This window comes from Shewanella decolorationis S12, from assembly GCF_000485795.1.
In the GTDB taxonomy this organism is placed as follows: Bacteria; Pseudomonadota; Gammaproteobacteria; order Enterobacterales; family Shewanellaceae; genus Shewanella; species Shewanella decolorationis.
This window is the reverse complement of the sequence record NZ_AXZL01000072.1, coordinates 115,183-172,853: the sequence shown is the minus strand read 5'-3', so window position 1 is coordinate 172,853 and position 57,671 is coordinate 115,183. Positions and strand designations below refer to the sequence as shown.

Sequence of the window (57,671 nt, the reverse complement as noted above, 5' to 3'; positions counted from 1 at the left end):
TGCCACAAGAGCTACGCACGACCAAAGTCGTTGGGATTAATTGCGGACTCACTGACTGACCACGGATTAGCTTGAGCAGACTCTCCACCAAAATTTCTCCCGCTAATTGGGTATTTTGCTTGATGGTGGTTAAGGGAGGATTCGCAAAGCTAGCGACAGGAATATCATCATAGCCGACAACCGCGACTTGCTCCGGTACTAAATAGCCTTTCTCTTTGAGGGCGCGAATGGCGCCAACAGCAATTAAATCACTGGCAGCAAATATCGCATCAAAATTTAACCCTTTGTCTATCAAGGCTAAAGCTGCATGATAACCTGCGCTCTCAGTGCTAATGGCCGAAATTTGTCTCTCTTGTACAACGGGTAATCCTGCACATCGTAAAGCTTTAACATGCCCAAGATACCTATCTCTAAATTCAGGACTATGGCTCGAAGCATCACCTAAAAAAGCAAATGCCCTGCGTCCAAGGGAGATCAAATGCTCTGTTGCAATCAAACCACCTTGATGATTGTCGCAACCAATCGATAACACCGACTTATTATTATGCTCAGCCCCCCAAATCACAAAATGAGTATTCTGTGCCAGCAACTTTTCAAGCTTTTGCTCGTAATCCATATAGTCGCCATAACCGAGCAAAATAATACCATCGGCTTTATTACTGTCTTCATAATCGGCATGCCAGTCACTTGAAAGCTGCTGAAACGAAACCAGTAAATCATAGCCCTGCTGCGCAGTTGCTCGTGTTATCGACCCTAACATCGACAGAAAAAAGGGGTTGATCAATGAATCATCATTGGTGGGATCTTCACACAATAATAAAGCTAAGGTATGGCTGTTTTGGGTACGCAGATTACTGGCATTTTTATCAACTTTGTAGTTGAGCTCTTTCGCAATGGCTTGGATACGTTGTCGAGTTTCCAAATTGACTAACGGACTATTTCTCAGAGCTCGAGAAACCGTCGACTGGGATACACCAGCACGATAAGCAATATCAATTGAGGTCGCTTTCGATGCCATAGCAAGGTCACCATAATAATTATTTTTGGGGATACTAAAACAGTTCTAACGACTTGTATAGCCGAAGGATTTACAACTGTCTAACAAGTTAACAGTTTTAGTCCAATTTAAGATATTGAACAGTTGAGATCCATTGAAAATAAGGCCAGCTTAGTGAGGGGTAACCCAAATAATCGAGTTATCCCATCATAAATGAGTCGAATCTTTGAAAACGCAGAGCGAGCAAATATTCTAATGACTAAGGGGGTTAAAGCCATCAAGCATCAGCAATAGTCGATACAAACCATAAGGTGTTTGTATCGACCGAAGGGATGAGTTAGATACCTAATTCATCAAGCAAATCATCCGCATCCATATTGGAATGCTGTTGGCTGATAGCGGGTTTATCCGCCATACGACTCCAGGGTGTAATGCTCTCAACATTAGAGGCTTGAGCACCACTCATACCATGCTGCTCGAGTAGGCTATCGGGATCAAATTCCTCATCATATTCAAACTCATCGAGCTTAATAAATTCAGTTTTATCCATTGCAAATTCGAGGTAGAAAATATGATTATTTTCCGTTTTGAAGGAGACACGCCTCGCCACGGCATCATCTAAGTTAGCATCGATTGAAATGGTCAACTCTTTGTTTATCGTTAACATTTTTGGCTGACTTTGGCTGATTGAGGTTTGTAATTCCTTGGAAATTTTATTGATAAAATCCCCTAAAATCTGGTTCATCAACTCCCCCATCACATTACCGACTTCATCGGAAGTATGGGAAAAAGCTAATTCTTCTTCAGGCATGCCCATATTAAGCATGTAACGACGGTAAATTTCGATCGCCGCAGGGGCAGAAAAGTTAATGACAACCAGCCCTGAAAATCCGCCGTCAAAAATAGAAAAACAGCCCAAGTCAGGTTTTAAACGGGTTCGAGCAATACTTTGCACCATACCCGCATGGCTAACATGGCTTGCACTGGTGCTAGAAAGCACATGGGCAACCGAGTGGCATAACTTCAACAAAATATCGTCTGAAGTCACAATGGTATTTGTAGTCATAATCGATTCTCAAACATAACAGTTGATTAATCTTGCGCGTAAAAGTGTAAAAAATCAAAGTTAAAACAATTAATTAGAGCTATTCAACACAATATTATTCGTTAACAAGATGTAAGTTATTGAATTTAATAAATACTTCACTGTACAGATTTAGGCTAGCCAAAAGTCCGCAAAAATGAGCGATAAAATCATCAATCAGTTTAAGTGCAAGCTAAGATCCTGCTTAAGATCAAAGAAACCCTACATTCCCTACGACTTTACATGAAATTTAATACGCTTATATTCTATAAAAAATCATTCGCAGGTATATTGAAGCCCACTCGTTAAGCGCCTTAAGGACTCCAAATGATCACGTTTTTACGCCAATTCACCATTTTGAAACGTCTTATGATGATGTTAGTGATGGCGGCGATTGGTACTGTCTGCTTTGCTAGTTTTTCAATCAAGGAACAATACAGTAATTTGATTGAACAAAAATGGCTACAAATCGATGGCCAGCTTGGCAGTGTTCTCAGTGTTATTGACGTTTATCGACAGTATGCAGTCAGTAGCAAACTCACTGAACCGGAAGCTAAACAGGCTGCGGCGAGCCTTATTAACCAGACACGTTATGCTGGTGTGGGTTATTTTATTGTTATTGACGATAGCAACCAAATCCTTGCCCATGGTGAAAACCCCAGCCTTATAGGCACCTCAGCGCAAAACTTTAAGCTTCCCAATGGTACTAACCCACTGATAACGATGTTGTCTCAAGCTAGGCAAAATGGAAAGTCGATGCTGGAGTATCCCATTGCAAACCCAGTGTCTAAAAAGGTTGAGGATAAACTCGCTGAAGCCCGCTATTACCCACAATGGGGCTGGACTGTTATTACTGGCGCATACTTAAGCGATGTCAAAGAGAGTCTTGATAATGTGATGATCGATTATCTGATTATCATGTTTTTGATTTCTGTGCCCATTTTTGGCTTCTTCCTTGTACTGAATCATTCAATCACCTCACCGCTGAATGATGCGATTGAAGCGCTTGAAGATATCGCTCAAGGCGAAGGCGATTTGAGTCAACGCCTTAATACCAAAGGTAAAGATGAAGTAGCCCATCTCGCTAGCGCCTTTAATCTATTTGCCCAAAAAATTGGTGATATGGTGGGCCATTTACAACCCTTAGGACAAACCTTAGACAACGATGCCAAAGTTTTGATGCTTGCCGTTGAAGAGTCCAACCAAAGTGCCGAGCATATTCACCGTGAAACAGGCAGCGTGGCTACCGCGGTTAATCAGATGCTTTCCACCACCCATGAAATGGCGAGTAACACTCAACAAGCTGCAGATGCAGATGCAGCAACCAGCGTGAAAAACCAAGCTCAACAAAGCAAAGGTGTGATTGATAACACCGTCCGTGACACCGAGAAGTTAGTGTTAGAACTTAAGGCTGCTGAAGCCATCACTCAAAAACTGGGGCACGCATCTGGTCAAATTGGCAGTATTTTAGATGTGATCCGTGCGATTGCTGAACAAACAAATTTACTCGCTCTCAACGCGGCCATTGAGGCTGCGCGTGCGGGAGCCCATGGACGTGGTTTTGCGGTAGTCGCCGATGAAGTTAGAGCACTCGCCAACCGTACTCAAGACTCCACCAATGAGATCCAAAAAATCATCTCTGAAATACAAACTGGTGTGGGTTCGGTGATGCAAAGCAACAGCCAAACACAACGTCAGTCGGAAGAATTGCAAGCGAAAGTGCAAGAAGCCGGTCATGCGATGGCGACAATTCTTGAACTGATTGCCCATATCAGTGATATGAACACGCAACTGGCAAGTGCGACTGAGGAGCAATCCTTAGTAACAGAAGAGATTAATCGCAATATCTGCAATATTTCGGAGTTAACGGAAGTCTCAGTCAAAGCTAATGACAGTAACAGCCAAGCAGCGCAATCTTTGCAGGATATTAGCCAAGATATGTCTCGCACCTTAGGCCAATTTAAAATCTAATCTAACGAAACCTTGCATCAGATGCCAAAAGAGGACGTATTAATACGTCCTCTTTTCGTTTAAAATTCGACGAAAGTTAAAAAGCATTATTCATGTCTTTTATGCTGTATTTCATGCTATAAGGTGAATTTATAACTTGCACAAATATGTCGATTGAGGAAACGTTTATGCGTATGACCTTAGCCGTACACCCGCGGCAGTACAGCATCCACAGCTTTAGCCCTAATGCGCAAATTCCAAGTCACGTTTTTACTGAAAAGGTCTACTTTATCGGTAAAACTGAAGAAGGTCTCACTCTGGTTGTACCGAGTGAACTCGAACTCGACAGTTTAGAGCAAGAAATGGGGTGGAGTTGTTTAGAAGTGCTCGGGCCACTGGGTTTTTCAATGACGGGCATTTTATCAAAAATAGCAAGTACACTCGCCGATGCGCAAATTAGTATTTTCGCCCTATCCACCTTCGATACCGACTATATTCTCGTCAAGAAAACTTGTCTTCAAAATGCCATTACTGCATTAAGAAAGGCGAGTTATAAAATTATTGAGTCAAACGAAGCGCCGTAATCACGTTAAAGAGTTAAGCCACTATGTACGAAAAATCTGTCACTATCACGGCCAAACATGGTATTCATACCCGTCCTGCTGCACTGTTGGTGAAAGAAGCAAAAACCTTCGATTGTGACGTTTTAGTTGAATGTAACGGCAAGCAAGCCAGCGCCAAAAGCTTATTTAAACTGCAAACATTAGGTTTGTACCACGGCGTAACTGTCAGAGTTTTCGCCGAGGGAGATCAGGCACAGGAAGCCGTCGAAAAAGTCTCGACCTTATTGATTACCCTAAGTTAACAAATCGCCCAATAATATTAGGAATAACTATGTCGATAACGGGGATTATAGTGTCATCGGGTATAGCCTTCGGTAAGGCTTTGCACCTAAGCCATAGCGAAAACCACCTCGATTATCGCCCTATTCCGCTTTCTAGGATCCCCCAGCAGCAAAGTAAATTTCTTAAAGCATTACAGGCACTCAAGCATCAGCTCAGTCTGAGTTTGGCAAAGCTCGAACCCGAAAGTGAAAACTATCAACTGATTGAAGCCGATCTATTACTGCTCGAAGATGACGAGCTGATAGCACAAGTTAAAGAAGCTATCCGCACCCTACAACTTTCTGCCAGTGTCGCTGTTGAGCGGATATTCGCACATCAAGCAAATGAACTCGAATCCTTAGACGATCCTTACCTTGCAAATCGCGCCCAAGATGTACGCTGCCTCGGACAACGCATAGTAACGGCGATTAATGGACGTCTAGAGCAGGGATTAGCCCATCTGTCGGAGCCAACTATACTCTTAGCTCAGGATCTGACCCCGGCAGAGTTTGCTTTACTCCCTAAAGCGCAAATCAGCGGCATAGTGCTTAAAACGGGTGGCCTCACCAGTCATACCGCCATTTTGGCTAGAGCAGCAGGTATTCCAGCCATTCTTAGCTGCCAGTTTGATGCCGAGTTAATCCCAAATGGCACTCCCCTAGTGCTCGATGCCCTAAGTGGTGAACTCTTTGTCAATCCACAGCCGGAACAACAGGCAAGATTAACGGTTACTCTACACCATGAACAGGCACGACGTTTAGCCCTTCAGGCATATCGTGATGTTCCGGCAAAAACACGCGATGGTCATCAAATCGGTCTGATGGCAAACGTCGGTAATTTAAATGAGATAACCCACGTTCAAGATGAAGGGGCTGATGGGATAGGATTGTTCCGCACCGAGTTTATGTTAATGCATACCAGCACCCTGCCGGATGAAAAAGCCCAGTACAATCTTTACTGTGAAGCTTTACATGCGCTTGGAGGCAAAACCTTTACGATTAGAACATTAGATATTGGCGCAGATAAAGAAATGCCCTGCTTATGTCAAGAAGTAGAGGATAATCCGGCGTTAGGTATGCGTGGAGTGAGATACACTTTAGCGCACCCAGAACTCTTCAAGACCCAGCTCCGAGCCATCTTGCGAGCAGCCAACCATGGCCCTATTCGTTTAATGTTTCCGATGGTAAATCAAGTTGAAGAGCTCGACCGTATTTTTGCGTTAATAGCTGAATGCCAAGATGCCCTTGAGGATGAAGAAAAGGGTTATGGAGAACTGAGTTACGGTATAGTGGTCGAGACGCCCGCCGCGGTGATGAACTTAGCTTCTATGCTACCCATGCTGGATTTTGTCAGCATAGGTACCAATGACCTAACCCAATACGCTATGGCGGCGGATCGCACCAATCCGCAACTCACACGGGATTACCCGTCACTTTCACCTGCAATATTAGCGCTGATCAAAATGACTATCATGCAGGCAAAATCCGCTGGGGTAACAGTCTCACTCTGTGGTGAATTAGCCAGTTCACCACAATTGGTCCCCCTGCTTATAGGTATGGGATTGGATGAACTGAGTGTTAATTTAAACTCATTGCTTGAGGTGAAAGCGGCGATTTGCCAAGGGGAATTGGCGAAATTTTCTGCGTTAGCGCACAGTGCAACACAACAGAATAGAATTTCAGATCTTCAGCAGTGTATAACAAACTATAAATAAAACATTTTATTGGTTATGCTGCTTTGCAGACCAAAAGATAACAACAAAAACAAGCGAAGGGGCATCGGATTATGGGATTTTTAAGCCGCATAAGGCGATTGGTATCGGGACAGCCACAACTTGCTGGTGGCATTATGGTTTATGCTCCTGTCAATGGGGAAATTGTCGCGATTGAAAAGGTTCCCGATGTGGTGTTTGCAGAGAAAATTGTGGGTGACGGTATTGCTATCGCCCCAAAAGGAGACACCATTGTCGCACCAATAGACGGCACTATCGGTAAAATTTTTGAAACAAATCATGCCTTTAGCATTGAATCACCACAAGGGTTAGAACTGTTTGTGCACTTTGGTGTAGGAACAGTAGAACTTAGAGGACGTGGTTTTAGTCGTTTGGCAGAAGAAGGACAAGTGGTAAAAGTGGGCGATCCTATTTTATCTTTCGATATTGAATACTTAAAAGATCAAGTCGATAGCCTACTAACCCCAGTAGTGCTTGCCAATATGGAAGATGTGAAATACCTCGATAAAGCTCAGGGCTGCGTGACCGCAGGGAAAGATCCTATTTTTACGGTACAGCTTTAGTCTCCCCAGCTTAAAGCATCCCTCATCCAACTCCCCTCACTTGTTGATATCGCCACTGGCAGTCTAATTAGACTGTCGGTGGTTAAATTTAGCCTAGGGTGCTATTTTCCCTCTATAACGAATAGCCATAAAGAGTTAAAAATTCAGGATCTTCCGCAAGTGATAATTGCCCTACCCCTGATAGTTGCGCTTTGATCTCGGCAAACAACTCCCCGGATATCGTTGTCGCTGAAGGCGGTAAATGTGTTTTCACAATGCGAATACCTGCAATAGATTTATAGGCAATAACACGCCTGACAAATATGCAGTCCTTAGCCCCAATATGGGAAATCGCCTGATTTGATACTTCATGGTCTAATGGAAAATTAGTTTCTCCAACCAATCGCATTTGTAAATAAACACTGTGAGAGGCGAGAATGTTCATACATTCACGCCATTTGGTATTGTTCATCAGCATCTGAGTCAACTTATCTAATAGTTTATATTTTTCAAACAGATAATAACATAAAAAGACCAAGTGTGGAGAGCACTTGGCCTTTGGCTGGAGATGGAATGTGAGTCGAGTTTAGAAGCCTTCAACCCCCGCCATATCGGGAAGATGATGGGCAATCCCTTTATGGCAATCGATACAGGTTTTCTCACCACTGGCTAAGGATGTTGAGTGCATCTGGGCAGCGCGTGGCGACTGTCTAGTAAAGTCCATGTAGGTAAAGTTATGGCAGTTACGGCACTCAAGCGAGTCGTTCGCCTTTAGTCTCGCCCACTCATGTTCGGCCAGTTCGCGACGCTTGTTCTCAAACTTTTCGCGGGTATTGATGGTACCAAACACTTTACCCCACACTTCTTTCGATGCCTGCATCTTACGGGCAATCTTATCGGTCCAGTTGTGCGGCACATGGCAGTCAGGACAAGTCGCACGCACACCACTGCGGTTCGTGAAATGGATAGTCGACTGTAACTCTTGATAGACGTTATTTTCCATTTCATGGCAACCGATACAGAAGGCTTCTTTGTTGGTGGCTTCAAGCGCCGTGTTAAAGCCCCCCCAGAAGATCACCCCCGCCACAAAGCCACCTAAGGTTAAAAAACCTAAACTGTAGTGCACACTCGGACGATTGAGAACTTGCCAGATCTTTTTAAGTTTATCTAACATGCTGACTCCTAGTGTTTATTCTGCTCAGTGTTCGCTTTAATCAGATGATCCATATCCACAAAGTCGTTCTCGACCAGTAATTTGGCATCCAGTTGCGGCACATGGCACTGAGTGCAGAAGTAACGTCTTGGCGAAAGCTCAGCTAAGAAGTTGTTATCCCTATCCATATAGTGAGTCACGCTGACCATAGGCGCTTGGGAGTCCCCCGTGCGGTGTCTGGCATGACATGACATGCACTTGTTAACCTTAAGATCGAGCTGATAGCCGTCGATCTTGTGCGGGATCACCGGAGGTTGCATCGGGTAGTTACGCATCTCTTTGATATCTTTGTTCAGCACCGCCTGCATGGCGGGCGGGTTTGGCTCAACGTTAATTGGCGCCTGACGCAAAGTATCGATTCTGTCCTCAGGAATGCTCGCCGCAGTCACACTGGTCATCATCAGGGTGGAGAAGGCAAGCACACTGAATGCTGAGACTAATTTGAATGTTTTCATCCTGTACTCCTTATACCTTGACGATTTTCACGGCACATTTCTTAAAGTCGGTTTGTTTTGACAGAGGATCTGTCGCATCCAAGGTGACTTTGTTAATGAGCTGACTGGCATCGAACCAAGGTACGAACACAAGTCCCACAGGTGGTTTATTACGGCCACGGGTTTCGACACGGGTTTTGATTTCACCGCGGCGAGACACCACGCGCACTTCATCCCCACGGCGTAAACCGCGTTTTTTCGCATCTTCTGGGTGCATAAAACACACTGCATCGGGGAAGGCACGATAAAGCTCTGGCACGCGTTGCGTCATCGAACCTGAGTGCCAATGCTCTAGCACCCGTCCGGTGGATAACCACATATCGTATTCAGTGTCTGGCGACTCTGCAGGCGGCTCGAAGGGCAAGGCATAAATCACCGCGCGGCCATCGGGCTTACCGTAAAACTCAAAGCCTGAGCCCGGTTTAACATACGGATCGCTGCCCTCACGGAAACGCCATTTGGTTTCTTTACCATTGACCACCGGCCAGCGAATACCATGGGCTTCGTGGTAGGCATCGAAAGGTGCTAAATCGTGACCATGGCCACGGCCAAAGGTAGCGTATTCTTCAAACAGGCCTTTTTGGACATAGAAGCCAAAATGTTTCGCTTCGTTGTTCAAGTATTTAGGATCGGTATCGGCCAGCGGGAACTTATCGACATTGCCATTTTTGTACAGCACTTCAAATAAGGTTTTGCCCTTAAATTGTGGGTTAGCGGCTAAGACTTCCTTCGACCAAACTTCATCGGTCGTAAAGCGCTTAGAGAACTCCATCAACTGCCACAGATCCGAGTGGGAATCGCCCGGCGCCTGCACCATTTGATGCCAGAATTGAGTGCGACGCTCGGCATTACCATAGGCGCCCTCTTTTTCAACCCACATGGCGGTTGGCAGAATTAAGTCCGCAGCCTGAGTCGTTACAGTGGGATAGGCATCGGACACCACAATAAAGTTGGCGGGATTGCGATAGCCAGGTAAGCCTTCCTCATTGATATTCGGCCCCGCCTGCATATTGTTGTTCACTTGTACCCAATAGCAGTTCAAGTCGCCATCTTTTAAGCGGCGGTTTTGCTCGACGGCGTGATAACCGGGTTTTGGCGGAATAATGCCACTGGGGATCTTCCAAATTTCTTCTGCGTGTTTTCTATGCTCAGGGTTAGTCACCACCATGTCGGCGGGTAAACGGTGGGAGAAGGTTCCCACTTCGCGTGCCGTCCCACAGGCTGACGGCTGACCGGTTAACGAGAACGGACTGTTACCGGGAGTTGAAATCTTACCTGTCAGTAAGTGGATGTTATAAATCAGGTTGTTACACCACACACCGCGGGTATGTTGGTTAAAGCCCATGGTCCAGAAGGAAGTGACCTTGGTCTCGGGATCAGCATAGAGTTTGGCCAATTCGATAAGTTTAGCCTCTGGCACACCCGACATCTTGCTGACCTTCTCCACCGTATATTCGGCGACAAAGGCCTTAAAGGTATCGAAATCAATCGGAGTCGAATCCCCTGCCGTTTTCACGTTTTTGGCTTTCTGCTCCAGCGGATGGGTTGGACGTAAGCCATAGCCGATATCCGTGGTACCTTGGCGGAAGTTCACATGCTTCTTAACAAAGTCCCAGTTTACTTTATCGTTTTGAATGATGTAGTTGGCGATAAAGTTCAGGATGGCTAAGTCGGTTTGCGGCGTAAATACAATGGGTAAATCTGCCAAGTCGAAGGAGCGATGCTCAAACGTCGATAAAACTGCGACCTTCACATGGGATGCGCTTAAACGGCGATCAGTGACCCGAGTCCACAGGATGGGGTGCATTTCGGCCATGTTGGAGCCCCAAAGCACAAAGGCATCGGCCGCTTCCATATCGTCGTAACAACCCATAGGCTCATCGATACCGAAGGTACGCATAAAGCCGACAACGGCGGACGCCATACAGTGGCGCGCGTTCGGGTCGATATTGTTAGAGCCAAACCCCGCCTTCATCAGTTTAACCGCGGCATAGCCTTCCCAGACGGTCCACTGCCCCGAGCCAAACATTCCAACTGCGGTAGGGCCTTTGGCCTTGAGGGTTTCTTTCCATTTTTGCGCCATGATATCGAAGGCGCTATCCCAACTAATGGGAGTAAATTCACCGTGCTTGTCATACTTGCCGTCGGTCATTCTTAGCATTGGCGTGGTTAAACGATCGCTGCCGTACATAATTTTCGACAGGAAGTAACCTTTAATACAGTTAAGGCCGCGGTTCACTTCGCTGTTTGCATCGCCGTGGGTGGCAACCACTTTGCCATCACGGGTCGCAACAATCACAGAGCAACCCGTTCCACAGAAACGGCATGGGGCTTTGTTCCACTCTAATTTGGTTTGTTCTGAGCTGGTGATTAAATTGCTCGCCGATGCTGGCAGTGCTAAGCCTGCGGCGCCCGCTGCTGCAATCACCGCATTGGCTTTGATAAAGTCACGTCTATTCATGTTCATTCTTCACCCTCTTCGAGCTCTTCACTCTGGTGGTAAACCATAGTGGCGGACAAGACGCCAGGAATGGCATTAATCTGTTCGATACCGTCCATCAAGGCACGTTGGGAGCCACCTTCAAGTACGACGACGAGTTTCACTTCGTTATTGACAGAGAGTTCGGCATTTTCAATCGCCATAATGTGTTGCCTAACATCCGCCATTTTGTGTGGCATGACTTGCACCACTAGACTCGTGATATGAAGCTCTTTGCTCATCCGACACTCCGCTTATTCATGCTGTTGTTATTGTTCTTTTGGCCTCAACCTGCACCCGGTGGGCCAGTAAAGATTTGGCTAAACCATATGGCAAATCCCAATCCACTCACCAACAACACGGATAAGAGGGGGGCGAGAAATACGGTTAAAAAGATAAAAATTTTCAGTTCTAAGGATTTTTCTGCTGCGCTGTTAGCACTCATGCGTCCTCCAAGAGGTTCATTCCTGTGATGGATTGCTCTGACCAATGCAGGATTTATAGGTATCTCAATTACATCTTTAATCCACGAAATGATCATAGCGTTAAGGTGTTAACAAACTGTATACCTCCAAATCGGTAAACCCTTTGATGCTTGATCCAGATCATCAATTTGGTGATAGATTTAGTTAGATCATGGTTTTTGAGCGTTTTTTTAGATTGTAAACAGATTGATTGGTTATGTTTTCTTATTAACCAATTGCTAAAGCATGGGAAAGAGATAGGCGTAAGGCGACTAAATCGTACAAGTTTTAAACAAAATATACCTTAAGGAGTATTAGGGGATGGTAAAGGAAGGAACAAATTACCAATTATCCACGGCGAAATTGTCTTAACATCTTCGTCAAAGCCTTAACTCACTCAAGATACTGCTAAATCCCCTCCCTTATTGGCTAATTGACCCATCAATTTTTAGATCTTTTAAAAGTCATTCGGCCAATTTATTCGCCATCGGCTTTGCTCTTTAGGGTTAGTGGCCTGCGATAGCCCGTAGTGAAAGCCCATAACGATAGCCCATAGCAAAAATCTACGCCGTCAGTGGCATGTTTGTCGCGGCTAGTGGTAGTTAGGTGAAAATGAGCCATAAAAAAGCCGAACACTAAGGTTCGGCTTTTAATGTTATAGATGATGCATTGCGCTCAACCAACTGAATTTACAGATTAAATCAGTAATGTATCAGCATCATTAACTTAGCAGGATATGGTTTAAGATACGCTTTTCCGAGATGGGATAAGCCGTTCCCAGCGCCTGTGCAAAGCAAGATACGCGGTATTCTTCAATCATCCAACGGGCTTCAATCAGTGCCGCAGGCACGGGCTGTGAGCGTGGCACCTTAGCAAGCTGCGCCGCTAAGGCCTCCTGCACTTTAGTGATACTCTGCATATGCAAACGGTCACGGGTCGGATCGACGGGCAGTTTATCGATACGGGTTTCAATCGCCTTTAAGTAGCGCGCTACATCAGCTAAGCGATTCCAACCACAGGCTTCGACAAATCCCTTGAACACTAATTGGTCTAATTGGCTTTGAATATCACTCATCGCAAAAGCGATATCTAAGCTAATTTTTCCCTTTGTCCGTTTTTTAATGCCTTGATAGAGCGTCAAAATCTGCTCCACTTTTAAGGCGATTTGCTCGGCGGTAGGATTTAGCTCTTGGCGCACCCAATCCTTGGCCTGTTCGAACTGAGCAGCATCGCGCACATCCAACGCCTTTTCATCGAGCAATTGCTGCACGGCTGCGGCAATGATGTCATCAATCAGAATTTGTACTTGGCCAAATGGATTGAAATACATCGCCAGTTTTGCCTTGTTTGGCAGTGCCTGTTGAAGGTGTTTTACTGGCGATGGAATATTGAGTAACAGCAGACGACGAAGACCCTGACGATGCGCCGCCTGTGCCTCAAATTCATCATCAAATAATTTGATAGCAACTGAGTCTTTATTGTCAATCAGTGCAGGGAAAGCCCGTACTTGATAGTTGCCCTTACGCTGCTCAAATTGCTTAGGTAAGTCGCCAAAGGACCACTCGGTGAGCGCTTCCTTTTCAATCCCCTTATCCGCCACTTGACGAATCGCTTTAGCGACCACGCCCTGTAACTCGGCCTTTAAGGTATCGAGTACACGCCCCTGTGCCACTAACTTGCCCTTATCATCCTCAATCTTAAAGTTCATCAGCAAATGCGCGGGCATTTGGGTGACATCAAAATCTTCGGGATTGACGCGCGTGCCACTCATACGCAGCAGCTGTTTGCACATGGCGTCGAGTAAACTGGCGCTAAAGGGCTGCATCGCCTGCACGCAGGCGCGGGCATAATCGGGCGCAGGCACAAAATTACGTCTCAGCCCCTTAGGTAAAGACTTAATCAGCGCAACGCATTTCTCCTCTCGCATCCCCGCCACCAGCCAATCGAAATCCGTATCATCGATTTGATTGAGTAGCGCCACCGGAATATGCACAGAGACGCCATCATCACTCGCCGCGGGGTCGAAGTGATAACTTAATTGCAAACGGATATTGCCCTTGTGCCAAGTGTCAGGGAAATCGAGCGCCGAGATATGATCGGCACTGCGCTGCATCAGCAGAGATTTGTTAAAATCGAGTAAATCGGGCTGAGTCCGGCGTGCTTCTTTCCACCAGCTAAAGAACTTAGGCGCGTTATAGATGCCCTCGGGAATGCGCGGCTCGTAAAAGTCCATTAACACTTGCTCATCGACTAAAATATCGCGGCGACGGGACTTGTGCTCGAGCGCTTCGACATCCTCCAATAACTTTTGGTTAGCGATAAAGAAGGCTTCTTTAGTCTGTAACTGCCCTTCGGCGAGCGCGCTACGGATAAAAATTTCCCGCGCTTCAACAGGATTGATCGGCCCGTATTGCACGCGGCGGCGATGCACCACGGTCAAACCGTAGAGCACTTGGTTTTCAAAGGCAATCACACTGCCCTGTTTCGCCTCAAAATGTGGCTCTAAGTGATTCTTTTTAATCAGATGCGCCGCTAATGGCTCGAGCCACTCAGGCTCAATTTTGGCGCAACAGCGAGCAAACAGCTTAGAAGTTTCGGTCAGCTCCGCCGCCATGATCCATTTCGGGCCTTTTTTCGCCAGTGGTGAACCTGGGAACACAAAAAACTTACGGTTACGGGCACCTAAATATTCGTTGTTATTGTCCTTAAAGCCGATATGGCTAAGCAGACCCGATAACAGCGCACGGTGCAGCGCATCGTAGTTGGCTGGAGTGTCGTTTAAACGCCACTTTAAATCGTGAACCGCTTGTTTTAGCTGACTATATAAATCCTGCCATTCGCGCACACGCAGGTAGGCTAAGTACTCGTCGCGGCATTTTTTACGGAACTGGCTGGCGGATAATTCCTTTTGCTGCTCTTTTAAGTGCTGCCAGAGGTTTACCCAACTGACAAAATCAGACTGGGGATCGGCAAAACGGCGATGGGCTTCATCGGACGCCTGCTTTTTATCCATGGGGCGCTCGCGGGGATCTTGAATCGACAGCCCTGAGGCGATCACTAACACCTCATTTAAGCAACCAAGTTGGTGGCTCTCGACCACCATACGCGCTAAACGCGGATCCACCGGGATCTGTGATAGCTGACGCCCAAGCGGCGTTAACACAATATTGCCCTTCTGCTGCTTAACGGCCTGTAATTCCTCAAGCAGTAAGAAGCCATCGCGAATATGGCGTGGATCGGGCGGCTCAATAAAGGGGAACGCGGCAATATCGCCAAGGCCGATGGCGAGCATCTGCAAAATCACCGACGCCAAATTGGTTCGTAAGATTTCGGGATCGGTAAACGCGGGACGACTGTTAAAATCCGCCTCATCGTATAAACGAATACAAATACCCGGGCCAACACGGCCGCAGCGGCCTTGACGCTGATTGGCACTGGCCTGTGAAATAGGCTCAATAGGTAAACGCTGCACCTTAGTGCGATAACTGTAACGGCTGATCCGCGCAGTCCCAGGGTCAATCACATAACGAATTCCTGGGACTGTCAGCGAGGTTTCTGCCACGTTAGTGGCAAGCACTATGCGCCTTCCAGTATGGCTGCTAAACACCTTAGACTGCTCGCCGTAGGAGAGGCGTGCATACAGCGGCAAAATCTCGGTATCGCGGTAATTGCGACGATTTAGCTGCTCGGCAGTATCACGAATTTCGCGCTCGCCGTTCATAAAGATCAGAATATCGCCCAAGCCTTCGGCGACTAATTCGTCAACGGCGGCAAAAATCCCTTCGATTTGGTCGAGATCCGCTTCAGTATCTTGCACCAGCGGGCGATAACGGGTTTCCACCGGATAGGTCCGGCCAGAGACTTCGATAATAGGTGCATTATTGAAATGCTTAGAGAAACGTTCAACATCAATAGTCGCCGAGGTGATGATGATCTTAAGATCGGGACGTTTTTTCAAGATTTGCTTGAGGTAACCCAAGATAAAATCGATGTTGAGGCTACGTTCATGCGCCTCGTCGATAATGATAGTATCGTATTGATCTAAATAGCGATCCGAGGTTAGCTCCGCCAGTAAAATCCCATCAGTCATCAGCTTAATATAGGATTCACTCTTTAAGGCATCGGCAAAACGCACCTTAAAGCCCACGACTTCGCCGAGCGGACTTTGTAATTCCTCGGCAACACGTGTCGCCACGCTGCGCGCCGCTAAACGGCGCGGCTGGGTATGACCAATAAAACCGCGGCTGCCAAGGCCCAGTTCTAAACAGATTTTAGGCAGTTGCGTGGTTTTACCAGAACCAGTTTCACCCGCAATGATCACCACTTGGTTTTCACTGATGGCTTTAGCGATCTCTTCGCGCATGCCGCTAACGGGCAGATTATCTGGGTATTGGATATTCGGGCGCGCCTTAAGACGCTGCTCGACCTTTTCGAACGCTGCTTGCGCCTGCTCGGCCAGTTTGGCTAACTCTTGGGTTTTCTTGTCAGAATCGGCTTCTTTATTGAGCTTAAATAAACGGCGGCGGATCCGCGAGGCATCACTTTGAAAGCACTGCTTGAGAAAGTCGCTCGATAGCGGATGTTTGTCAGAGTTCAAAACCAAATTCCATTGCTAGCATCGAAAACAGCGATCCTAGCAAGGAACGTGACGTATTGGTACGACTAATTTGGCCTCAAAAGGATGAAAAATAGGCAAATTAATCCCCTTTTGAAGAGCTTAGCGCTTAGAGCTTAGGCGGGGGCTAAGTAACATTGTTGCATATAAACATTCATGGCACGCAGCACATTGGTGCGGTTTATTGTACCAACGACTTTGCCCTGCTCAACCACTGGATAAATCTTAGGTTTAGGGCCAAGCATCTGTTCTGCTAATTGCAAAATGCTGTCATCGGGACCGACATACAAGACTTCGGTGCGCATACAGTCTTTTACTACTGCCGTCATATCGCAGTGATAACTACTTTTAAGCATGACAGCTAAGCAATCTTGCTGGGATAAAAATCCCACTAAATCGCCGTTATCATCCACGACAGCGGCGCCCATCTTGTTATTGTCTAACAGTTTTTCAACCGCAGTAGCCAGCGACATATTGGCGCGTAGCAACACGGGCTGGCGGTCCATATGTTCGCGCACTTTTATTGAATCCATGATGTTCCCCTTTCTATATCCTTAACAAACACAGTTAAAGCCTCCTTTTGTAGTCTAGTCAAGATCTCGCGAGTGTTAAGTGATTAATACCGATTGAACTTATCTGAAGGTTAAATAACCCTGATGCAGAATGAGATTCTTTGGAAAATTAAAGAATAACGCTATTGAGCACACAGAAAGATAAGAGATTAAATATAGACATGAGCGGACAGAAAAACGCAGATTTTGCCCAGATTTTTTTCCAGAAGCAACAAGGGGAATCAGTAACATACTGATTCCCCTTGCTTTTATATGGCGGGAGAGAGGGAGTCCACTTCATGACATAACGCATTGAAAAATATAATTAAAATATACCAAAAACAGGGCTGCATTACTTTTTGCATTACTTCCGATTTTTGATATTTTCTTCAATTAGACCAATGATTTACCCTGGGAATCCGACTCCTCAGCTTCAGTTCAAAACAACAACATAACCAATTGTATTTAATGGTTTTATTTCCATTTCAAAAAAGTCAACAAAAATTTAAAACAAATAACGCTAATCGTCATTTTTGACCAATATTCGCACATCTGTGATTTATTTTGATAGCTTCAATACCTAGATAAGACGTTCTTTGAGTAATGGGGTTATCACTAACAGCCAGCTGTGAAGCTTAAAAAAGAATCTTATTCTGTAAAAAACTGGCGACGAATTATGGACATCATCTCTTCTCAATTTCTTTATAACGATAAGAAATAATTAAATTTATCCAAATCATTAAATTCTATTGGGGCATGATGGGGCTTGGTTACTTTGATAACGTCATCTTCAATAATCATGGTGAAACCACCACTTCGGATAACATTCCCCTGAATAGTATATTGATAATCGTTAAACTCTAACGCTTCGATTACCTCTTCCAGTTTCATAAATTACCTCATTTTTCCGTTTTTCATACTTGCACAACCAAAATAACACACAGGGGCAACCTAGGATACCTTACTTATATTATTAGCACAGCTTCGGTCAGACTTTCCCCACATGCTCGACAAATCTAAAACTTAAAAGCGAGTGAATAATCACGCTAAGATATTTTATTTGCTGAAGTACTCTCTCTAAATAAGTTTAAAAGTACCAACATGAATTAGGACGAGTCTATTTAAGAAAGTTAAAGTATGATGTTAGCCATCACTTCGCTCATTGTCATGCGGTCAGTACGTTGAAGTATACCAACGGTTAACATAACTTTCCCATTATCGAATAAAAATATCAAAAAATCATCGACATAATAATATACTTCTACTAATTTATGCATAGGCACTCCGGTGTAATGGGGTTTCTCTTGGTCTAAAATTCTGAGCTCAACGAGGGCAATTTGTTCAAATGTTCTTATCCGGAGTTTATGCACCCTATTCTTTATGGCTAAGTTTTTTCACAGCTTGATCTCTGGTGAGTTATGACGCAACAAGATTTGATTTTTATCGGTGATATTCATGGGCAAGACGGAAAGCTTCGTGCACTGCTCGAGCATCTCGATTTTATTGCGGATCTGCTTCAAGAACGTCGCCACCTTGTTTTCATCGGCGATCTGATCGATAACGGCCACGAAGTCGGAATCGATCATCAAGGGGTTTTAACCTTGGTCAAGGATCTATGCGATCAGGGACTCGCATGTTGCTTGATGGGAAACCATGAATTTAATGCCGTTGGTTGGGCACTAAAGCACCCAGATACAGGCTTACCGCTTCGCAGCCACAATGATAACAACCGCAAACAGCATCAACTTTTCCTTCAAGATGTGGACGAGGGAAGTGAGTTACATAAAGCTTGGATTGACTGGTTTATGAAGCTGCCTCTCTTTTATGATTTTGGTCATGTCAGGGCTATTCATGCTTGCTGGCACGAGGCGACCATCCAAAGAATTCTGCCATATCTCAACGAGGATAACAGCTTGAAGGTTGAGCATTGGCCCAATGCCTTCGACGAGCGGCACGAGCTATATCAGCTATGTGAAATCTTGCTCAAGGGTCCAGAATTAGCATTACCGCAAGGTTATAGCTTCCAGGATAAAACGGGGACTGAGCGTCACAGAGTCCGGATAAAATGGTGGAGTGAAGAGGCCAAAACCTATAGAGATATAGCCCAAGTACAGCCAAATATGGTCAATCGTATCCCTCCTATTCCACTGGCTGATGAACATTGCAATCCGATAATAGAGATACCAGTTGTTATTGGTCACTACACTCTAGCTGGACTCCCTGCACCACTCAGCGCTAAGGTGGTATGTGTCGATTACAACGCGGCCAGTGTGCAAGAAGAGCTGGTAGCTTACAGCTGGTGGCATGATGAGACGCAACATCAACTGCATGAGCGCAACTTTAACTACTTAAGCGACATGGAGTTTGGTCAAAAGGGAGTTGCGGCGATAAGGCTGTTATTTGACCAGCTTGCCGATCGCTATACCTCTGTACTATTAAAGCCAGAAAAATGCGAGGAGATCCGTCAGTGTCTGCTGAACCATTGGGATCCAGCCTTCGTCAACGGATTCGATGAGTGCAGTGACGAATATGACAACTATATAACCCCTTTGGCTACTTTGGCTCAACAAGCAAGCTGGGGGGAGTTATCCTGCTATCTGATGGGTATAACCAAAAGCTATTTCAATCAGGAGTTGGACTCTGACGCTGCAGACCGATTAGCCAAGCGCTTACGGCTGGTGATGAATTCAGAGCTGGATTGAGCGCAGATGTATACCAACAATCTCTTAATTAGGAAAGTAGATATGACACGATATTTGAAAGTGGGTGATAGTTGCAAAGTGTGTAGTACTCCCCGAGTAGACATTATCCATCAGACATTGCTCGAGATACTAGAGCTGCGCCCGTCGATTAAATCGATTCCAGAGAGCGTGTTAGCAAAGGGGAAGGATTTTTATGCTATTTGCCCATGCTGCGATGCTTATGCATTAGGGATAGAACTGTCCACAGGCTTTCCATTCACCGAAGCCGATGGCAACATCACCAATATCCAAGAACTGACTTCAAGATCCGATTGGGGTTACTAAATCACAAAATGCTTGTGTACATAAGCTCATCCAAGCCAAGCGCTTATTCCCGAGTAAGAATGCATGACTATGAATCGACCATGTAGCAATTCATCGACTGTACGCCTAGCTGTTATACCACCGGATAGCATGCATCTCCCCAAAGTGTTTCAGGATGAGTCATCATTATTTCTATAATCAATGGTACAAGTTTGCTGAGTAAACTAGCGGAATCTTTAAGTTGCTTGCGATTAACAGAGCTATTCCATGTTGCACCACCATGGATTAATTGGTTGCGCATCGTATAAAGGCGATTAAAAATAACACCAAGCAGAATAGGAGTATTACCACTCGATAAGGCGTGACTCGCCATCTTTTTACCTTGCAAAAGCCGCTCTTTCCATTTGTCTTCAGTTATTTTACCACTATGGAAATCCCAAAAACTTTGTAGCACGAACGGGGTATCAAGCAAGATACGGATGCTCCCCGAAAACTCCCGCCAAACTAACAGATCTATCTGTTTTTGTTTATCTAACTCGCACAGCTTCTCTAAAAAACCTTTAAAAGATTCTTGTTCTGACAACTTAAATCGTTCATCAATCTCAGTGGCATAAGCAGCATTAAATGCTATCCAGAGAAAAATAAAACGACCATCGTCATCATCCGCCATTTCAGCTCGTTGCAACCAGCTTAACGCTCGATGAACTCGCAAGTTAAGATTGGTCGGTGACTGTTCACGTAATATCCTTTGTTGATTTTTTAGCTGTACAAAATCCATTGCAATTTGTCCCTTTAAGATTTTTCTCAGCAATGAGAACTCGTTCAATATATAAACCATAAACGAGTTGCCACATGTTAAGTAAACAATCGTTCGACTCGTTATTCAATCAATAACTGTACTTCGACTCTGCGATTTCTTGGATCTGAAGGTTCTATACCTTCCAGAGGTTTGGACTCACCATATCCAGCAACGACTATACGCTTAGATGTACTAGCGTCTAATGTACCAATTAACTCCCTCCTAGCTTCTCTAGCTCTTGCTGCAGAGAGAGTGAAGTTATCATCATAAACAGTACAAAATCTTTGATAATCAGTCACTGGTCGGCTAACAGGAATATTATCTGTGTAACCTTCTACCAAAATTTTTGCTTTAGGATTGTCGAGCAAAAAACTGACCAATTGAGCTTGTATTGCATTTACCGCTGCTTTGGATTCAGTATTGAGGCAAGCGCTCCCCCGTTCAAAAACACCATCACGGAGAGTTAACCTTCTCGTAGCTTTATCTAAAGCGATGAGTTCTGATGCATTAGAGTTTCGTAACATTTCATCTAATAATGTAGTCACCTTCAGTAATGGATCATCTTTCTTTTCCGACGCTTTAGCTAACTCCTCTTTGTAACGAAGATCACTCATGCTTTTTTGCAAAACTGCCACAACAAGCAATAGCATTACTACAGCCATTACTCCAGCCATAAGATCTGAAATGGCTATCCATTCACTAGGTTTTTCTTTCATATGATTTCATCAGTTTGGCTCACGCCACTTCAGACTCCAGTGGACCATTACCTGCTTCTAGTACTTCGCGTACTTTTTGAATTTCTGAGAGAAGAGCTTGTTGATTAATTGTAATTTCTGGTAACGGACTCAATGCTAGTAATAGCTGTTGTGAGTGGGGAGATGTATTAAGTAATCGAATTAATTCTGGTAGTGCTAACAAAGACTGAATAATTGTATCTGAACGTTCAATCGCTCCATTTACTGCGCTCTCAAGTTTTAGACTATTTTTATCCTGACTCTCATTGCTTGAAATGAAATCCTGTCTAAACTGTACTAGCTCTGTTCGTAGCAAATCTTGATGAGCTGAAAGTTCCACTAATGGTGCTAAAGCTGTAGGTAAGTTTGACAGATTGCAAATGACTTCTTGTAAATGCAATTCATTTTTCTTAAGTGAATCACCAATACTACGCATTTTCTGATTAGAATCGGAAATAGCTTTTAACCCCTCTTGAATCTTATTACTTACCTTCTCACTATTCTGTGTAGCCATTTCAATATTTTCATTTAATGTGGAGCTAGACACAGTAAACTCATTAGCAGCCTTTTGTTGAATTTTAAGTGCTTCGCCAATGGAGTCTTTCACATCGCCCATGGTTTGTTTAACATCTGAAGATAAAACAGAAAGAGCAGTAGATATCTCTCTCGTTGCAGATCCAAGTTGAGAACTTCCTCGCTCCAATGTTTCTGATGCTTGTAAGCTCATATCGTTAATCGCCTGGCCTAAATCGTTGCGCACATTATCCAGTACTTCAGTAAATTGAGCCTGGAATGAGTCAATTGCACCAACTAACTCATTTGCCGCAATCCCAACTTGATTAGCACCACTAGCCATATGCTGAGCAGCCTCACTCATATTTTCGACCACTTTTTGGGTGTTATGGGTAAAGTCATGCATTGCGATATTTGTAGCTTGGGATTCAACATGAACAAGTTTGACACTTTCTTTGACTTCCTTAGTTGCGATGCAAACATGCTCTACAGCTAACTCAACACGTTTAAGACTGCTCTCAATGATCTTCCTAGTTTGCGAATGAGAATGACTAAATTCATCATTGAATTTTTGGAGTCCTTCTTGGATTGCAACTTGACCACTCAACTTCAGCGCTTCAATATCCTCACGTAAATGAGTCGAAAATTGCTCAAGCGAATGTAAACCTTGTTCATGTTGAACTTTATGCTGAGCTCTCAACTGATTAAACTCAGCAGATAAAACTTCGGTTATGTTGCGCGAGGCTATAGCTATTGTAGAAAATAAAGCAGCTTGCTTTTCTGAGCTCAAATCTAAGTTTTGTTGTTTTCGTTTCTCTAGTTCAACTTTTACTTTGCTAATGACCCAATTGAGGCGCTTTTCGTCAAAACGCGCAAATTCGCTCCATATTTTAAGAAATATAAAACCTGTAATGCCCCAAGTAGAGGTTTTAAATTTTGTACCTAATCCATTCAGTAGACCTAACAAGTGCTGCATACTGTCTGCAGCACCTGTAGCATCAAGCGCATTTGGCTGACCCAGAATATTAGATGCATGATTAAGTGCCATACCTAATCCAAGAAATGTGCCGAGCAATCCTACAACTAGTAGTAAGCTAGGCATTAATTCCACCAACTTTTCAGGAGCAGTCGCAACTGCATTCCACAAATCAGTTACACTACCATGCTCAATTTCGATGTTATCACTTGGCTTATTAGGTGTTCCACGATTCCATTTGACCTCCCACGACTTAGGCTTTGCAATCACATGAGCACTAATTATCGTAAATGACATCATGAAAAGGATAAGAAATAGGAAAGTTACTTGAAGCGGATCGCTAAGATCAGGGATTAAAAAATTTAGCACGGCATCAAAGTTCATACCGCTACCTCTAAAATAGCATCCATACGGTCTTTAGCTTCTTGCTGGAAAATGTTTGCATAGTCTGTGATAAGTGATTGGTCACCTTCCTCTAATGCACTGAAGGGAATATTATGTTCAGCACATTCGATAAGTAACTTCCCAATATACTGTCCATCTTCCAGTAAATAACTGCGGTCATCACTTTCAATCTGTTCTTCAGTTTTCTCCAATAATTGTAAAAAACCTTCCGCTGCACCAACATATCTTTCTACATCACGTTGCTGGCTCGCTAAGCTATCGAGTGCTTGCTTTTGTTCAGGAACGCTATTTTCAAGTATGGATAGCTGAGATGACTCTTCATTTGAGAGTTCTTCTTGGATTTTTTTAGCTAAAACAAGGCGATTTAATAGCATTTTATCTTTAGCATAGTTTGCATTTGCCTTAGCCCATTCATCTCCCAACGATTGAGCTTGTTTTGCCCAGGAAGCAATCAGTTCTTCAAAAACAAAAGGTGTCAATTTTTTATTGTAAAGTCGGGTTAAAACTCTGTCTAAACGTTCAGCGGCATTTTTGCTAAGTTCTGGGTTTGACTTGATAAGATCTGAAGCAATACGAATTAGAAACAGGTCATCTGAACTCAAATCGTCCACTGTTAATGCCGAACGTAACTTCTTATCCGACATATTAAGTAACTTTTGGGTAGCCCGAAGACGCAAATAATGCTCAAAATCGGTAGGTTCTGATTCAATTGCCATACCTAATTCTTTTTTAGCAATTTCAAAATCATTTATTGCAGATGCTAATTCTAGATTATGCCGTTGATCTTGAGGAATCACTTCATCTTCTGCAAATCTCAGCTCAGCCTGATGTTGCTTTGCAAGAACTAACTCTTCTTCAGTAAGCAAGTCATTCGCTTGCTCCATGTCATCTTGTTGTTTGTTTTTGTCTAAAATATCTTCACGGTTTTTCTGCCAGCGCTGAGCAAGTTTAATGGCCCATTTGATTGCTGCATCCATTTTTTTTGCAATTGGAGATTTTTCAAATGCAGTCAATGCGCCTAGCCCTTTCTCTAGCATCACTAGGGCTGAACGCATCCATGGATATGGAGCTAGTTTTGATGCGTTAAGTAAAGCAGTCCGAATATGCTGCACAAAAGGTTTTACTACTTTCCAAGCTTTTTTTACGCCACCAATAAATACCTCAGCTTTCTCAGCCATCCATCCAACAACTTTTCCTGCAACATTCTTGGCCGTCTCGTATGCTGAACTAACAGCATTTGATACTGCACTTACCGCTGAGCTTACAAAATTACACGCATTACTGAACCAACCCATTTACTCTCTCCTTTTGTTTTCTGTTCTATTCCGTCAGTCCAAGTAGACGTCTACCTGCATCAACATTATTTGCATTACTTGCTACATTTTTACGGTTAATTCCGACGTTACTGTTTGCAGAGCGTACATCAGCTATCGCCGACTCAAAATGTTGCCATTTCACTATTGGCTCTTTATGGCATTCCACTAGAGCCCTTGGAAAAGCAGTGCGTAGCACTGTTCGAATTTCTCGTCCTGATAATCCATCTGATGCTTGCGCACAACGTTCAATAATGTCATGGCGATCTTCTTCAAGCGGTACGCCAGGAACTAACATCCTGTGCCACAAGCGTTTACGGCCTTCAATATCCGGAAGTTTAAACTCGATGTGATAACGAATACGGCTTACAAAAGCGTTATCATAATTTTTTGCAAAATTCGTTGCAAAAACCACTATTCCATCAAATCGTTCTAATTCAATAAGTAACGTTGAACGCATAGCGTTTATTTCATTATCAATTCCTTGGGTAACGGATGATAATCTCGCTCCAAGTAAGGTATCTGCTTCGTCGAAGAAAATAACTGCGCCTTCTATCGCGGCAGCTTTGAATGCCAAAGATATATTCTTAGCTGTTTCTCCAACATATTTACTTTCCAGTTCCGAAATTCCTATGTGGAAATATTGACGTCCTAAAGTACCTGCAAGAGCTTCTGCAGCCAGTGTTTTCCCTGTTCCTGGTGGTCCATACAAGTTGAGCACCATATTACGTCCCATGGGATCTACAGCTTCAAATCCCCAGTCCGTGTAGATCGTTTTGTGATGACGCATAGCGCCAATTGCTTCCTCAAACATTCGACGCGTTTCTGGAGCTAAAACAACATCACTCTCAAGTGTAATTCGCGGTGTTCGTAACTTGTAGGGCAATAATTTCTGTTCATGCTTTGCGTTATCGCTCATCAATTATTTCATTCCTTTCAAAATGTTAATGATGACTAGTCGGCACTTGAGAGCCTTGTGGATATTCGGAAGTTGAGCAAATTGAGGGGGGGGCATGCAGGCTATGTGCTGCAAAATATTGCTGCGACCCACAACGGAATCGGAAAATTTGGTGATGACTTCTTGAGACATGCAACAATCCTTATCACAAAGCCAGAAATATAGACTGCGTCAATCCCTGACAAAAAAATTAAAAGTAATTATTACTTTACGAAGAGATTGGTCAATTTCGATAAACCAGCCTCAATCATCGTTGCAGGACGTTTTTCAAGCGTCCCATGACACTTAGGACAGCTATCAAACCAGTTGTAGCCACGCGTGATGACATCACTTTTAAACACCACTGTTTTGTGCCAGTCGCAATTCGAACAAATAAATGTCGTACAAGGGGGAGAAACAGGCATGGTAATCCTTACGCAAGCTTGAATGTGACACATGCTACACGATAAGACTCAACCTTTTCTACTCACTAAGATCATATTTTTAATAAATATTTGCACTACAAATTACGGCGTTTTCATCTTTGCTGTATATGTATTTTGCAGCATTACACTGAAACCACATTATGGTAAACACAAACACATATACCTAACCTTCGATCTCATTCGCTTTGGCTATCACCTCTTTTTGTTTTTGAATCGCCTCTTCGATAACTTTTGCAAAAAACTTTCTTTTCTCCCTGGATGATGCGTTGCGCACAAAATCAGAGAAAACGGTCGATTTGACCTTATGACACTTGGTAATCTTTAATACCTCGCAAACCTGCATCATGCTGCACGAACATCCAGTATGACATCAAATAAACTCAACAATTAAATACCTGTAATTAAATAATAATTTTTAAGATCAGCTCTTAAATATATTGTTTGATTAATAACTTTCACAACAATAACCTTTGTACAACTACCTGTAAGTGGAGTCAGCTTTGGTTAAACTTTGAATTATAAAGTGATAGATTGCGTTACTAAGCATAATCCTCAAGGCTTACACGGAGCTCAACGCACATCATAAAGTCTCTCTGCCGTTATCCATAAATCCGATGGATTGCAATTTAGCGCTTGGGCTAGTTTCCACACTGAAGCGATAGATGCCTTAGCCACACCGCGTTCAACGCTTGATACAAACGAACGAGCCAGTTCGGCCTTATCTGCTAGCTCCTCTTGGTTAATCCCCACCTCAACACGACGCAACTTAATTGCTCGACCGAAGGCTAACCCCATTTTTAACACTTCATCATCATTCACTTGAGAACCCCAGGATATTGAATACTGGATAATTCTCACGGACACATGATAGACAAACCACGCCATAAATATTACATTTAGACCTGTATAGTGGTTATTTTGATTTTTACATTAAGAACACCTACTGATAGAAAGTAAATATTTTCTTTCAGAACAAGCAGTGTCTTTAAACATGCTAATTAAAAGGAGTTACACATGTCAGTCGTAAAAACCATGTCAATCATAGGAATGGTGTTTTTCCCTTTATGCCTCATTCTTGCTTCTGCATTTGCAGAAATCGATCTAGAAGCTTCAGCTGGATGGGGGATATTTGCCGCCATGTATGGGATTGGGTATTCCATCACTGTTTTTGTTAAAACTAAAAATGCAGCTAATAGCGCCACCTAAACAATCAATTGTGCCCCTAGTGTGGATAGGGGCCTCAATAGACTGATTACCAATCAGCCATTAACAAAGTGAAATACTGTTCACAGCGACGATTAGCGCTATAAATGCAATGCCAATTTACACAATTAATATTCCATTTAATGCCCTTCATCGTTAACGGTATATCACAAATTTAAGGTGTATTTAAGATGAAGAAATTGCTTTTTACTTTTGTGCTGCTCGGGATGACTAGTGCTTGTAGTGATTCGAAACCGAATGTTGAAATTGAAGTTTACGACAGAACGGGTTTGTATATGAAATCAATCGAAGTGAAGGTCAAGGCTATTGAAGATGTTGTCATCGTAAACGACATCATCGTAAACAGAGGCAACTGTGAAAGCCTTTTCGAGAAAAAAGGCTTTCCCAAACAGCTTAAATTTGGTCAAACTATTTCAGTCTCTTATGGAGGCTCGTGTGATCTAACGCAAGTTGACGTAGTAACCAATAATGGGAGCTGGACAGTTACCTACTGAGTTGTACTAGCTCAGACTTAATCTGATACAGGAGGTGCTAACCTCCTGTGCTAGCAAACGAAATCCTTTGTACAAGCCATCTTGAATAGCTAGAGCCCTATTCTGAAAAACGCATCAAAAAGCCTCAACAAAAAGGCTTATTGGGTAACGCCAGTTAGCATTGTGCATTTAAGTCTAGCCAGCCTTATTTACTTAAGCATTACATGCTACATAACCGTCAACTGTGCCTCAATAGCTCGTAAAGGCTACCGCACTTCTGCTCGTACTGCTTCTGCGGAGGAGAGATCCCCTCGGAGACAATTCACTCTCGGCCGTTAATGCCCCGAACAATATAGCCTAGTCGCCGAATATATCGGCATCTTCAATAATTCCAAGACAAACTCAACACTGAGAAGTCACCATCACAAGCTAAGGAATTGCTTGTGATGGTGACGTTACCTTATTCTAATCCTCTTCCTCATCATAACCTTGGTATTCATCATGATTAGGATTTAACTGGTTAGCATGGTTATCTAGGCTATCCCAGTAAGCATCATTATTCGGATTCATGCTGTCACTACGATCATCGTTTGGTGTTCTACTCATGATGGTTTTCCTCGGAGTTTGAATTTAAGTGTTTGAACAATTGCTATGAAAGAACCTAATGTTCGGGCGAAATAGCTCGGCTCTTTAACATACTGCAATAACATTTTCTAATACCTTTACTACTTGCTCTAATTCTTCAGGCGTTGCACATCGTGAGCCAAATTTCGCCCTCTCTTTTGACAGTCGCTCAAACTCGTCTGGATTTTCAAGCAAATGCTCTGCTAACTCTAATGGCGTCTGTTTGCCGGCATCACGATGCCACGCCATTTTAGGTGCGCTCGCAATTAGCCGCCGCACAGCATGCAGGTTACCCATCCAGGTTGCGGTGTGAAGCGGAGTTCTCCCATCGACGGTGACCAAATCTAAACGACATGGCAGGTTTAATAGGTAGTTCACACAATCAACGCTGTGTGATTTAGCTGCTGAATGCAGAGCTGTAATACCTTTTATGTCTTGTAAATCTGGATTGGCACCCGCCTCAAGCATGATTTTGACTAATTCAGCATCACCGGCCTGAGCAGCCAGCATTAATGGTGTTTGTCCCTTAATATCGACAATATTTAGTTGTTTGGGGTGCTCATTAGAAAGTTGAGCGATGAAGTTTCGCCACTTTTTAAGTAACAAGTTAAACCTGTCCACATCACCCTGTAACTCAAAAGGTGCCATTTGCTTAATAATTGGTAACCGTTCCATAAAGCTACTTCTCATTTTTACAAGCAACATTAAGATAGAGTTACCATCCACTTCCGGTATGTTTGAATTGAGCAGTTGCCGGTTAGCTTTAATCCACTGAGACAGCTCGCTTTCTGTACCCGCATCAAGCAGTTTCACCAGTTCTTTGAAAGCCCGAACAAACTGCTTGCTGTTACCTCTCGCAATAGCTGATACACCCGGATAAGGTTTATAAAGTGTTTCCCAAAAATAATCAGATACCCATCGTGCTGTATCTTCAATTGAAGGTATTTGATCACACTCACTCATCATTCCACCAGCAAGCATCTCACGATAGAACTTTTCATGGTTGTTATGAATTAGTTTTTGATTGGCGACAGATAATGCAAACGCATCTCTGGCAATCTCGCCACGCACAGGACCGTAGTTGCGATCATTTACAGCATCTAGAGCTTCCCTAAAGCATTTCGCTGCATCTTCAAATTGGCTGCAAGCCAGCAAATGCTTAGCTTTATACTGGAGAATGGGCGCTTTCCAGAGTTCATATCCTTGGCTTTCCTCTGCCTCAGCAAGAAGGACTGCAACTCTCACAGGAGTATCTTTTGTCCTTTGCTTACGCTCACCATTCAAATGAACACCCAATTCTAAAATAATGGCTTGAACAGTTTCAGCGGGCGTAACAGCTAAATCACGCAAACGATTTAGGGCAAGCTTTCTTGCATTGCTGGAAAGATTAGGATGCGCAGCAATCTGACTTACCACCCAATAACTCTGTTCATGCTGCAGTGCTCTCCAGGGAGAAGCTACTTGCATTCTCGATAGCAGCTGATCAGCTCTCTCCATTTCAGAAAAGAACAACTCGGCTCTCTCAACATTACGCCGGATAATTTTAGCTACCGACTCTGGATTCATGCCAATATGGCATTCCAACGGCTCGCCAGGTTGCATGGCATAGAAACGACGAGTCAGCAGTTGTGCTAGTTCTTGATTGGCCGTTGTATAGCGTGACGGGAGTATTGACAGAAAAATACCGAACTTATCCCACTCAGGAAGCTGCTCCTCAAACCAACGATTTTCTGCAGCCTCACCTTGATCAGCACAATTACGCCAGGCTCCAATTGTCGTGTTATAAACAAATTTATAAATACCAAATAGTTGCAGTACTTTGTTTTGCTGTTCATCAACGCACTGACGATCAATATCAGGACACAGAAACTTCAATAAGCGCGAGTATCCATCCTGCACAGTACGCGCAAGTAGAAAGCGTTGGCGAATGGTTTTCATTGACGGCACAGCATATCGTTGCGCTATGCATATAACAAACCTGGCTTGCTCTTCTTCACTGGCACTGCCAGCTAAAATAGCGTCCAACAGCCCTGGTTGAGTCATCGGGATTTCCATACGCAGCAGCTCAGCTGAAAGGTTTTTACTTCTAACAAAGGCTAACGCGTTATCGAACTGCTGGACAGGCGTTTGCAAGTTATCAAGTTGAAATGCGCCTGCGAAGTTTAGCTGAGCATCATCTGCAAAATACTTTTCGATAGAATCAGGGCTGATGGGTGTAGTAGCTCGCCAGTTATATAGGGATCGTCTCAGCCCCTCATGCAGGCCATCAGTAGAATCACTGCGTTGATCAGAGAACACTTCTAGTGGCATTCCGAGCAAGTCAAGCAACCAGTCTACCACTTGCGCAACTGGCATATATAAAGTGGCATTTCCGTTATGTTCAATAATCTCAGGAAGATACCAGAATCGACCGCCCGGCATTCCCGCATCTAACGGCTTAGGCAGGTTCCAAAATGCAACTCGACGTGCCAGGCCTGGCACGAGAAAATAGCCCAACATATCCCAGACAATTTGCCGCTGGTCTGCAGCAAAGGTCCATGTATTGAGCTCAATATGCTTATAAGCATTAGCAAACTCCATTAGGTTATGCATTGCATCGAGTTGCATTTGCGGATCCATGTCAAAGGCGTCAAAGACAGCCTCTAACGTTTCTACGCCCATCACCCTGTGCATATCTAGGCTTAACTGGCCCTTGGCAAACTTATCTTTTTTATTGGTTGGGTAACCTTGAATCCCCGCACTTTGGCGGATTTCAAGCAAGATAGACTCAATTAGTGGCAAACTGCTCATCGTTAGTTCCTTTAGCTGACCGACTGCTGATCATTCTGGCAATTCCATTCCTTGTTTTCACTGAAACCTGATGTATCCCCCTATAACACAAATGAGCAACTGCTTTATGTACTTGTTTTAGAATTGCTTTCAACTAATTTGGTTGAAGTGCTTGCTTGAACCACAATTTCAAATTCTTCCTTTTTACTAGACCTATCCAAATCGATATAAACCGCGTGTTCGATTACCTCTGGTTCTAAGAGTGGATTTTTTAAAATACTTAAACTAAAGGTATCCGCTGATATTTGAGAAATACGGTACAGATAGTATTTATCAGCATACTTTTTAGCAGCGTCTTTTTCGTTACCTTTCAACTCAATAACGGCCTGTTTATTTGTCCTACCTTTTACCTCAATAAACCTTTCAACCAGATTCAGGTCTCTATTTTTATTCGACGTAAATTGATCTCGCGCTTCTTCACTAGCAAAGCTCAAGATATCACAGCCTAATGCCTGGTCTCCGGTATACTGCCCGACCAAAAGCGGAAAACGTGGTGGTTCAAAGTTTTCTTCAATTTCCAATACTTTTCTTTCGCAAAAATCGCCACTTAAGGGTGCATAACTTGCAACACCTCCACCACCAGAACGGCTGATTTTTTTAATGCTGAGTTTACGGCTGTTTGGTACTGACTTTTGTTTCCCAGGGATTGGAATGATCGCTAACTTCTCGTCTTTCTTGAACCCATCTTCAGGTTTGGAGGTAAGCATGCCCCCCGTATCAACACCTATAAGATTTATTGGCTTAGTTACTAACGAAGGCTCATCAGGCAACTTATCCTCTACTATCGTTGGTGCATGTATCACTGGAACATTGACCAAAACACCACCTAGGTTTAAATCAACGTTCTCTTTACTGGCCAAAACCTCCAGCTGCTCTACCGAAATATTCTCACCCAGTATCTTACTTAGAAGCTGCAAGCGTTCTTTTATGCTGCAACGAAATAAACGAGCAAATTCACCACCATTTGCCAAGCGATAAACCGATGCTAAAGCCTCACCGATAACATCAGCCAATAAATCTGATTGATGGTCTATAAGCTCTTTTGGTGTTTTTATGTAAATTACATCAGTATTGATAGACCAGCTCCAGTCTTTCAGTTGGAATGAACATTCAACATCCTGATATCTAATTTCTAAATGTAATTCAGAACAGAGTTTGAGCTTGAGTTTATCTATCTCTTTCCGGTATAGGACTTGACTAGATTGGTTCTCTCGTAAGGCTTTGAAAAATGGCTTAGCCTGCTGAAAGCAGAGATCAATGTCGATATCGGTTGCTGCTTGCACAAAACTCAAAATATCCTGTTGAATCTCATTTCTATCAATTGATTTGATGCCAAATAAACGCTCGACCTTTGGACTACCAGACCGATGAGGTATTTCAGCAATAGCCAAGCGGTTCAACAACTCTTCTGGCAATCCCTCATTGTCAACATAGCGCAGCTCGTGAATCGAACAGTAACTATACTGACCTTGCTTTTTACCCCAGATCTTTCCTGTTTCGAAAAACTTGGCTTTGTTGCATCCACCATCGCCGTATGCCGTATCCAAAGCGCCCAATAGCCATCGATACAAGGTTTTGGCTGCGGGTAACTGTTGTTTGAGATTTGGAAGTTCAAGGAGTTTTGCATAAATCCCATCAAGGCTTAGTTCCGCAACGTTTGTTATGACACCGGCACTACGCCATGCACTAATAACTGCGGTACGATCGATACCAAACTCCGCCATTGCGGCATCTTGAGGTATTGCTGGTCTAGGAAAGATTGAGTCGCTTAACGCATCAGCTAAGATTGCTTGATTGGGACTGATAGCTTGATTGTCGCTACCAATCATCCAGATCGTATTCTTCATCAGCCAGTGTATGTAACTGGGCAAAGCTTCCCCATACTGCCGTAATTTATGGGCTCCGCTCCGATAACACGTTATGGTCGCGTTTGACGTTTTATCGTTACGCCATAAACTGCTTCGCTGATCTTTTGATAGCCAAGCAAGTACCGCTACATACTTATCAGCGACAAGAATATTTTCCAATCCATCGAGAGAAACATATTCTTTTAACGCCAAATGTGCTGAAGCAAGTTCATGTTTTGACTCGAAAATATAATCGTCAAACTTCAGAGGGTATTTCAGCATGTCAGCTAAAAATTGAAGAAAACGATTATCCGCGTTTGTACGCTTAACCTCTCTTGGCCACTTGGCGACACCGAGCCATTCGAGAAAACGGCTCCATTGCGTTAACTCTTCAGAATCAATATCAAACGCTTCTGGGTTTGCTACAAATTTATCGTGACTTGGCGAATATAGCTGCTGAACAATTGTACCTTCGAGTCCATAACCTTCCCCCATGTAGAGCTTATCAACATCAACCATATGGCCATTTTGACTGAGTAGCTTTAGGCTCGTGTTCTGTGGAAAAGAGGGTTTGTTTTCTTCATTCCTCTCAGCTAAATACAGACGATAAATAACATCCAACAATTGCTGTTCAATATTATCCGCTTGCTCAGGTGCACGCTTTTTTTGTTCATTCGCTTGCCGTCTTAAATCCTGAATTAGGCTCCCAAATGCATATTCCTGTAGTCCAAATTGCTTTAATTCACTCCGAAAGCTCCTTACATCATTCAAGTGCAAGGCCGCCATAAGCTCATGTTGCAGGTTAACATCCAAAAACCACAGCTTGGTCCAACCTGGTAATAAGTCTGGCACTCCACCTTTTGGCGCAATATAAACATCAGCATTTGCGGGAATTCTTTCTCCGTCACTACTCAGTAAAAGAGACGACGGGTAACTTTTAGTGCTAACAGGAAGCTTCTTTACTCCCAGTATTAACTTAACTCTCTGCTCTAAATCGATGCCTTCAAGGCTTTCAAGTGCCTCACATAGTGCTTCATGCGAAAGTTCTAATATGCCTAATTCTCTAAACCACTTAAACTCAGCATCATCGTTTGGCACGATATTTTTAAAGCCTGAGACGGGTAACCAATCTGGGTTAGCGCCCTTCAGAGAAAAAACATCTGCAGCTTTAGACACGTTGCCTGATATCGTTGGCACTATTGTTCGAGCTTTACATGCTTCGTTTAGCAACTTGGGGAAGTTTATTCTTTTGAGGCTTTCTGGGTATTCACCCAAAGGCATTGCTACACGAAAACCGGCATTGGCGCCGACCGGATATTTAGAAGCCCTTTTTTCAGCTACTTCCGCTAGAAAACTGGCTAACTGAGTAAACACATATTCGTTGCTTTTCAGTTTGTTGATTTGGTTACGGCTTTGATCAAGTTCGAAGGTTGCATGACAAACAACAGGTAAAGGTAAATTGATTTCTGTCGGGAAATAAGTAAACAGCGGTGACGATTTAAACTCGCTTCTATGCTCAACCTCCGGCACAGCGATGACTATCTCATACAGCAGGTCAGTCTTTGGATCGTCAAGATATGACTTGTCCACACTCCCTTGAGTTCGAAAAAGCTGCCAAATACCTAGTGGTTCACCATCTTGCATTACCAGTGAGGCATCATCATCGCCCTCTTTCGACCAGACTGACGGACTTTTTTCCGGCAATACAAACTGTACCTCATCAAGATAAGGCACAAATAACAACATCTCTGGGCGTAGAAATTCTATTTGTTGTATTGCTTTACTAAACGACTCGGCTTTTTCGAAGGGAATACCAATAACTGTGGTATAGCCTTTGCTCTTCCAATACCGGCAACGGTCAAGAAGAAAACTAGTCGTTCGGCTACCAGAGCCTGACATGGAAGTCGGAATTGGAAAACCAGGAAACGGCAGCTTTGGCAGGATAAGACCGTTTTTGTTGTTGCCCCGCTCTCTTCGGACTAAATCTGCAAGCTCGGAGGACTCAACCATGAGTTCTTGCAGTTTAATAGCGCTAACTTCATCACTGTAATAGATTGCCAACTCGCCACTTAAAATAATCGGGTTGTGTGTCCAATTCAGCACCGAACGAAAACCAAGCCCTTTACAGCCAATAAACTGCTGTTGGTTTAATCGTTTAGGACTTAAATGAGCATTCTGAAGCGATTTCACGCCACCAACCGAGAATGCCTTGCCATTATTTGCGATTAACAAACCTTCTTGAGTTAGCTCAATAATCACTTTACCGCTAACATTTGCAGCTTTCGCCTGATCTGCAGCATTTTGCAGTAGTTCTAATATCTCGCGACCTTCATAATCGCGGCTGGTTGCCAGTTCACCACGATAATTGCTGATCAAATTTGACGGCTTTGCCAAAAAAGATTTCTTCGTTTTTTGCTCTTCCGCCCTTAAGACCTCAAACCACTGTTCGCTGGTAGTTGGGATTACAGAATCGTCCATGTTTACACTTATTCCTGCTGGCTTTTAAAGGGCATAATGGCGGCATTTGCCGCCATTACATAACTTAATCATGCAAACTAAAAGGTAGGATTAAGCTCAGCTTAAACCTCATCTTCTTCTACTAGCGCTTCTTCTACGCTCTTAAACTCTTCCAGCGCAGCTGTGAGCAACTCAACAATCTCACTTGCGATGACTGCTGGCGGTTGAAGATTTTCAGTATCCTCCAGTGACTCGTCTTTCAACCAGGTGATATCGAGATTCGTCTTATCTCTTGCGATGATCTCGTCATAGCTGAATTCACGCCAACGACCATTTGGCCCCACGCCAGTCTCTTCGTTTTGCTCTTCAGCCCATGTCGCAACACGCGCTTTGAGGTTATCCGGTTTATAGAGCTCGACAAATTCGTCAAAGTCACTACGAGCAAGCCTATTTGTCCTTAACGTTTTATGTACGTTAGTCCGATAGTCATAAACCCATACACTTTCTGTCCAAGGTTCTTTGGCGGCAGGTTTCGCATCAAAAAACAGTAAGTTTGCCTTAACACCTTGCGCGTAAAAAATGCCCGTTGGTAAGCGCAAGATAGTGTGCAGGTTAAAGCGAGTCAGCAGAGCTTTGCGAATTGTTTCACCGGCCCCGCCCTCGAACAACACGTTATCAGGTAGAACAACCGCAGCTTTGCCTGAATTGCTGCCATCAACTTTCAGCATGTTGCCAATATGCTGAACAAAGTTAAGCTGTTTATTCGAAGTTTCTGCCCAAAAGTCCGCACGGGTATAGGTCAGCTTTTCTTTCTCTAATTTGCCGGTAGCGTCGTTAATGATAGTGATTGAGCTTTTTTTACCGAAGGGGGGATTTGCAAGAACCATGTCTACTTTGTTGGAACCCACTTCTTTCGCCAACGCATCAGATTTAGATATCGGACACTCATTAGCTCCAATACCATGAAGATAGAGGTTCATTGCACATAGCCCTGCTACTGAGTCAGATATGTCATTCCCGCTGATTGCTTCATTCTTTAGGAAGCGGTTTTCTTTTTTCGACAACGACTTAGGCGTTCTCTTCCCGGTCACTCGGTCTATGTCGAAAGCCACATAGTCGTGTACTACCGTCAAAAAGCCCCCCGTACCACAAGCAGGATCAGCAATTGTCTGCATTGGTTGAGGCTGCATTACATCGACAATAGCCTCAATGATTGGCCTTGGCGTAAAGTACTGGCCTGCACCTTTTTTCTCACTTTCAGCCCCATTTTGGAGTAGGCCTTCGTAAATCTCGCCTTTGACATCAATGCTCAATGAAGACCATGATTCTTTATTAATCATGGATATCAGGCGTTCAAGCTTTGCTGGGTCCTGGATTTTGTTCTGCGCTTTGCGGAAAATCATACCCAGGGTGCCTTTTTGGCTACCTAGGACTCTCCAAGGTATGCCGATATTCCATTTCCAAATCTGAGCCATCTAACTCTATAAGTTTCGCCCAACGCTCCGCCGCAAGACTTTCTCCGCCTTGACCGCTTTCAGCACGCTCCGACGACATTTTCAGAAAAATCAGATAGGTCAGCTGCTCAACGTAATCACCGTAGCCTACGCCTTCGTCGCGTAACACATGCGCATAATTCCATACGCGGTTGACTATTTCACTTGTACTTACATTGTTCATGTTTAATCTCTATCTAGTATTTCTTTTACCCAATCAACGGATTCATACTCTCTCAAGTATAACTTTGCTGCCGTGTTAAATTTGGTAGTTCTGCAAGAAGGCCTAATTAACTTAAGTAACTCTTTTTTATTTGATTAGACGTAATAGCAAGACCCTGTACCAACAGTTCATTAGTGTCGGCAACAATTTGTCTAATTTTTTGCCTAATTGCTTTTCTAGCTTTTCGTGTTGGCTCATGATTTAGGTGATACTTGTCTATCGACTCTTTAGCTTTTTGATATGCTTCAGATTCATCATCATCCGTATTGGGACAAGCTTCACCATTCTGGTTGAATGTTAAAAGTTTGTAGTCGTCAGCATCGGTCGGATCAAGAAGTTTGGGCTTCTCTGCATTATTGTCTTCTTTACATTTGTTCCAGTCGGGTGGGGTAAACACAGGAAAGTGGTCCTGCTTACCGCCAGCCGTCGTCACGTCAACACGTCTAGAATTACAGTAGGTGCATGCATATCGATAGTTTGACCATTCAAACGCAAGCCACCAGTAACCAGGATGATCTGGACACTCTGCGACTTTACCTTTGGGCCGATAATGATCAATTGGATTGTCAGACCTAAGCTCATTACTCTCACAGTACCAGCATTTTCCATGTGAAAGATTAGCTAATACAGTACTCAACTGGCCCCATACGTCGTTTTTAGCAGAAATTGCCTTCTTACGAGCTTTAGCTTTTTCAATCTCAACTTGCTCTACTCTTAACTGCGCATCCCACTCATTTTCATCAGCTTTCGCGTTAGTGGCAGCTTCTGCAGCATCAATTTTGCTATTTACATATTCCCAAGCTTGCCTGACTGTATCGTCCCACCCATCAGGAAGATCGAGCTCCAGATCATCGATGTCGATATAACGCATTACTCTCTAGCCTCCTCAGCATCAAGTTCGGCAAGAATTTCATCAGTCATATCAGTCAGAAACGGCTGCTTAAACAAATTCTCTCCATGCTTTCGAATCCATGCCTTAACAAATGCTGAAAAATAAGGATCCGAATAAGCATCAAGAAAACCCGAGTTATCTAACTGACCTTGAAGTTCTTTATAGCGAGTTTCTTCTCTAGCGGTGCGATCCTTTTTAGCCAAAAGGATTGCATGTTCATCTAGTTTTTCTAACGTTTTTTGATCCAAATCAGAGCGTAAACCAAACATGTCACTCATCAGAATCCCGGAAAAGCCCATTCCTTTGGGCTCATAGAGTGGTGACGCAGCAAAAACTCGCAAGCTATCTTCATCACGCTTCATGATTTTGATTTGTTCTTGCTTTAGAGTTGAAATGACGATTGGATCATGTGTCGCCAAAACAATATGGCTGTTGTCCACTGCCCCTGAATCTAACTTCTCCTTGGTAACATCCAAGTTGAAGCCCGCAACCTCTTTTAAGAAGTTGATGTACTCCATACTCCACGCAGGGTTTAAATGCAGGGTCGGATTATACATTGTTAGATTCGTTAACAAACCTATCCAGTCGAACGAATTTCATTCGATTATGGATGATTTATATAAATCAATACTGTCCATTAAGTCGATTAAAGAACAAAACAGCTAAATGTTAAGAGAATTTACAAAGCATAATCTCACCCTGAATTAGAGTCATTGCTCATAACTATTCCAACACTCCATCAAGTATATCTACAACATCATTTAAGAGATTATCTGCTTGGTTGAAAATAAACTGCTTTAAAAACTGGTCAATGCGAATATTCAGCTTAAATGGAGGTATGGTGACGCCATCTAATTTCTCAAAGTAAGCTTTGGCTTTTACCCTATCAACGGTTTCTTTAAGCGCATCAAAACGCCCAAAGTTATTCAGGTTTTTCTCGTTAAGGCTAGCGCTCAACAGGCCCATTAATAGACTTTTATCTAAACCAAGCGCATTAACCATTGCGTTTATTTGGGCATTTTCAGCATTGTCTTTATAGGTGTTGATGTAGTCTCTAAAGGTATGGCCTTCAATTAACTTCGCATCACCGCGCTGTAAGTCATGTAAAAAAAGCTTGGCGTACTTTTGTTCGCTTTGGGTGAGCGATGCAAACGACTTGTGCAACTCATTTAATGTGGTTTCAATGATTGCGGGGTTTTGATGTTGATTTAGCTCTTTTAAAAACTTATCGAAGCGGCTGTTCATATAGTTTGCATCGATTTTACCGGTATCTATTTCAGTGATATAACCACTGATCTCAAAAGGCACATCGCCACCACCGCCACCGCCGCCGCTACCTTTGCCTAGCAACTCTTTATAACGTAGAACGAGTGACAAGTAAGTTTGCTCATCAACTGCCAACGTCACCTCATGCTCGACAGTGCTATCGTCCACTGAAGGATCAGTGAATGTATAGACCGCTTGGCCCCAATGTAAACCTTGCACTTTAGCGGCTTCTAGGTGCTGGTTAAAGGTATTGAATAATGTGGCAAATTTACCACAGGCATCTAAATCGTCTGGCAGCTTTTCAAAATTCACAACCCCGGCGTTGACAAAAAGCTCGGTAATATCCGCCACTATTGCATTCATGGCTTTCAGATTGCTCTCTAACCTATCAACAAATAAGCCGATGGGTTTGTCGCCGGAATAGAGTTTAACCGCATCGTTAATGTGCTGTTCCATGGTGTGTGGATAGCGGTAATAACGAATAATGCCGTGGGGTTTGTCGGGGCCAAACAAACGATTGGTGCGCGAGAAGGCTTGAATAATATTTTGGTATTTAATCACCTTGTCTAAATACAAGGTATTAAGCCATTTAGAGTCAAATCCGGTGAGCATTTGGTCCACAACAATCAGCAAATCTAACTGTTTGGCAGGCTCAGTATGAATGCGCTCATAAGGTTTTTTGTGAGCTAACCGTGCGGCGAGATCTTTCTTAAACGCCGCATGACGGGCGAAATCAAAATCTTGGCCGTAACGTTTGTTATAGTCAGCCATAATTTCATCAAGACCATCACCTTTAAAGGTTGGGCCACGGTCGCCGCTGCCGTCGTTGTCAATATTGGGGTCAAAGAGAGCAGAGATTTTCAGTTCAGGTTTGGCGACTTTCAAGCGACGGTAGTAGTCAATGGCTTCTGCGATACTATTTGTGGCTAAAATGGCGTGGAATTTATTGCCCTGGCTAAGTACATCCCATTTATCCAAGATGTCACTCACAACTTTTTCTTGGTGGGTGCCAGTTAAATATTGGCTTTTGGGAACATAGTCTTCGATGCCTTTATGATATTTACCTGTGGCATCTTTGTAGCCCGCCATAGGCACGTCATTCATAAAGTGATTAAATTTTTTCTTTTTGGCTGAATCAGCCATGGCCTCAGCCACCGTATTGGCTTTGGCTTGCTCTAGGGCCACCTCTTTTCTTAGGTCGCTGTCTCTAAAGGTGGGCACTTTATAAGGATCAAAGCCCAACACGTTTCCATCACGTATGCCATCAGCGATGCTGTAACGGTGCAGCTCGTCACCAAACACATCGGAGGTGGTATTGTTATTAACCTGATTTTCTTCATGGATCGGCGTACCGGTAAAACCAAAGAAAAGTGCTTTAGGGAAGGTTTTTTTCACCTTTACCAACATACCTTCTTTGTTTTCTTTACCGCCACTCATGGTCGAGCGATGCGCCTCATCAACAATAAACACCAAGCGTTTAGCGCGGATTTTTTCAATGTCTGCCGAGTTAGTGGCTGTTCCCTTCTCATCAACCTCTTCAAAAATATTACTCATTTTTTGAATAGAACTAACAATGAGGGTATCGGCTGGGGACGTGCTTTTTAACTTGGTTACCAATACATGGGTATTTTCGGTGGCTTGTACATCTTCACCATCGCTTGCAAAATTACGGTATTCCGCCAGTGACTGGGTGCCAAGCTCGATGCGATCCATCAAAAAAATGACTTTATCGGCATCTTTTGATTGGGCAATGAGCTGTGCTGATTTAAAGCTAGTCATGGTTTTGCCTGAGCCTGTGGTATGCCAAACATAACCACCCAAGCGATCTTTATTATTTGCACTGCCCAATTGTTGCCAGTTGGTTTTGGCCACCTTATCCGATATCGCATTAGCGGCGAAATACTGGTAACTGCGCATCACTTTCAGCACGCCATCAGTATCATCGGCTACAGTATAAAAACCGATTAATTGGTGAGCCATGGGAATGGACAATAATGTTGAAGCGATGTCTTTCCAGTTGTTTATGGCTTCGTTATTCTTGGTTTCGTTATTAAAGTCACCCCAGTTAAATTGATAATCGGGGTTAAACTTGCCATCTAGCCCTGGGTTAGCAAAGTATTTGGCCTCATTAGGCTCCATAGCGACAAACACTTGGATCAGTGAAAACAGCCCACTAAAAATACCTTCTTTGGAGTACTTTTCAATTTGGTTAACCGCTTGGCTTACTGGTATACCGCTGCGTTTAAGCTCAACATGAATGACTGGCATACCGTTAATCAGTAGCAACACATCACCACGTCTGTCATTACGCAAGGGGCTACCGCGTTCAAACTTAGGCTGTTGTACAATTTGGTAGCGGCTTTGGCCTGCTGCAATTTCTTGACGATCATAGATCTTCAAGCTGACTTCTTTGCCATAGTGCAGCGTGTCATCAGGGTTATCGCGCTTAATGGCTACCGTTTTGCCATTGATTAGCCCGTTGAGTTTAAGCGGTGTTTTCAGCGCTTTAATCTGCTCAATAATCTGCTGCATTTCCGTTGCCGTCAGCGGCACATCATTTAAGCGGTCTTGCTGGCGATTGTTTTCAAATAAAATATTCGCCCAGTTTTGCAGTAAATCCTCTTCGGTTTTGTTTTTAAGTATCTCGGGCTCCCACCCCTTATGGGTAAGCACCTCGATAAAGGCCTGCTCAAATTGTGCTTCGGTTTTAAAGGTGGTCATGGTTATGCTCCCTGCTAAACAAACATTTTGCTCAAGCAGGCCTGCTTGATGTTATTAAGTTTGGTGATTTGTTGTTGGTGTTGGTTGAGCAACGCATCAAGTTTTTGGAAGTAGCTTCCAATTGCGGTTTGTTCATCGACTAAAGGAAATAATACCGGCAAATTCCTAAAATCTTGTACGCCAAGCGATTTACGCGTTGAGCCTGAAGTATTGTTATCAACATGAGCTTTAAATACATCTGTTCCTAAATAACTTTTTAAGAATGCAGGACGCAAGCTCTTAGGTTTGACGATTGCCATTGTAGGTGAATAGGTATATCTGTTACCTACGTTATTTGATAAATCAATAATCTTACCTACTGAAGCGACCCTTCCGTAGGCAAAATCACCATTTTCGATTGTGTATCTGGCTGAATGTTCATTGTAGATATGTAGAGGCACAATCCTCACATTTTTAAAATCAACAAGACCTGAATCCGATATATCACCTATACCAATGAAAGGTACTCCATTTTCCACAGCATCAGGAGCTCTATGGCTTGGATGAGGATCGATAACTTCTGCAACCTCAGATAAAGGCTTAACCTCCCACTCCCCACTAAACCCTTTAAAGCGGATTTCTGGGATGGTTTCGCCTTGTTTGGGGAACATCTTTTCCAGCATGGCTTTTTTGACATTGCTGAGCTTGTCATGCTTTTGTTGGTGTTGATTGATTAGGTTATCGAGTTTTTGGAAGGTGTTGCCGATTTGGGTTTGTTCTTCAGTTTCTGGGAAGAAGCAAAAGCGATTTAAAAATTTATCCGGCGAAGTGTGCTTGACTGTCGTTCCTGAAGAAGTAGATACAACTTCTTTTTGCTTTCTTGGAGTGCACAATAAGTTATATAAAAAACCTGAATTACCTTTGAAGCCAACTAACTTACCAAGTCGTTGATTGTGCAGGTATGTATTGTTATCTCTTGGAATTACAGCAGGAAAACCCAACGCTTGAGCCGTTGGAGTTAAATCCGTCATGGTTATGAACATATCATCAGGCTTAAATATATACCTTGGCGAAACTTGTTGTTTTACATCGTAATACTGACCTTTACCAGCTTGATATCCGCCACCAATATTCACGCTGCCAGGTGTAAGAACTATTACTTCTGTAGGGCTTTTTTTAAAATATCTGCTTTGAAAGGCGAATCCATTTTCTAGTTGCACTAGCTCACCTAATAATTTTTTATCCCACTCCCCACTAAACCCCTTAAAGCGAATTTCAGGCACTTTTTTCTCCACACTCATCTTATACGCCCTTCAATAAGCTAGTAAGTTCAGCCAAACCCTGCATATCAAACTCATTTCCGGTGAGCAGGCTCATCATTTTGGCCAGCTCTTGCTCAGAGGTTTTGATCTCATTCGTTACTTGCGAATAAGTCACCGCGTATTTATCGGCAAGGGCTTGCACTTGGCTGGTGAGCTGAGAAATCACGGCGCTTGGCATGGCGGCGAGCTCAAGGCTTAATGGCGTGATCCATTTTAGGTGCAGTAATTCATTGACTTGCTCGTCGTTTAAACCTTTGATGGTGTTTATATTTTTCAAGCGCAGCAATTCGTTAACTTGCTCGTCAGTTAAATCATCGATGGTGGTTTTAGTTTTTAAGTGCAACAATTCATTGACTTGATTGTCGGTTAAACCTTCGATGGTGGTTATAGTTTTTAGGTGCAAAGCAATAGCGGTCTCTTTTACCGCTTTTTTCAGGGCCTTTTCTTCATCAATGAGTTTATTAGCCGCGATGATTTTTGCTTCGTAGCTGTCGTTATCAAATTTAACTTTGCTGTCTTTTTGCTCTTTTAGGAAGGCTTTAGCGGCTTTGGCTACTTCAGCATTGGCAAAACCGTCTTTGCTTTCTTTTACAGTGTCTTGCTCTTTTTCTTCTTCGCTGAGGGATTCGAGTATTTCTTCAAGTAGGTTTGCGATTTCGGCCAAGTGAGTTTCTTGTTTTTCTAACGCGAGCAAGTCATCAGCCAACAGAGTTTTTTGCACAAGTTCAAACGGCAAGATATGGCCTTTCCAACCATCTTGTACTTCGGTGTCTTTGCCGTCTTTTTTCTTGATAACAATATTTGCATCAACTTGCTTAGTAGCGGTAAAGCCCTCAGTTTGCATCATTTCTAAATCGCTACTTATCACCTGCCATTGGTTGTTTAAATATTGATAGGCTTGGTATTTGTCGATAAGGGCAATGCTGCTTAAGCGATTAAATAGCTCTGCGCTCAACAGCGGCTCTTGCTGGTTACGGTTAACCGCTTGCCAGCCTTGAATAAGCGTAGTGTTTAAATAGTCATCAAAACCAGCAAAGGCTTGGTTGTAAGCGCTAATAAACTCTATAACTTGTGGGTGCTGGGTAATGGTGGCGTTCACCGCTGCTTTTTCTATCGCTAATTCACTGTAAGCGCTCGATTTAGCTTTAAACAGCGCATTATGCAATTGCGGGAATGCTTGCCAATATTGGTGTAACTGTGCAATTTCGCTATTTGGGATGCCACCGAGCATAGTGGCGTGTAGATCCCAGCTTTCAGCGGCTGGAGAAGAATCCACATAACGCGGAATATTTAAGTTGTAGCCATTGTCGCGCAGGGTTTGCTTACTCACCACCTGCGAGAATTTGTCGATATTTTCGCGGTTGATGACCGCATCCACAATACGCTTGATGTCACAGGCTTGCAGCTTGTTGTTTTTGCCTTCTTTAATAAAGTGCTTGGAGGCATCCACAATCAGCACATCGGTATTTTGCCTTTTTTGTTTGAGCACCAAAATCACGGTAGGAATACCGGTGCCAAAAAAGATATTAGAAGGTAAGCCGATAATGGCATCAATGTGGTTTTGCTCAATCAATTGCTTGCGAATTTCGCCTTCTTCACCACCTCTAAAGAGTACGCCGTGGGGCAAGACAATGGTCATAATGCCATCGGGTTTTAGGTGGTAAAGGTCGTGCAGTAAAAAGGCAAAATCGGCTTTGGTTTTGGGCGCTAAACCAAAACGCGAATAACGCGGGTCGCTGTCTTTAAAACTTGGGTCCCAGGCTTGTGAGTAAGGCGGGTTAGAGACGACCGCATCGACATACAGCGCATGATAAGAGCCTTGCGGATCGTTTTCATCAAAATACGGCCAGTCGTCTTCTAAGGTGTCGCCGTTACGGGTTTTAATGTTACTGGCTTTAATCCCGCGCATGATGAGGTTCATACGGGTTAAGTTGTAGGTGTTCGCTTTTAACTCTTGGGCATAATAGGTAATGCTGTCTTTGCTTTTGGCGTATTTTTCGACCGCTTCACCAATATTGATCAATAGCGAGCCTGATCCCGACGTTGGATCGTAAATCTCGATGGTGTCTTTTTGTTTTAATTCGTGGGCGATGATGTGCGACATCAGTACCGAGACTTCATGGGGCGTGTAAAACTCACCAGCTTTTTTACCGGCATTAGCGGCAAATTTTTCAATCAGGTATTCGTAGATATAGCCCAGTACGTCATAGCCTTGCTTGCCGTTCATTGGGATACTTTTGATTAAATGCAGCAGGTCGCTAATAGCTTTTGTGCGCTTACCCGCGCTTTCACCCAGTTTGCTAAGGCCCGTTTCGAGGGTGGTGAAAATACCTTCAAACAATTTTTTGTAGGTAGGAGAAATCAAACGGCTAAAGGCGGATAGCGCATCACGCACATTGGACTCGTCGAAGTCAAACGTGGGGTCTATCCAAGTTGAAAATAAATTATCGTAGCTAATAAAGTAACCCAAGCTATCCTGAATGTAGTTAACCGTATCGACGTCTTCTTCGCTTAGTGCTTTGATTTCATCAGGCGTCATCCCTTCTTTGGTGACAAACTGCACCAGTTGGTCGCTGAGGTATTTGTAGAAGATAAAACCTAAGATGTAGTCTTTGTATTCGTTCGCTTCAATTTTCGAGCGCATCTGGTTGGCTGATTCCCAGATTTTGGCGGCCAGTTGTTGCTTGTTCATATGCTTTCCTATGCTGTAACCATGTCGAAACCAGGCGCAATCGCAAGGTTACCGACACCGTATAAAGTTTGATAATTTCTTAACCACAAATGAAATTCGGGGCTTTTTAGTGAGGCCTCTTTGGAGCAATCGACATTCCATAACCTTAGCAAATAGCCAGCGGTTGCCGCCCTGATCTCAACTTTCATCACGCCACCCGTCATGCCGTAATCCAGTTCAATCGCCTCTCTGTGCTTAATTCGTGGGTGCGGCACTAACTCCAGCTCAACAAAGCGATTCCATTGCCGGTCTTGGGTTTCGAGCTCAGTTTCTTTGATAACAGAGGGCGACAAAGTGGAGTCTTCAAGCACAACAGCGGCTTTAATTCGGGTAAGTACAAAGTCACGGAATTCACCATGCTTGCGGTCAAAACCACGAACATGCCAACGCAGGCCATTGTCCACCAGCGTATGCGGTACAATTTCACGCGTGGTTTCACCGCTCGATAACGACACATAGTTAATGCTCAAGGCTTTGCCTTTGTGTATGGCCTCGGTGATTTTTGCCACTATCGATAGACTCGGCTTGTTTAAGTGATAAGGCGCTTCACACGCAAGAGGTGGTTTTAGCTGACCAGAAAAACCATCTCCAAACCCTTGGCTTAAGGTGGCTAGCGTTCTGATCACATCAAAATCGAAAAGGGATATAAAAGACGCGGCCTTAAGATGCTGCTTACGCTTTTCATCATAAACCACATTTTGCGGAGCAATCTCTTTGTAACGGGCAAAGTCTTGGGTCGCTACGGAAGGAGCAATATTGAATCGTTCAACGAGATCGGTTCGACGAGCCTCACCTTTGAACATTAACACAAAGTCAATGTGAGCCAGTCGCTCGCGCTGCGCAAGCGTTAAACTTTCCAATGTTAGTTGAGTCAAGGTCTATCCTTAGCACACTCGCATGGTAGTAGAACAAACTGAGAATTGTTATACAGCCTACCGAATTTAAGTAGGCTAATATTATCAACTAGTTTACCCCGCGGCTACTTCTATCGAGTGTGAAATTGTGATTTGAAGCAAAAAGTTAGCTCTCCTTGATTTGTTGAAATTTCAATCGAACATTCATAGGCTTCGCTCGATTCGTCGGACATTAACAAACCTGAGATCGGTCTAACAAAAAACGGCTATAGCATTAACTCCGCAATAGTGATGCTGAGTGGTGGCTTATTGTTGTTCAATTTGAGGATCGGTAATCGCTTACTTTGCTGCAAATGGCCCGAGTTGTTGTAACTCGGGCCATTTGTTATTAATGTGCCAATGTTATTCTAATGCTTTATTCCGCTTAATCTTTTATGCGTGAAATCGAGATTGAGACTTCAAAAAATCACGGATACTATAAAGTAATAGGGTAAATTCCTACTCATCGTAATCTTCATCATACTCAGTAAATAACGCCAATTCTTCGGTGACATCTTTCGCAAATTCAGCACCTTGTGGACGAACCCAAACACGAATACATTCAGTAAGCGTTACATCGTGCTTATCAGAATCCCAACCAAAATTAGCATTTGGGTTAAATAAAGCTAAAGCGTTATTAAATACGTCTAAAATTTGTGCTTTTGAGTTGATAGTCCCCTCCATATAAGCCATTGAGAAATGATGTATTACTGAAGTTTCAAGCATGACAGAAGATAACCAATCAACAGAATACTTGTAAGCCAAAATCCAGTTAGGTCCGCGAACCTCTTTAAATGTGTTAGGCTTAAATCCTAATTCAGATGCCTTAGCTACTTTGTCATTACTTCCAACAAAACAAGAGCTCACTATCAAACCTTTAATTCTGCCACCGGCATCAGCAACAACATCAGCAATATGTTCAATTTCCGCGTCAGCAATAAACTCCTGGGAGCCGTGAGCACCAACATAGAGAATTTGTCGTTCCTCGCTCGCCTTAGCAAGATGTTCTATTGCACTATCAAATGAATTGTTATCGTAAAAATTACAATGATAGATATTAAAGCGACGATCAGTAGCACTGTCATTGTTAAGTTTTTTCACCCCTTCAAAAAACGGCAATGAACTTGCTGCCCCCTGATTTACATTAGGGGTATACCATGGTGATTCCGCCACTAATAAAGCCACATCCTTTGCACTCATATTTTTGTTTCCTTTTTAAGTGAACTATATCGCTACTAATGATAATTTCCCAAAGCAACAGCTAAATCCTGTTTTATTTTTTGGCTAAGACCTAAAGGAGCTAGCACCTCAATATTGGCTGAATGGGACATAATCCACCAGCGAAGTTGCCAGCTATCAATAACGGTGGCGATTAACAAACACCATTCATCATCGATTTTGCTAAGCTGCATATCTTCGCTTAACGGTTGTTCTTCAAGGTGGTCAGCTTGCTGCACCTTCACTTTTGCTTTAAAGGTTATTAAACCCGCAGAACCTTCACTGGTGAATTGCATGCCACCAGTATCGAGATAGGCTTGCAGGTTAAAATCTCGTTTTGGATTCGCTTCGCCATAAAGCTCAGCAGCCAGCATACGATGCATGGCAAACCGACGTACATCTGTATGCTTCCCAACTGTTGCCAGTAGATACAGCACTTGGCCTCGCAGCACTAATGCTAAAGGAGCTAGTTGATAAGATTTAGGCTCAGACTGGTGAATGGGTTGATAACTCACTTCAAGCTGCTGTTCGCGTAACACTGCATTTTGTACTCGTTCCAACACTTGTTCATCAATAGCGGGCGGCGAGCTGGAAAGGTCTGGCTCAATACTGGCAAATTTTTGCGACCAATTAGCCAATGTTTTTGACTTCGACAGCGTACTTGCTGCTAGCGTAAATTGCGACTCTAGTCCCTTAAATAACAACTTAGGTAGCAACGACGTCAACGAGCTTTGCACCAGCAGCAGTGAGATACTGTCTGAAAATGAGAGCCCAGCCATCAGCTCAGTACGACTATCACGTTGCCAATACCAGTGCACTTGATGACCGTCTCTTTCGCATTGCAGTGGGAAAATATCTGCCAAAAATGCAAGATCACGTTGAATTGTCCGCTGCGTCTGGTTTACCTCTTCAGACGTCAAATAATAGCGAAGCTCTTCGGTTGTCTTACGCTCAGCAGACCTTGAGAGATATTTCAAGATCATCCATTGACGATGGACTGTATTCACCGTTTTACTTGGGCACTTTAAACCATCCTTGTTTGTCATCTATCGTTCTCTGTGTCCAAATTTTCTTATAATGGCGTTATCAAAGCCAATTTCCCAAAACATTGCAAGTATTCAGCTTTAGTATGTGAACAACCTATCAAGCCATCACTCGGATACAACTCGTCAAAATAACGCACTAAAGCTTCTCCCTCACACATGCTGAAGAGAGTTCTACTACAGAGAAATAAAAACGCTTCGGGCATAATATGACGCATCAGTTCGAATAGAAACCAAGGGTCAGCATTACGCAGGTATAACTCTTGCACATAACGTTGAAAATAGGGCTCAAAGTAGTCATATGATGCCGGAAAACATAATGGCACTGTTGCCAAAGCTCGAAGAAGAGGACTTTTGGGGTAGTACTCATTTAGCACTGTCGCCGCCATAAATAATTCTGCAAAGTAACAATCAAACTTTCGGTCTCTTTTAGTTCTGAACCCAGCTTTGCCTTGTGCCAGATCATTTTCTAGTGCTGCAGAAGAGAACCAATCTGCATCCTGCCAACGACGCTTGTCACCTCGAAAACGGCGGTTAAGCCTTTCACATCGATGGAGGTATTGATCCAACACTGTTTCAGCGGCAGTTAGCAATGCTGCTGGGTTGGCATCATTTCCAGCAAAGCTACCATTCTGTATATGACGCTTTAGCGAGATATTATCTTCCAAAAATAAAGTGTACAGTCGCTGTAGTAACGGCTGGGAAAATTTGAAGCATGAGGCCGAATAGATTATGTCTTTTTTCAACCATGCCGCTAAGCCCTGTAAGGGTTTTGACCACGAGATTACAAACAGACGCATTAACAGAAGACTGTCAAAGTACTCGTTTTCAAACTCTTGCGATCTCCAGTCATAAATAGCCGAAAAATCATCACTTTCTTGGATAAAAATTATCGGATTATGAGAGGTTAACTCCAAACCATCCCACCCCTTAACAAAATCATTAAAAACGTAATTGAACAGCTCATCCCAATACTGACTCATCATAGCGTTTACCCCTAAATGCCAAATGATGCTGCAACTAAAGCAACATCCTGAGCAATATGATGCTAGCTTTAACGTCAAATGGTGTCGTCAATATCAATTCAAAAGATAAAATTTAGAGTGAAAATTAATGCTACTTTTACAGCAGATCTAACAAGATCAGGAACGATTCGAGGCCGCTCCATCCCTCTGCGCTATCTGTTCTAATATCCATTCTCGTACTTCACCTTCTACCCGTGCAACAGATCTACAGCACTATCATTCCGAAACTCTGATCTGTTTGGTGCGTAAAGATGTTAAACAGCGATCCAACTTCCAATGAGGAGTCATTCTTCCTTTCATCAGGAAAATGATACTTTCTGAACGCTGTGGATATTTCCATTCATCACTCGGCTGCAGATCGAACTGTTCAGCTTGAATCTCTGGGTAAATCCCTTGAGAGATAAGTTCTCTGATAATACCGCTAGTTAAATGATGTTTATCATCATTTAATGGGTGCACATAAAACGTCGCAGGGTTTCCCCCTCGAACGGAGCGAAGTTGTTGTGTACACCTCTCATTCTGCTGCAAAGCCCTATGCCAAGTGAGTGTGAAATGCCCATCAACAATCGGATTGCTAACGGGGAGCAGAGAGAGCATCAGGACGATGACAAATATTCCATGTTACCGTAGCCTTTTCAGTGAACGTAATGTTAGGCGAAGTATCCAATACTCGAATAGCAAAATCCCGATCGTTACAACTCACCATGCCATTGATAAACCCACCAACCTCGAGTGCTTTATCAAGTCGAATGAAGGTATTAGAACCTTGCCACCCAGGATTTCCGATCAAAAAATCATCGACAGTAATGCTAACGGGTATATTCACACCTACAACTTCCCCGCTTCGGGATACACGAATACCAGACAATACAACATCAGCAGTTCCTGAGGCGGACATGCGTTCGCATTCAAACGGATGGTTAGGTTCCCAGAAGTCATCATCAATAATTGCTACATAGCAGGATGAGTAAATGCTTTGGAGATAGCTAAAACCAGTATTCCACACGCCTGCCACTCCCGTCACTTGATTGTTATGAATACAGACAAGATTTATGTCTTGTGCATAAGTTTAGATTCGCCCAAGCTCCTCATTAGTGAGAGCTCTATTATCGGAAACGATTACCAACAAATCTGGCAAACGTGTTTGGCATATTACGGATGATAAGGCGTCGTCGAGCAATGTCTCGACTCTCGGCAATGTTGCGATAAGTACAGCGATAGGTACACTTGGACTTATGTCAATCATTCAAGCCAGCGTTGTGCCTCGATTACTCTGCTGTTTTGAATAACACCATTACCCAGCTTCCCATGGCAAGTTCGCTGGGGCCTGCAATATTGCCGTACAGAATACAACTCAATTGCCCACTACAAACCGTTCGTTGCTATATGCTTCGTGCGCCACAACAGTGAGAACTAAAAACGACATTACTTGTCGTTTCGCTGAGTACACTATATTCATTAATGAGAATGGACGATGAAAACTATTTAAAATGAAAATATTTTTGGATGATGAACGACTCGCTCCTACTGGCTGGCTACAAGTTCGATGGCCAGATGAGGTTATCTCCTATTTAGCCAAAGGCATGGTAACCGATATTAGCCTAGACCATGATTTAGGAGATGATGCTAGAGGTACTGGCTACGATGTGCTGCTTTGGATTGAGCAAGCTATTGTTGATACAGGCTTTCAGCCTCCGAAAATTAATGTACATACGAGTAATCCTGCAGCAAGAATAAGAATGCTTGCTGCAGTAGAACAGATCACCCGCCTAGCTGAAATGAAATCACAATGACTGCACCTACAGTTGCACCTTTACTTTTATTGTCCGGCGATCCATTTCATCTGCTTGGCCAACTTTCGGCCTTTCATAGTCTGAAGCTAATTTGTCGGCTCAAACAAATCCTGCCAGCTCACGTTGGTCGAACAGTCTCGACTCATACTGGCATCCCCGTGATCGCAGCAGATTTTGAATTGCGGATGATTGCAGAGGCATATAATTGTTTTGAGAATTTTGATGTTGAAATCTATTTGACGTTTCAGGGAGATCGCGACGCTTGGATGCATTATCAACAGAAGGCTAACGAACTGATTAAGTTAGGCCATTCGGTGTTAGTAACGGCTGAAGTCTATAGCCACATTGACGGCTCGATATGTTTGTATGATCCACAACTCACACCAACCGATATGCCTTTTATTCAATAGGACTGACAATGAAACTGCTCCATGTTTCCGATCTGCATTTCAACCAAGTTCAAATGCTATGGGTTACCGACAATGCATCCGAAGCTGACGTTGTTTGTCTAACAGGTGACTTCATTGATAGTCGATACAACTGCCCTACACCAATCGATGAGCAAGTGGCCGTTATCTCATGCTGGTTAAAACAGTTCAATCATCCTATTTTTGTATGCTCGGGCAATCATGATCAATTAGGTGATGAACTCAATTCAACCTGGTTAAGGGAAATTGAGGGGATCTACGCAGATCAGGCTATAGCCTCAATCAATGGGGTGATATTCGGCAGCGCGTCATATGGTACATCTGACTTCACACCATTTTCTCGATGCAATGTACTGCTTCACCACGAGCCGCCTTCAGGGCTTAGTGTCGCGAAGCAATCGGGGCGAGATTTTGGCTCAAGGGACCTAACAACGGCAATTAAATCGGGCACCTTGTCTCTTGTATGGTTACTGACAGGTCACGTTCATCAACCAGAGAAGTGCGCCTGCAAATTTCGCGGGTGCAGCATTTCAAATCCTGGAGCCAACAGTAAGAGTGAAGTCCCTAATCATCATTGGATCCGTATTTAAGCGCGCCTCAATGCTTTGAAGTACGCACAAAATTGTTCCATTAAAAATCATGACATCTTAGGAGAGGTTATTTTGAATAAACCCGAGATTGATCCAAACCATATTGTCGTTTTTACTGGAGCAGGAATATCAGCGGATCAGCTAGCGACATTTACTGATGATAATGGACTGTGGTTGAAGTATCGGGTTGAAGAGGTTTCTTCTGCTCACGCCTTAAAAGCGTACCCAGAAAAAGTTATCGATTTCTATAATTTCCGCAAACAGGAAGTGTTGTCAGCACACCCTAATCCAGCACACATTGCCATTGCAGAACTTGAAAAAAAATACCGGGTTAGTGTTGTAACCAGTAATGTGGATAATCTTCACGAGCGAGCAGGCTCAACTCAGGTTTATCACGTTCACGGAAGTTTATTTGAGGCACGACATTTAGAGAGTGATATTTCATTTAGCATCGGCGATAGGCTTTATTCACTCGAGAATAATGAAAGGCCTCACGTCGTATTATATGGGGAGCAGGTTCCTAATCTTTATGAAGTAAAAAAACTATTCCAAACAGCATCTAAGGTTTTGATTGTTGGCACTTCCCTTACCGTAAAACCTGTATGTAATCTTCCAAAATATGCACGCGGCAGAGCAGAAAAAATTCTGGTCTCTAAACATGTCAACAAACGACCTTATGGTTTTGAGTTCATTCCCTTAGATGCAATTATTGCAGTGCCTCTGATAGTAAAACGTTGGCTTAATCAACATTAATGGCGACAAACTCGCTCCGCACCTACTTTAGTTGACCACTACACATACTGACTCATCATAGCGTTTACCCTATATGCCAAATGATGCTGCAACTAAAGCAACATCCTGAGCAATATGATGCTAGCTTTAACGTCAAATGTTGTCGTCAATATCAATTCAAAAGATAAAATTTTGAGTGAAAATTAATGCTACTTTTACAGCAGATCTAACAAGATCGGGAACGATTCGAGGCCGCTCCATCCCTCAGCGCGATCCTTTCTAATATCCACTCCTGCACTTCACTTTCAACCCATGCAATAGATCTACGGCCCAATGTCACTGCTTTGGGGAAAATACCTTTATCGACATACTTGTAAATGGTTGAACGGGCTAAGCCTGTAGTTTCAATCACGTCTTTTATTCGAATTAGCTTTATGTTTGGTGTCATGCTGAACTCTTGGTAATGGTTTAATTCCATTAGCTGTGCCAGTAATTTTTAACTTTTCCAAATATTTTCAGATATATATCACTCCAGTGCATAAGCCCACTAACGCTTTCAAGGAGCCTGATATGTCAACAAAAGCGATGTCCTCCCAATCCGTAAAGCCCCCATTGCTAAACCAACCGATCAACCAGTGGCCGCAGACTGCCGAAGCGATCCTAGCCTCTGCCGCAAATATCATTGCCGAGCGCTATGTAAAGAAAGACGCCTATACCAACCCTCAAGCCACTAAGGATTTCTTAACTTACAAACTGGGCGGTTATGAGCGGGAGGTATTTGCGGTGATGCTGCTCGATAACCAGCATCAATTACTCGAGTTTAAAGAGTTGTTCTTTGGCACTTTAGATGCTGCCAGTGTTTATCCAAGAGAAGTGGTTAAGGCTGTGTTGGCCGTTAATGCGGCTGCGGTCATTTTTGCCCATAACCATCCATCCGGCGAGTCTGAACCTTCAACGGCAGATAAGCACATCACTCAACGGTTAACCGATGCGCTGGCGCTTATCGATGTGCGCGTGCTTGACCATATCGTGGTTGGCCGCACGCCAGTGTCCTTTGCTGAGCGCGGCTTACTTTAGCCGCGCATTCAACCCGCTTTCATCCCTCCCAAGGAGTCCATCATGATTGAATTTACCGATAGCTTTTCACAGGCCTGTGTCGCCGAAGCCTGCGCCGCGTTTCCTGAACTGCGTAACCGCTTAACGGTTGAGCTGATTTTGCCGATGTTTGTGCGGCCGCTTAATGCCATGGGCCAAGTGATTGGCAAGCCAGTCGTTGCACCACACCGCGAGCTACATAAAACCGTATTATTTGTGTTTCACCGTGATGTGGTTGAGCACTTACCCAAGGAGATTGCCTTTTGCCGCTATGTTTGCCCCTGTGACAGTTATGGTGTGCCAACAGGTGAATGGCAAAGGGTGATCAACGGTGTGTACTTTAACCATGGCAGTAATGAACAGCCCAATTGGAGTGTGCATACCTAAAAACGATTACTGGCCTATATCCAGCCGACTAGCCAGCTGTATTCGCCGTTTGTACTCGCTTAGGTATTTATCACCGCTCTCGCTAGTCCGCTTACAAGCAAGCCACTTCTCTTAGTTTCATCCTTCAACCATTGAGGTCACTATGACAACCCTAAAACTTTTCGATATTGAGCACACCTGGGGCCTACCCAGTAAAATGTCTCCTCGCTTTGGTGCGAGGCTGATTTTACGCGGCCTGCATTTGGATTATCTCCATGACCGCGCAAGCTTTGTCGGTGAATTTCCACCAGCAATTAAACAACAATTTGTCGAGGCCTTTCCGGCTATGGTTAAACAGCTTGAGCGGCTGGTGGCCACTGGCGAGATTGATGCCACTGAGCAGCACTGCGTGAGCATTGAACACGCTGGCTTTACCTGTGAGGCTGATACCTTAGGTAGCCACGGCTATTTGTATATTGCGATTTATCAAACCGAAGCTAAACCAAAGCTAAGCCACTGACCACCAGCAACTTCGCCCTCACTCGATAACTTGTTCGAGCTCGTAAGCCTGTACCAATCCCCTAACCGTAAGCACCTTTTCCTAAACCCTAGCTTTAGAGCTCTATCAAGTAGCCCTTAGCGACTCACGTTAAACCGCTCGACCAACAACTGTTTTATTAACCCAACCGCATAGACAGCAAGAGCCAAGGCGTTACTGCGCCTTGGCTCTTGCGTATGCATGTAAATCAAACAAGGAATATCCCATGACATTAACCATCAAGCGTAACCAACTGCCAGCGATGCCCGATCGTTTTTACCAAGTGATTGAAAAGGAACTGGCTGAAGTCACACCAAAAGACGCCAACGCCATCACCCTTAATTTTCGAGACCCAGATTACAGCGCCGAAGCGGGTGGCTTTCATCCCGTCGAAGTCCGGCTTGAGAAACAGCAAGATCACTGGCGTTTAGTCTACGTCACCGACTTTGCTTTTCGCGGTCATCCCTTCCCTGAACTGGTTAAAGATATCGATATCTGCTTTAACAGCAAGCAGGTCTATAGCCTGTTTAGCGGCTGGATTGGGGAACAGGAATCACAGGGGCTGATTAAGTTGTTCAGCGATAACTTTGTCAGTTACTACCAGATGGAAGCCTATCAAGTGGAAGTGAGTTTGGATTAACTAGCCTCACCGTCATTTCACGCGAGCATCCTAATCCTATCTACCGGTTTCAGTTCTATCGCCATCAACGGGCCAAGCGCATCACACCCGCGCCCTTGTTGCCCTAAGTCATTAGTCAAGCACCTGCCGTTAACAACAACCAACCTCGCCCGCAACGCCTATCATTCGCGGGCTTTTTGTTTTGGAGTCCACCATGAAAATACATCGCGAAACCATCCTGCTACTGCCAGAGCGCTTTTATAAATTATTAGAACGACAACTGGCCGCACTCAATAACCCCGACCTCAACATCATCACCTTTAACTACCGCGATCCCGACTACAGCTATGAGAGCGGTGGTTATCACCCAGTGGAGATCAACCTCTACCGCCAAGGTGATTGCTGGTATCTCAATTACTTCACTGACTTTGCCTACTGCGCTGGGCCCTTCCCTGAGCTTGAGAAAGAAATGGAAGTGCTGTTTCAGGAGAAGCAGGTCTACAACAGCTTCTTTGGCCGCTGCTACCTCGAGCATGCCGACAGCCTAGTACGGCTGCTGCTGGAGAACTTTTGCAACTACGTCGAGATGGAGGTGTACCAGGTTCAGATCAGCGCCGACTGAACTTGGTGCCCACAAAGGTATTTTGGGAACCAAGCAACGCAGGCCCCATGCGGGTTTGCGATGTGCTGGTGCCCACATTTATCACATAGCCAATTGAGGGAACCAAGCATGAACGAAGTCGAAGCAGTCAAGAACCGCGACACCATCAAGCTTATCAGTTACCTGCTCGAACGTCACTTTGGTCAGCAGATGGCCGATGTCTGGAATATCGGCCTAAACCTGGCACTCCGTATCTCTGACTTACTGGCCATCAAGTTCAGCGATATCGACGGCGATCGCTTAAATATCATTGAGCAGAAGACCGGTAAACGCGCCAGCATCAAACTCAACCCGAAGACGCTGGCGTTGATTGAGGCGATCCACCAGAGTCACCCCGAGCATATCTACCTGTTCCAATCCCACCGCTCGAGCCAAGCCAAAGACCGACAGGCCCCCGCGAAACCACTGACACGGCGCGCCGTCGCCAAAGCGTTTGCCTTTGTCGGTGACGATATC

52 protein-coding genes (2 of these 52 only partly in view) are annotated in these 57,671 nt (G+C 43.8%); 19 read left to right on the top strand and 33 right to left on the bottom strand.

Annotation, left to right across the window (positions count from 1 at the left end; genetic code table 11):
* Nucleotides 1-1,018: the 5' portion of a LacI family DNA-binding transcriptional regulator gene (locus SHD_RS15870; protein ID WP_023268047.1), read on the bottom strand. Its footprint begins 23 nt before the window's first position; only the first 1,018 of its 1,041 coding nucleotides appear in the window; the start codon lies at nt 1,016-1,018; its stop codon lies beyond the left edge, outside the window.
* A 316-nt stretch (nt 1,019-1,334) separates the two neighbouring features.
* Nucleotides 1,335-2,063, bottom strand: a complete 729-nt coding sequence (locus tag SHD_RS15865; protein WP_023268046.1) for a DUF3334 family protein — start codon at nt 2,061-2,063, stop codon at nt 1,335-1,337.
* A 345-nt stretch (nt 2,064-2,408) separates the two neighbouring features.
* On the opposite strand from SHD_RS15865, the gene SHD_RS15860 reads away from it, so the two are divergent.
* The 5 genes from SHD_RS15860 (at nt 2,409) to crr (ending at nt 7,210) form a co-directional block, all read left to right on the top strand.
* A complete protein-coding gene (locus SHD_RS15860) occupies nt 2,409-4,052 on the top strand; it encodes a methyl-accepting chemotaxis protein (RefSeq protein WP_023268045.1) in 1,644 nt (547 codons plus the stop codon).
* A gap of 167 nt (nt 4,053-4,219) precedes the next feature.
* Nucleotides 4,220-4,615 carry an ACT domain-containing protein gene (locus SHD_RS15855; RefSeq protein ID WP_039978536.1) on the top strand — a complete coding sequence of 132 codons (396 nt, stop codon included), beginning with the start codon at nt 4,220-4,222 and terminating at the stop codon, nt 4,613-4,615.
* Nucleotides 4,616-4,638: 23 nt separating this feature from the next.
* The gene (locus tag SHD_RS15850; RefSeq protein WP_023268043.1) at nt 4,639-4,896 is read left to right on the top strand and encodes an HPr family phosphocarrier protein; all 258 of its coding nucleotides are present in this window, start codon (nt 4,639-4,641) and stop codon (nt 4,894-4,896) included.
* A 29-nt stretch (nt 4,897-4,925) separates the two neighbouring features.
* On the top strand, nt 4,926-6,629 hold the full coding sequence (gene ptsP, locus SHD_RS15845) for a phosphoenolpyruvate--protein phosphotransferase (RefSeq protein WP_039978535.1): 1,704 nt from the start codon (nt 4,926-4,928) through the stop codon (nt 6,627-6,629).
* 71 nt (nt 6,630-6,700) lie between these two features.
* Nucleotides 6,701-7,210 (top strand): PTS glucose transporter subunit IIA, encoded by a 510-nt coding sequence (crr, locus tag SHD_RS15840; protein ID WP_023268041.1) that lies wholly within the window; start codon nt 6,701-6,703, stop codon nt 7,208-7,210.
* A gap of 112 nt (nt 7,211-7,322) precedes the next feature.
* Here crr and SHD_RS15835 read toward each other — a convergent pair whose 3' ends face one another.
* The 9 genes from SHD_RS15835 to SHD_RS15795 all read right to left on the bottom strand — a co-directional run bounded on the left by SHD_RS15835 (nt 7,323) and on the right by SHD_RS15795 (nt 17,896).
* Complete coding sequence (locus SHD_RS15835; RefSeq protein ID WP_235056977.1) at nt 7,323-7,634, bottom strand: hypothetical protein; 312 nt, start codon at nt 7,632-7,634, stop codon at nt 7,323-7,325.
* 141 nt (nt 7,635-7,775) lie between these two features.
* Entirely contained in the window at nt 7,776-8,363 is a 588-nt protein-coding gene (locus SHD_RS15830) for a cytochrome c3 family protein (RefSeq protein WP_023268039.1), read from the bottom strand.
* 8 nt (nt 8,364-8,371) lie between these two features.
* On the bottom strand, nt 8,372-8,857 hold the full coding sequence (locus SHD_RS15825) for a nitrate reductase cytochrome c-type subunit (protein ID WP_023268038.1): 486 nt from the start codon (nt 8,855-8,857) through the stop codon (nt 8,372-8,374).
* 10 nt (nt 8,858-8,867) lie between these two features.
* Nucleotides 8,868-11,357 carry a nitrate reductase catalytic subunit NapA gene (napA, locus tag SHD_RS15820; protein WP_039978548.1) on the bottom strand — a complete coding sequence of 830 codons (2,490 nt, stop codon included), beginning with the start codon at nt 11,355-11,357 and terminating at the stop codon, nt 8,868-8,870.
* A gap of 2 nt (nt 11,358-11,359) precedes the next feature.
* Nucleotides 11,360-11,617 carry a chaperone NapD gene (locus SHD_RS15815; RefSeq protein ID WP_023268036.1) on the bottom strand — a complete coding sequence of 86 codons (258 nt, stop codon included), beginning with the start codon at nt 11,615-11,617 and terminating at the stop codon, nt 11,360-11,362.
* A 44-nt stretch (nt 11,618-11,661) separates the two neighbouring features.
* Nucleotides 11,662-11,820, bottom strand: coding sequence for a periplasmic nitrate reductase, NapE protein (locus SHD_RS15810; RefSeq protein ID WP_011716898.1), 159 nt, complete (start codon nt 11,818-11,820; stop codon nt 11,662-11,664).
* A gap of 740 nt (nt 11,821-12,560) precedes the next feature.
* Complete coding sequence (hrpA, locus tag SHD_RS15805) at nt 12,561-16,442, bottom strand: ATP-dependent RNA helicase HrpA (RefSeq protein ID WP_023268034.1); 3,882 nt, start codon at nt 16,440-16,442, stop codon at nt 12,561-12,563.
* Between the two features lie 128 nt (nt 16,443-16,570).
* Nucleotides 16,571-16,987, bottom strand: coding sequence for a CBS domain-containing protein (locus SHD_RS15800; RefSeq protein WP_023268033.1), 417 nt, complete (start codon nt 16,985-16,987; stop codon nt 16,571-16,573).
* 720 nt (nt 16,988-17,707) lie between these two features.
* Nucleotides 17,708-17,896, bottom strand: a complete 189-nt coding sequence (locus SHD_RS15795) for a hypothetical protein (protein ID WP_023268032.1) — start codon at nt 17,894-17,896, stop codon at nt 17,708-17,710.
* Between the two features lie 527 nt (nt 17,897-18,423).
* On the opposite strand from SHD_RS15795, the gene SHD_RS15785 reads away from it, so the two are divergent.
* A complete protein-coding gene (locus SHD_RS15785; protein WP_023268031.1) occupies nt 18,424-19,707 on the top strand; it encodes a metallophosphoesterase in 1,284 nt (427 codons plus the stop codon).
* Between the two features lie 42 nt (nt 19,708-19,749).
* Nucleotides 19,750-20,031 carry a hypothetical protein gene (locus SHD_RS15780; protein WP_039978533.1) on the top strand — a complete coding sequence of 94 codons (282 nt, stop codon included), beginning with the start codon at nt 19,750-19,752 and terminating at the stop codon, nt 20,029-20,031.
* 112 nt (nt 20,032-20,143) lie between these two features.
* Here SHD_RS15780 and SHD_RS15775 read toward each other — a convergent pair whose 3' ends face one another.
* From SHD_RS15775 to SHD_RS15745, 6 genes are all read right to left on the bottom strand, one after another.
* On the bottom strand, nt 20,144-20,788 hold the full coding sequence (locus tag SHD_RS15775) for a HEPN domain-containing protein (RefSeq protein WP_039978547.1): 645 nt from the start codon (nt 20,786-20,788) through the stop codon (nt 20,144-20,146).
* A gap of 101 nt (nt 20,789-20,889) precedes the next feature.
* The gene (locus SHD_RS15770) at nt 20,890-21,525 is read right to left on the bottom strand and encodes an OmpA/MotB family protein (RefSeq protein WP_023268028.1); all 636 of its coding nucleotides are present in this window, start codon (nt 21,523-21,525) and stop codon (nt 20,890-20,892) included.
* Between the two features lie 19 nt (nt 21,526-21,544).
* Complete coding sequence (locus SHD_RS21455) at nt 21,545-23,416, bottom strand: methyl-accepting chemotaxis protein (RefSeq protein WP_023268027.1); 1,872 nt, start codon at nt 23,414-23,416, stop codon at nt 21,545-21,547.
* A complete protein-coding gene (locus SHD_RS15760; protein ID WP_023268026.1) occupies nt 23,413-24,732 on the bottom strand; it encodes a hypothetical protein in 1,320 nt (439 codons plus the stop codon). The genes SHD_RS21455 and SHD_RS15760 overlap by 4 nt, the downstream gene beginning before the upstream one ends.
* Before the next feature lie 25 nt (nt 24,733-24,757).
* Nucleotides 24,758-25,669, bottom strand: coding sequence for an ATP-binding protein (locus SHD_RS15755; RefSeq protein WP_023268025.1), 912 nt, complete (start codon nt 25,667-25,669; stop codon nt 24,758-24,760).
* 1,034 nt (nt 25,670-26,703) lie between these two features.
* On the bottom strand, nt 26,704-27,018 hold the full coding sequence (locus SHD_RS15745) for a helix-turn-helix domain-containing protein (protein WP_023268023.1): 315 nt from the start codon (nt 27,016-27,018) through the stop codon (nt 26,704-26,706).
* A 129-nt stretch (nt 27,019-27,147) separates the two neighbouring features.
* Here SHD_RS15745 and SHD_RS15740 point away from each other — a divergent pair, with 129 nt between their 5' ends.
* Together SHD_RS15740 and SHD_RS15735 are read left to right on the top strand one after the other, a co-directional pair.
* Nucleotides 27,148-27,339: a hypothetical protein gene (locus tag SHD_RS15740; protein WP_023268022.1), complete on the top strand. Its 192-nt coding sequence runs from the start codon at nt 27,148-27,150 to the stop codon at nt 27,337-27,339.
* A gap of 188 nt (nt 27,340-27,527) precedes the next feature.
* Complete coding sequence (locus SHD_RS15735) at nt 27,528-27,851, top strand: hypothetical protein (RefSeq protein ID WP_023268021.1); 324 nt, start codon at nt 27,528-27,530, stop codon at nt 27,849-27,851.
* Nucleotides 27,852-28,295: 444 nt separating this feature from the next.
* Here SHD_RS15735 and SHD_RS22070 read toward each other — a convergent pair whose 3' ends face one another.
* The 15 genes from SHD_RS22070 to SHD_RS21860 form a co-directional block, all read right to left on the bottom strand.
* Entirely contained in the window at nt 28,296-28,436 is a 141-nt protein-coding gene (locus SHD_RS22070; RefSeq protein ID WP_023268020.1) for a hypothetical protein, read from the bottom strand.
* An 84-nt stretch (nt 28,437-28,520) separates the two neighbouring features.
* Nucleotides 28,521-31,244, bottom strand: coding sequence for an ankyrin repeat domain-containing protein (locus SHD_RS15730; RefSeq protein ID WP_023268019.1), 2,724 nt, complete (start codon nt 31,242-31,244; stop codon nt 28,521-28,523).
* Nucleotides 31,245-31,348: 104 nt separating this feature from the next.
* A complete protein-coding gene (locus tag SHD_RS15725; RefSeq protein ID WP_023268018.1) occupies nt 31,349-35,608 on the bottom strand; it encodes a protein NO VEIN domain-containing protein in 4,260 nt (1,419 codons plus the stop codon).
* A 101-nt stretch (nt 35,609-35,709) separates the two neighbouring features.
* Nucleotides 35,710-36,990, bottom strand: a complete 1,281-nt coding sequence (locus tag SHD_RS15720) for an HsdM family class I SAM-dependent methyltransferase (protein WP_023268017.1) — start codon at nt 36,988-36,990, stop codon at nt 35,710-35,712.
* A gap of 19 nt (nt 36,991-37,009) precedes the next feature.
* Nucleotides 37,010-37,210 carry a type I restriction-modification system subunit M N-terminal domain-containing protein gene (locus SHD_RS22310; RefSeq protein WP_235056976.1) on the bottom strand — a complete coding sequence of 67 codons (201 nt, stop codon included), beginning with the start codon at nt 37,208-37,210 and terminating at the stop codon, nt 37,010-37,012.
* A 160-nt stretch (nt 37,211-37,370) separates the two neighbouring features.
* Entirely contained in the window at nt 37,371-38,174 is an 804-nt protein-coding gene (locus SHD_RS21450; protein WP_023268015.1) for an HNH endonuclease family protein, read from the bottom strand.
* Nucleotides 38,174-38,752, bottom strand: coding sequence for a hypothetical protein (locus SHD_RS15710; RefSeq protein WP_023268014.1), 579 nt, complete (start codon nt 38,750-38,752; stop codon nt 38,174-38,176). Before SHD_RS15710 ends, SHD_RS21450 begins: the two co-directional genes overlap by 1 nt.
* A 166-nt stretch (nt 38,753-38,918) precedes the next feature.
* Nucleotides 38,919-42,182 carry a type I restriction endonuclease subunit R gene (locus SHD_RS15705; protein ID WP_023268013.1) on the bottom strand — a complete coding sequence of 1,088 codons (3,264 nt, stop codon included), beginning with the start codon at nt 42,180-42,182 and terminating at the stop codon, nt 38,919-38,921.
* Nucleotides 42,183-42,196: 14 nt separating this feature from the next.
* A complete protein-coding gene (locus SHD_RS15700; RefSeq protein ID WP_023268012.1) occupies nt 42,197-43,462 on the bottom strand; it encodes a restriction endonuclease subunit S in 1,266 nt (421 codons plus the stop codon).
* Between the two features lies 1 nt (nt 43,463).
* A complete protein-coding gene (locus tag SHD_RS15695) occupies nt 43,464-46,175 on the bottom strand; it encodes a type I restriction-modification system subunit M (RefSeq protein ID WP_023268011.1) in 2,712 nt (903 codons plus the stop codon).
* Between the two features lie 8 nt (nt 46,176-46,183).
* Nucleotides 46,184-47,017, bottom strand: a complete 834-nt coding sequence (locus SHD_RS15690; RefSeq protein WP_431312091.1) for a WYL domain-containing protein — start codon at nt 47,015-47,017, stop codon at nt 46,184-46,186.
* A gap of 549 nt (nt 47,018-47,566) precedes the next feature.
* Nucleotides 47,567-48,307, bottom strand: a complete 741-nt coding sequence (locus SHD_RS15685) for a hypothetical protein (protein WP_023268009.1) — start codon at nt 48,305-48,307, stop codon at nt 47,567-47,569.
* Between the two features lie 35 nt (nt 48,308-48,342).
* Nucleotides 48,343-49,371 (bottom strand): helix-turn-helix transcriptional regulator, encoded by a 1,029-nt coding sequence (locus SHD_RS15680; protein ID WP_023268008.1) that lies wholly within the window; start codon nt 49,369-49,371, stop codon nt 48,343-48,345.
* Nucleotides 49,372-49,397: 26 nt separating this feature from the next.
* Nucleotides 49,398-50,354, bottom strand: coding sequence for a hypothetical protein (locus SHD_RS15675; protein WP_023268007.1), 957 nt, complete (start codon nt 50,352-50,354; stop codon nt 49,398-49,400).
* 613 nt (nt 50,355-50,967) lie between these two features.
* The gene (locus tag SHD_RS21860; RefSeq protein WP_152526559.1) at nt 50,968-51,399 is read right to left on the bottom strand and encodes a hypothetical protein; all 432 of its coding nucleotides are present in this window, start codon (nt 51,397-51,399) and stop codon (nt 50,968-50,970) included.
* Between the two features lie 484 nt (nt 51,400-51,883).
* Between SHD_RS21860 and SHD_RS15665 the strand changes: the two genes are divergently transcribed.
* The 4 genes from SHD_RS15665 (at nt 51,884) to SHD_RS15650 (ending at nt 53,957) form a co-directional block, all read left to right on the top strand.
* A complete protein-coding gene (locus SHD_RS15665; RefSeq protein WP_023268004.1) occupies nt 51,884-52,186 on the top strand; it encodes a cyclic-phosphate processing receiver domain-containing protein in 303 nt (100 codons plus the stop codon).
* A complete protein-coding gene (locus SHD_RS15660) occupies nt 52,183-52,596 on the top strand; it encodes a hypothetical protein (RefSeq protein ID WP_023268003.1) in 414 nt (137 codons plus the stop codon). The genes SHD_RS15665 and SHD_RS15660 overlap by 4 nt, the downstream gene beginning before the upstream one ends.
* Nucleotides 52,597-52,604: 8 nt before the next feature.
* Nucleotides 52,605-53,204: a metallophosphoesterase family protein gene (locus SHD_RS15655; protein ID WP_023268002.1), complete on the top strand. Its 600-nt coding sequence runs from the start codon at nt 52,605-52,607 to the stop codon at nt 53,202-53,204.
* Nucleotides 53,205-53,276: 72 nt separating this feature from the next.
* Entirely contained in the window at nt 53,277-53,957 is a 681-nt protein-coding gene (locus SHD_RS15650) for an SIR2 family NAD-dependent protein deacylase (protein WP_039978530.1), read from the top strand.
* Between the two features lie 205 nt (nt 53,958-54,162).
* Here SHD_RS15650 and SHD_RS15645 read toward each other — a convergent pair whose 3' ends face one another.
* On the bottom strand, nt 54,163-54,384 hold the full coding sequence (locus SHD_RS15645) for a helix-turn-helix transcriptional regulator (protein ID WP_084294899.1): 222 nt from the start codon (nt 54,382-54,384) through the stop codon (nt 54,163-54,165).
* A 122-nt stretch (nt 54,385-54,506) separates the two neighbouring features.
* Here SHD_RS15645 and radC point away from each other — a divergent pair, with 122 nt between their 5' ends.
* The 6 genes from radC to SHD_RS15615 form a co-directional block, all read left to right on the top strand.
* A complete protein-coding gene (gene radC, locus SHD_RS15640; RefSeq protein WP_023267999.1) occupies nt 54,507-55,013 on the top strand; it encodes a RadC family protein in 507 nt (168 codons plus the stop codon).
* 42 nt (nt 55,014-55,055) lie between these two features.
* Nucleotides 55,056-55,418 carry a hypothetical protein gene (locus SHD_RS15635; RefSeq protein WP_023267998.1) on the top strand — a complete coding sequence of 121 codons (363 nt, stop codon included), beginning with the start codon at nt 55,056-55,058 and terminating at the stop codon, nt 55,416-55,418.
* A gap of 142 nt (nt 55,419-55,560) precedes the next feature.
* A complete protein-coding gene (locus SHD_RS15630) occupies nt 55,561-55,917 on the top strand; it encodes a type IV toxin-antitoxin system YeeU family antitoxin (protein ID WP_023267997.1) in 357 nt (118 codons plus the stop codon).
* 244 nt (nt 55,918-56,161) lie between these two features.
* Entirely contained in the window at nt 56,162-56,575 is a 414-nt protein-coding gene (locus SHD_RS15625) for a DUF2787 domain-containing protein (RefSeq protein WP_023267996.1), read from the top strand.
* Nucleotides 56,576-56,768: 193 nt separating this feature from the next.
* Nucleotides 56,769-57,176 carry a DUF2787 domain-containing protein gene (locus SHD_RS15620; RefSeq protein WP_023267995.1) on the top strand — a complete coding sequence of 136 codons (408 nt, stop codon included), beginning with the start codon at nt 56,769-56,771 and terminating at the stop codon, nt 57,174-57,176.
* A gap of 108 nt (nt 57,177-57,284) precedes the next feature.
* A protein-coding gene (locus SHD_RS15615) for a site-specific integrase (RefSeq protein WP_023267994.1) crosses the window boundary here: on the top strand, nt 57,285-57,671 show its 5' portion. Its footprint extends 180 nt past the window's final position; the window shows 387 of its 567 coding nt (coding positions 1-387); the start codon lies at nt 57,285-57,287; its stop codon lies beyond the right edge, outside the window.

Coding starts and splice junctions, on each gene's coding strand:
- SHD_RS15865 (WP_023268046.1), bottom strand. CDS start 2,063: ATGACTACAAATACCATTGTGACTTCAGACGATATTTTGTTGAAGTTA.
- SHD_RS15860 (WP_023268045.1), top strand. CDS start 2,409: ATGATCACGTTTTTACGCCAATTCACCATTTTGAAACGTCTTATGATG.
- SHD_RS15855 (WP_039978536.1), top strand. CDS start 4,220: ATGCGTATGACCTTAGCCGTACACCCGCGGCAGTACAGCATCCACAGC.
- SHD_RS15850 (WP_023268043.1), top strand. CDS start 4,639: ATGTACGAAAAATCTGTCACTATCACGGCCAAACATGGTATTCATACC.
- ptsP (WP_039978535.1), top strand. CDS start 4,926: ATGTCGATAACGGGGATTATAGTGTCATCGGGTATAGCCTTCGGTAAG.
- crr (WP_023268041.1), top strand. CDS start 6,701: ATGGGATTTTTAAGCCGCATAAGGCGATTGGTATCGGGACAGCCACAA.
- SHD_RS15835 (WP_235056977.1), bottom strand. CDS start 7,634: ATGAACATTCTCGCCTCTCACAGTGTTTATTTACAAATGCGATTGGTT.
- SHD_RS15830 (WP_023268039.1), bottom strand. CDS start 8,363: ATGTTAGATAAACTTAAAAAGATCTGGCAAGTTCTCAATCGTCCGAGT.
- SHD_RS15825 (WP_023268038.1), bottom strand. CDS start 8,857: ATGAAAACATTCAAATTAGTCTCAGCATTCAGTGTGCTTGCCTTCTCC.
- napA (WP_039978548.1), bottom strand. CDS start 11,357: ATGAATAGACGTGACTTTATCAAAGCCAATGCGGTGATTGCAGCAGCG.
- SHD_RS15815 (WP_023268036.1), bottom strand. CDS start 11,617: ATGAGCAAAGAGCTTCATATCACGAGTCTAGTGGTGCAAGTCATGCCA.
- SHD_RS15810 (WP_011716898.1), bottom strand. CDS start 11,820: ATGAGTGCTAACAGCGCAGCAGAAAAATCCTTAGAACTGAAAATTTTT.
- SHD_RS15800 (WP_023268033.1), bottom strand. CDS start 16,987: ATGGATTCAATAAAAGTGCGCGAACATATGGACCGCCAGCCCGTGTTG.
- SHD_RS15795 (WP_023268032.1), bottom strand. CDS start 17,896: ATGAAACTGGAAGAGGTAATCGAAGCGTTAGAGTTTAACGATTATCAA.
- SHD_RS15785 (WP_023268031.1), top strand. CDS start 18,424: ATGACGCAACAAGATTTGATTTTTATCGGTGATATTCATGGGCAAGAC.
- SHD_RS15780 (WP_039978533.1), top strand. CDS start 19,750: ATGACACGATATTTGAAAGTGGGTGATAGTTGCAAAGTGTGTAGTACT.
- SHD_RS15775 (WP_039978547.1), bottom strand. CDS start 20,788: ATGGATTTTGTACAGCTAAAAAATCAACAAAGGATATTACGTGAACAG.
- SHD_RS15770 (WP_023268028.1), bottom strand. CDS start 21,525: ATGAAAGAAAAACCTAGTGAATGGATAGCCATTTCAGATCTTATGGCT.
- SHD_RS21455 (WP_023268027.1), bottom strand. CDS start 23,416: ATGAACTTTGATGCCGTGCTAAATTTTTTAATCCCTGATCTTAGCGAT.
- SHD_RS15760 (WP_023268026.1), bottom strand. CDS start 24,732: ATGGGTTGGTTCAGTAATGCGTGTAATTTTGTAAGCTCAGCGGTAAGT.
- SHD_RS15755 (WP_023268025.1), bottom strand. CDS start 25,669: ATGAGCGATAACGCAAAGCATGAACAGAAATTATTGCCCTACAAGTTA.
- SHD_RS15745 (WP_023268023.1), bottom strand. CDS start 27,018: ATGGCGTGGTTTGTCTATCATGTGTCCGTGAGAATTATCCAGTATTCA.
- SHD_RS15740 (WP_023268022.1), top strand. CDS start 27,148: ATGTCAGTCGTAAAAACCATGTCAATCATAGGAATGGTGTTTTTCCCT.
- SHD_RS15735 (WP_023268021.1), top strand. CDS start 27,528: ATGAAGAAATTGCTTTTTACTTTTGTGCTGCTCGGGATGACTAGTGCT.
- SHD_RS22070 (WP_023268020.1), bottom strand. CDS start 28,436: ATGAGTAGAACACCAAACGATGATCGTAGTGACAGCATGAATCCGAAT.
- SHD_RS15730 (WP_023268019.1), bottom strand. CDS start 31,244: ATGAGCAGTTTGCCACTAATTGAGTCTATCTTGCTTGAAATCCGCCAA.
- SHD_RS15725 (WP_023268018.1), bottom strand. CDS start 35,608: ATGGACGATTCTGTAATCCCAACTACCAGCGAACAGTGGTTTGAGGTC.
- SHD_RS15720 (WP_023268017.1), bottom strand. CDS start 36,990: ATGATTTTCCGCAAAGCGCAGAACAAAATCCAGGACCCAGCAAAGCTT.
- SHD_RS21450 (WP_023268015.1), bottom strand. CDS start 38,174: ATGCGTTATATCGACATCGATGATCTGGAGCTCGATCTTCCTGATGGG.
- SHD_RS15710 (WP_023268014.1), bottom strand. CDS start 38,752: ATGTATAATCCGACCCTGCATTTAAACCCTGCGTGGAGTATGGAGTAC.
- SHD_RS15705 (WP_023268013.1), bottom strand. CDS start 42,182: ATGACCACCTTTAAAACCGAAGCACAATTTGAGCAGGCCTTTATCGAG.
- SHD_RS15700 (WP_023268012.1), bottom strand. CDS start 43,462: ATGAGTGTGGAGAAAAAAGTGCCTGAAATTCGCTTTAAGGGGTTTAGT.
- SHD_RS15695 (WP_023268011.1), bottom strand. CDS start 46,175: ATGAACAAGCAACAACTGGCCGCCAAAATCTGGGAATCAGCCAACCAG.
- SHD_RS15690 (WP_431312091.1), bottom strand. CDS start 47,017: ATGTTCAAAGGTGAGGCTCGTCGAACCGATCTCGTTGAACGATTCAAT.
- SHD_RS15685 (WP_023268009.1), bottom strand. CDS start 48,307: ATGAGTGCAAAGGATGTGGCTTTATTAGTGGCGGAATCACCATGGTAT.
- SHD_RS15680 (WP_023268008.1), bottom strand. CDS start 49,371: ATGACAAACAAGGATGGTTTAAAGTGCCCAAGTAAAACGGTGAATACA.
- SHD_RS15675 (WP_023268007.1), bottom strand. CDS start 50,354: ATGATGAGTCAGTATTGGGATGAGCTGTTCAATTACGTTTTTAATGAT.
- SHD_RS15665 (WP_023268004.1), top strand. CDS start 51,884: ATGAAAATATTTTTGGATGATGAACGACTCGCTCCTACTGGCTGGCTA.
- SHD_RS15660 (WP_023268003.1), top strand. CDS start 52,183: ATGACTGCACCTACAGTTGCACCTTTACTTTTATTGTCCGGCGATCCA.
- SHD_RS15655 (WP_023268002.1), top strand. CDS start 52,605: ATGAAACTGCTCCATGTTTCCGATCTGCATTTCAACCAAGTTCAAATG.
- SHD_RS15645 (WP_084294899.1), bottom strand. CDS start 54,384: ATGACACCAAACATAAAGCTAATTCGAATAAAAGACGTGATTGAAACT.
- radC (WP_023267999.1), top strand. CDS start 54,507: ATGTCAACAAAAGCGATGTCCTCCCAATCCGTAAAGCCCCCATTGCTA.
- SHD_RS15635 (WP_023267998.1), top strand. CDS start 55,056: ATGATTGAATTTACCGATAGCTTTTCACAGGCCTGTGTCGCCGAAGCC.
- SHD_RS15630 (WP_023267997.1), top strand. CDS start 55,561: ATGACAACCCTAAAACTTTTCGATATTGAGCACACCTGGGGCCTACCC.
- SHD_RS15625 (WP_023267996.1), top strand. CDS start 56,162: ATGACATTAACCATCAAGCGTAACCAACTGCCAGCGATGCCCGATCGT.
- SHD_RS15620 (WP_023267995.1), top strand. CDS start 56,769: ATGAAAATACATCGCGAAACCATCCTGCTACTGCCAGAGCGCTTTTAT.